Origin of the sequence: Aminobacter niigataensis (assembly GCF_014200015.1) — a bacterium.
Lineage (GTDB): Bacteria > Pseudomonadota > Alphaproteobacteria > Rhizobiales > Rhizobiaceae > Aminobacter > Aminobacter niigataensis.
Genome location: NZ_JACHOT010000007.1, coordinates 113,063 through 167,563, shown reverse-complemented (window position 1 = coordinate 167,563; position 54,501 = coordinate 113,063). Strand labels below are relative to the sequence as shown.

At 64.2% G+C, this 54,501-nt stretch carries 57 protein-coding genes and 2 tRNA genes (2 of these 59 only partly in view); 25 read left to right on the top strand and 34 right to left on the bottom strand.

Annotated elements, in window-relative coordinates:
• A protein-coding gene (gene phhA / locus GGQ99_RS21520) for a phenylalanine 4-monooxygenase (RefSeq protein ID WP_183264122.1) crosses the window boundary here: on the bottom strand, positions 1-364 show its 5' portion. It extends 470 nt beyond the left edge of the window; 364 of the gene's 834 nt are visible here — the first part of the coding sequence; it begins with the start codon at positions 362-364; its stop codon lies off the left edge, out of view.
• 134 nt (positions 365-498) lie between these two features.
• On the opposite strand from phhA, the gene GGQ99_RS21515 reads away from it, so the two are divergent.
• Entirely contained in the window at positions 499-975 is a 477-nt protein-coding gene (locus GGQ99_RS21515) for an Lrp/AsnC family transcriptional regulator (protein WP_183264121.1), read from the top strand.
• 4 nt (positions 976-979) lie between these two features.
• Here the strand turns inward: GGQ99_RS21515 and GGQ99_RS21510 are convergent, their stop codons facing one another.
• Both GGQ99_RS21510 and argB read right to left on the bottom strand, forming a co-directional pair.
• The gene (locus GGQ99_RS21510) at positions 980-1,762 is read right to left on the bottom strand and encodes a DUF1194 domain-containing protein (protein WP_183264120.1); all 783 of its coding nucleotides are present in this window, start codon (positions 1,760-1,762) and stop codon (positions 980-982) included.
• A gap of 153 nt (positions 1,763-1,915) precedes the next feature.
• Positions 1,916-2,818, bottom strand: a complete 903-nt coding sequence (gene argB / locus GGQ99_RS21505; protein WP_183264119.1) for an acetylglutamate kinase — start codon at positions 2,816-2,818, stop codon at positions 1,916-1,918.
• A gap of 182 nt (positions 2,819-3,000) precedes the next feature.
• Between argB and GGQ99_RS21500 the strand changes: the two genes are divergently transcribed.
• The 4 genes from GGQ99_RS21500 to msrB all read left to right on the top strand — a co-directional run bounded on the left by GGQ99_RS21500 (position 3,001) and on the right by msrB (position 5,656).
• Positions 3,001-3,540 (top strand): sigma-70 family RNA polymerase sigma factor, encoded by a 540-nt coding sequence (locus tag GGQ99_RS21500; RefSeq protein ID WP_183264118.1) that lies wholly within the window; start codon positions 3,001-3,003, stop codon positions 3,538-3,540.
• Entirely contained in the window at positions 3,537-4,259 is a 723-nt protein-coding gene (locus tag GGQ99_RS21495; protein WP_108609486.1) for an anti-sigma factor, read from the top strand. The genes GGQ99_RS21500 and GGQ99_RS21495 overlap by 4 nt, the downstream gene beginning before the upstream one ends.
• Before the next feature lie 184 nt (positions 4,260-4,443).
• Positions 4,444-4,995: a fasciclin domain-containing protein gene (locus GGQ99_RS21490; RefSeq protein WP_183264117.1), complete on the top strand. Its 552-nt coding sequence runs from the start codon at positions 4,444-4,446 to the stop codon at positions 4,993-4,995.
• Positions 4,996-5,158: 163 nt separating this feature from the next.
• Complete coding sequence (gene msrB, locus GGQ99_RS21485) at positions 5,159-5,656, top strand: peptide-methionine (R)-S-oxide reductase MsrB (protein WP_183264116.1); 498 nt, start codon at positions 5,159-5,161, stop codon at positions 5,654-5,656.
• On the opposite strand, the gene yihA is transcribed toward msrB, so the two are convergent.
• The 5 genes from yihA to rpmH all read right to left on the bottom strand — a co-directional run bounded on the left by yihA (position 5,653) and on the right by rpmH (position 9,649).
• Entirely contained in the window at positions 5,653-6,318 is a 666-nt protein-coding gene (gene yihA / locus GGQ99_RS21480) for a ribosome biogenesis GTP-binding protein YihA/YsxC (RefSeq protein ID WP_183264115.1), read from the bottom strand. The two genes, msrB and yihA, sit on opposite strands and share 4 nt — an antisense overlap.
• The gene (locus GGQ99_RS21475; protein ID WP_183264114.1) at positions 6,315-6,953 is read right to left on the bottom strand and encodes a CatB-related O-acetyltransferase; all 639 of its coding nucleotides are present in this window, start codon (positions 6,951-6,953) and stop codon (positions 6,315-6,317) included. The genes yihA and GGQ99_RS21475 overlap by 4 nt, the downstream gene beginning before the upstream one ends.
• Before the next feature lie 352 nt (positions 6,954-7,305).
• Complete coding sequence (gene yidC, locus GGQ99_RS21470; protein ID WP_183264113.1) at positions 7,306-9,120, bottom strand: membrane protein insertase YidC; 1,815 nt, start codon at positions 9,118-9,120, stop codon at positions 7,306-7,308.
• 9 nt (positions 9,121-9,129) lie between these two features.
• A complete protein-coding gene (gene rnpA / locus GGQ99_RS21465; RefSeq protein ID WP_108609482.1) occupies positions 9,130-9,498 on the bottom strand; it encodes a ribonuclease P protein component in 369 nt (122 codons plus the stop codon).
• Positions 9,499-9,514: 16 nt separating this feature from the next.
• A complete protein-coding gene (rpmH, locus tag GGQ99_RS21460) occupies positions 9,515-9,649 on the bottom strand; it encodes a 50S ribosomal protein L34 (RefSeq protein ID WP_008833937.1) in 135 nt (44 codons plus the stop codon).
• Positions 9,650-10,010: 361 nt separating this feature from the next.
• Here rpmH and GGQ99_RS21455 point away from each other — a divergent pair, with 361 nt between their 5' ends.
• Together GGQ99_RS21455 and GGQ99_RS21450 are read left to right on the top strand one after the other, a co-directional pair.
• Positions 10,011-11,501 carry a sensor histidine kinase gene (locus GGQ99_RS21455; RefSeq protein WP_183264112.1) on the top strand — a complete coding sequence of 497 codons (1,491 nt, stop codon included), beginning with the start codon at positions 10,011-10,013 and terminating at the stop codon, positions 11,499-11,501.
• Positions 11,502-11,614: 113 nt separating this feature from the next.
• Positions 11,615-11,691, top strand: a tRNA-Arg gene (locus GGQ99_RS21450).
• A 323-nt stretch (positions 11,692-12,014) separates the two neighbouring features.
• On the opposite strand, the gene GGQ99_RS21445 is transcribed toward GGQ99_RS21450, so the two are convergent.
• Positions 12,015-13,094: a helix-turn-helix domain-containing protein gene (locus tag GGQ99_RS21445; RefSeq protein WP_183264111.1), complete on the bottom strand. Its 1,080-nt coding sequence runs from the start codon at positions 13,092-13,094 to the stop codon at positions 12,015-12,017.
• 168 nt (positions 13,095-13,262) lie between these two features.
• Here GGQ99_RS21445 and GGQ99_RS26325 point away from each other — a divergent pair, with 168 nt between their 5' ends.
• Positions 13,263-16,058 carry an autotransporter domain-containing protein gene (locus GGQ99_RS26325; protein WP_281380085.1) on the top strand — a complete coding sequence of 932 codons (2,796 nt, stop codon included), beginning with the start codon at positions 13,263-13,265 and terminating at the stop codon, positions 16,056-16,058.
• A gap of 220 nt (positions 16,059-16,278) precedes the next feature.
• Here GGQ99_RS26325 and GGQ99_RS21435 read toward each other — a convergent pair whose 3' ends face one another.
• A complete protein-coding gene (locus tag GGQ99_RS21435; RefSeq protein WP_183264110.1) occupies positions 16,279-16,500 on the bottom strand; it encodes a hypothetical protein in 222 nt (73 codons plus the stop codon).
• A 255-nt stretch (positions 16,501-16,755) separates the two neighbouring features.
• On the opposite strand from GGQ99_RS21435, the gene GGQ99_RS21430 reads away from it, so the two are divergent.
• Positions 16,756-16,832: transfer RNA gene (locus GGQ99_RS21430), tRNA-Arg, on the top strand.
• Between the two features lie 158 nt (positions 16,833-16,990).
• Here the strand turns inward: GGQ99_RS21430 and GGQ99_RS21425 are convergent.
• A complete protein-coding gene (locus GGQ99_RS21425; protein ID WP_183264109.1) occupies positions 16,991-17,365 on the bottom strand; it encodes a winged helix-turn-helix transcriptional regulator in 375 nt (124 codons plus the stop codon).
• A gap of 112 nt (positions 17,366-17,477) precedes the next feature.
• On the opposite strand from GGQ99_RS21425, the gene GGQ99_RS21420 reads away from it, so the two are divergent.
• The 3 genes from GGQ99_RS21420 to GGQ99_RS21410 are packed head-to-tail and all read left to right on the top strand — an operon-like array spanning position 17,478 to position 19,560.
• Positions 17,478-18,545, top strand: a complete 1,068-nt coding sequence (locus GGQ99_RS21420) for an LLM class flavin-dependent oxidoreductase (protein WP_183264108.1) — start codon at positions 17,478-17,480, stop codon at positions 18,543-18,545.
• Positions 18,535-19,182, top strand: a complete 648-nt coding sequence (locus tag GGQ99_RS21415) for an NADPH-dependent F420 reductase (protein ID WP_183264107.1) — start codon at positions 18,535-18,537, stop codon at positions 19,180-19,182. Before GGQ99_RS21420 ends, GGQ99_RS21415 begins: the two co-directional genes overlap by 11 nt.
• 51 nt (positions 19,183-19,233) lie before the next feature.
• Positions 19,234-19,560, top strand: a complete 327-nt coding sequence (locus GGQ99_RS21410; RefSeq protein WP_108609477.1) for a GNAT family N-acetyltransferase — start codon at positions 19,234-19,236, stop codon at positions 19,558-19,560.
• Here GGQ99_RS21410 and GGQ99_RS21405 read toward each other — a convergent pair whose 3' ends face one another.
• The 4 genes from GGQ99_RS21405 to GGQ99_RS21390 form a co-directional block, all read right to left on the bottom strand.
• Positions 19,561-20,277: an LrgB family protein gene (locus GGQ99_RS21405; RefSeq protein WP_108609476.1), complete on the bottom strand. Its 717-nt coding sequence runs from the start codon at positions 20,275-20,277 to the stop codon at positions 19,561-19,563. It abuts the gene before it with no gap.
• Positions 20,278-20,281: 4 nt separating this feature from the next.
• Positions 20,282-20,641 carry a CidA/LrgA family protein gene (locus GGQ99_RS21400; RefSeq protein ID WP_108609475.1) on the bottom strand — a complete coding sequence of 120 codons (360 nt, stop codon included), beginning with the start codon at positions 20,639-20,641 and terminating at the stop codon, positions 20,282-20,284.
• Between the two features lie 116 nt (positions 20,642-20,757).
• A complete protein-coding gene (locus GGQ99_RS21395) occupies positions 20,758-21,036 on the bottom strand; it encodes a GNAT family N-acetyltransferase (protein WP_183264106.1) in 279 nt (92 codons plus the stop codon).
• A gap of 188 nt (positions 21,037-21,224) precedes the next feature.
• Positions 21,225-21,521 (bottom strand): hypothetical protein, encoded by a 297-nt coding sequence (locus tag GGQ99_RS21390; RefSeq protein WP_183264105.1) that lies wholly within the window; start codon positions 21,519-21,521, stop codon positions 21,225-21,227.
• Between the two features lie 146 nt (positions 21,522-21,667).
• Here GGQ99_RS21390 and GGQ99_RS21385 point away from each other — a divergent pair, with 146 nt between their 5' ends.
• The gene (locus GGQ99_RS21385; RefSeq protein ID WP_183264104.1) at positions 21,668-22,312 is read left to right on the top strand and encodes a carbonic anhydrase; all 645 of its coding nucleotides are present in this window, start codon (positions 21,668-21,670) and stop codon (positions 22,310-22,312) included.
• A gap of 116 nt (positions 22,313-22,428) precedes the next feature.
• Positions 22,429-23,910 carry an aldehyde dehydrogenase family protein gene (locus GGQ99_RS21380; RefSeq protein WP_183264103.1) on the top strand — a complete coding sequence of 494 codons (1,482 nt, stop codon included), beginning with the start codon at positions 22,429-22,431 and terminating at the stop codon, positions 23,908-23,910.
• Between the two features lie 76 nt (positions 23,911-23,986).
• On the opposite strand, the gene GGQ99_RS21375 is transcribed toward GGQ99_RS21380, so the two are convergent.
• Complete coding sequence (locus GGQ99_RS21375) at positions 23,987-25,741, bottom strand: ABC transporter ATP-binding protein (protein WP_183264102.1); 1,755 nt, start codon at positions 25,739-25,741, stop codon at positions 23,987-23,989.
• A gap of 236 nt (positions 25,742-25,977) precedes the next feature.
• Between GGQ99_RS21375 and GGQ99_RS21370 the strand changes: the two genes are divergently transcribed.
• The 7 genes from GGQ99_RS21370 to GGQ99_RS21340 all read left to right on the top strand — a co-directional run bounded on the left by GGQ99_RS21370 (position 25,978) and on the right by GGQ99_RS21340 (position 33,964).
• A complete protein-coding gene (locus GGQ99_RS21370) occupies positions 25,978-27,003 on the top strand; it encodes a BMP family protein (RefSeq protein WP_183264101.1) in 1,026 nt (341 codons plus the stop codon).
• 177 nt (positions 27,004-27,180) lie between these two features.
• Positions 27,181-28,713 carry an ABC transporter ATP-binding protein gene (locus GGQ99_RS21365; protein WP_183264100.1) on the top strand — a complete coding sequence of 511 codons (1,533 nt, stop codon included), beginning with the start codon at positions 27,181-27,183 and terminating at the stop codon, positions 28,711-28,713.
• Between the two features lie 234 nt (positions 28,714-28,947).
• Entirely contained in the window at positions 28,948-29,997 is a 1,050-nt protein-coding gene (locus tag GGQ99_RS21360; protein ID WP_183264099.1) for an ABC transporter permease, read from the top strand.
• A gap of 271 nt (positions 29,998-30,268) precedes the next feature.
• Positions 30,269-31,210 (top strand): ABC transporter permease, encoded by a 942-nt coding sequence (locus GGQ99_RS21355; protein WP_108609467.1) that lies wholly within the window; start codon positions 30,269-30,271, stop codon positions 31,208-31,210.
• Positions 31,207-32,499 carry an amidohydrolase family protein gene (locus GGQ99_RS21350; RefSeq protein ID WP_183264098.1) on the top strand — a complete coding sequence of 431 codons (1,293 nt, stop codon included), beginning with the start codon at positions 31,207-31,209 and terminating at the stop codon, positions 32,497-32,499. Before GGQ99_RS21355 ends, GGQ99_RS21350 begins: the two co-directional genes overlap by 4 nt.
• Positions 32,500-32,674: 175 nt before the next feature.
• On the top strand, positions 32,675-32,929 hold the full coding sequence (locus tag GGQ99_RS21345; protein WP_183264097.1) for a hypothetical protein: 255 nt from the start codon (positions 32,675-32,677) through the stop codon (positions 32,927-32,929).
• 114 nt (positions 32,930-33,043) lie between these two features.
• Entirely contained in the window at positions 33,044-33,964 is a 921-nt protein-coding gene (locus tag GGQ99_RS21340; protein ID WP_108609464.1) for a DMT family transporter, read from the top strand.
• A 3-nt stretch (positions 33,965-33,967) separates the two neighbouring features.
• Here GGQ99_RS21340 and GGQ99_RS21335 read toward each other — a convergent pair whose 3' ends face one another.
• The 3 genes from GGQ99_RS21335 to GGQ99_RS21325 form a co-directional block, all read right to left on the bottom strand.
• Positions 33,968-34,456: a CAP domain-containing protein gene (locus GGQ99_RS21335; protein WP_318762624.1), complete on the bottom strand. Its 489-nt coding sequence runs from the start codon at positions 34,454-34,456 to the stop codon at positions 33,968-33,970.
• A gap of 67 nt (positions 34,457-34,523) precedes the next feature.
• Positions 34,524-36,965, bottom strand: a complete 2,442-nt coding sequence (locus GGQ99_RS21330) for a GcvT family protein (protein ID WP_183264096.1) — start codon at positions 36,963-36,965, stop codon at positions 34,524-34,526.
• 2 nt (positions 36,966-36,967) lie between these two features.
• On the bottom strand, positions 36,968-37,852 hold the full coding sequence (locus GGQ99_RS21325) for a choline/ethanolamine kinase family protein (RefSeq protein WP_183264095.1): 885 nt from the start codon (positions 37,850-37,852) through the stop codon (positions 36,968-36,970).
• Positions 37,853-38,066: 214 nt separating this feature from the next.
• Here GGQ99_RS21325 and GGQ99_RS21320 point away from each other — a divergent pair, with 214 nt between their 5' ends.
• From GGQ99_RS21320 to GGQ99_RS21310, 3 genes are all read left to right on the top strand, one after another.
• On the top strand, positions 38,067-38,831 hold the full coding sequence (locus tag GGQ99_RS21320) for a DeoR/GlpR family DNA-binding transcription regulator (RefSeq protein WP_108609461.1): 765 nt from the start codon (positions 38,067-38,069) through the stop codon (positions 38,829-38,831).
• Between the two features lie 189 nt (positions 38,832-39,020).
• A complete protein-coding gene (locus GGQ99_RS21315) occupies positions 39,021-39,185 on the top strand; it encodes a hypothetical protein (RefSeq protein ID WP_425486847.1) in 165 nt (54 codons plus the stop codon).
• Positions 39,182-39,799 (top strand): DedA family protein, encoded by a 618-nt coding sequence (locus GGQ99_RS21310; RefSeq protein WP_108609460.1) that lies wholly within the window; start codon positions 39,182-39,184, stop codon positions 39,797-39,799. The genes GGQ99_RS21315 and GGQ99_RS21310 overlap by 4 nt, the downstream gene beginning before the upstream one ends.
• 17 nt (positions 39,800-39,816) lie before the next feature.
• Here GGQ99_RS21310 and GGQ99_RS21305 read toward each other — a convergent pair whose 3' ends face one another.
• From GGQ99_RS21305 to GGQ99_RS21240, 14 genes are all read right to left on the bottom strand, one after another.
• The gene (locus GGQ99_RS21305; RefSeq protein WP_108609459.1) at positions 39,817-40,131 is read right to left on the bottom strand and encodes a hypothetical protein; all 315 of its coding nucleotides are present in this window, start codon (positions 40,129-40,131) and stop codon (positions 39,817-39,819) included.
• A gap of 42 nt (positions 40,132-40,173) precedes the next feature.
• The gene (locus GGQ99_RS21300; protein ID WP_108609458.1) at positions 40,174-40,536 is read right to left on the bottom strand and encodes a nuclear transport factor 2 family protein; all 363 of its coding nucleotides are present in this window, start codon (positions 40,534-40,536) and stop codon (positions 40,174-40,176) included.
• Positions 40,537-40,591: 55 nt separating this feature from the next.
• Positions 40,592-41,068, bottom strand: a complete 477-nt coding sequence (locus GGQ99_RS21295) for a carboxymuconolactone decarboxylase family protein (protein ID WP_183264094.1) — start codon at positions 41,066-41,068, stop codon at positions 40,592-40,594.
• Between the two features lie 104 nt (positions 41,069-41,172).
• Complete coding sequence (locus GGQ99_RS21290) at positions 41,173-42,726, bottom strand: alpha/beta fold hydrolase (protein WP_183264093.1); 1,554 nt, start codon at positions 42,724-42,726, stop codon at positions 41,173-41,175.
• A gap of 93 nt (positions 42,727-42,819) precedes the next feature.
• Positions 42,820-43,071: a formate dehydrogenase subunit delta gene (locus tag GGQ99_RS21285; protein ID WP_108609456.1), complete on the bottom strand. Its 252-nt coding sequence runs from the start codon at positions 43,069-43,071 to the stop codon at positions 42,820-42,822.
• Entirely contained in the window at positions 43,061-43,888 is an 828-nt protein-coding gene (gene fdhD / locus GGQ99_RS21280; RefSeq protein ID WP_183264092.1) for a formate dehydrogenase accessory sulfurtransferase FdhD, read from the bottom strand. The genes GGQ99_RS21285 and fdhD overlap by 11 nt, the downstream gene beginning before the upstream one ends.
• 7 nt (positions 43,889-43,895) lie before the next feature.
• Positions 43,896-46,775, bottom strand: a complete 2,880-nt coding sequence (fdhF, locus tag GGQ99_RS21275; protein ID WP_183264091.1) for a formate dehydrogenase subunit alpha — start codon at positions 46,773-46,775, stop codon at positions 43,896-43,898.
• A gap of 11 nt (positions 46,776-46,786) precedes the next feature.
• Entirely contained in the window at positions 46,787-48,343 is a 1,557-nt protein-coding gene (locus GGQ99_RS21270) for a formate dehydrogenase beta subunit (RefSeq protein ID WP_183264090.1), read from the bottom strand.
• Positions 48,340-48,819, bottom strand: a complete 480-nt coding sequence (locus GGQ99_RS21265; protein WP_183264089.1) for a formate dehydrogenase subunit gamma — start codon at positions 48,817-48,819, stop codon at positions 48,340-48,342. Before GGQ99_RS21265 ends, GGQ99_RS21270 begins: the two co-directional genes overlap by 4 nt.
• A 141-nt stretch (positions 48,820-48,960) precedes the next feature.
• Positions 48,961-49,860, bottom strand: a complete 900-nt coding sequence (locus GGQ99_RS21260; protein WP_108609451.1) for a LysR family transcriptional regulator — start codon at positions 49,858-49,860, stop codon at positions 48,961-48,963.
• Between the two features lie 62 nt (positions 49,861-49,922).
• Positions 49,923-50,300, bottom strand: coding sequence for a VOC family protein (locus GGQ99_RS21255; RefSeq protein ID WP_183264088.1), 378 nt, complete (start codon positions 50,298-50,300; stop codon positions 49,923-49,925).
• 87 nt (positions 50,301-50,387) lie between these two features.
• Positions 50,388-50,939: an SRPBCC family protein gene (locus GGQ99_RS21250; RefSeq protein ID WP_183264087.1), complete on the bottom strand. Its 552-nt coding sequence runs from the start codon at positions 50,937-50,939 to the stop codon at positions 50,388-50,390.
• Between the two features lie 22 nt (positions 50,940-50,961).
• The gene (locus GGQ99_RS21245; protein ID WP_183264086.1) at positions 50,962-51,372 is read right to left on the bottom strand and encodes a DoxX family protein; all 411 of its coding nucleotides are present in this window, start codon (positions 51,370-51,372) and stop codon (positions 50,962-50,964) included.
• A gap of 30 nt (positions 51,373-51,402) precedes the next feature.
• Positions 51,403-51,813 carry a VOC family protein gene (locus GGQ99_RS21240; RefSeq protein WP_108609447.1) on the bottom strand — a complete coding sequence of 137 codons (411 nt, stop codon included), beginning with the start codon at positions 51,811-51,813 and terminating at the stop codon, positions 51,403-51,405.
• Between the two features lie 205 nt (positions 51,814-52,018).
• On the opposite strand from GGQ99_RS21240, the gene GGQ99_RS21235 reads away from it, so the two are divergent.
• A complete protein-coding gene (locus tag GGQ99_RS21235) occupies positions 52,019-53,188 on the top strand; it encodes an Mrp/NBP35 family ATP-binding protein (protein WP_108609446.1) in 1,170 nt (389 codons plus the stop codon).
• A gap of 367 nt (positions 53,189-53,555) precedes the next feature.
• Here the strand turns inward: GGQ99_RS21235 and GGQ99_RS21230 are convergent, their stop codons facing one another.
• On the bottom strand, positions 53,556-54,501 hold the 3' portion of the coding sequence (locus GGQ99_RS21230; RefSeq protein WP_183264085.1) for an MFS transporter. Its footprint extends 266 nt past the window's final position; only the last 946 of its 1,212 coding nucleotides appear in the window; its start codon lies beyond the right edge, outside the window; the stop codon is at positions 53,556-53,558.

Genomic DNA, 54,501 nt, shown 5'->3' with positions numbered 1-54,501 from the left:
TCAGCCAGTTGGTGACGGGAAAGCGGCGATTGGCGAGATGATCGAAGAACGGCTGCGCCGGGATCAGGCCGGGCACCGCGACGATCTCCCAGCCGGAGAGCTTGCGCAGCTTCTCGCTGACGTCGTGAAAATCCGGGATGCGGTCGACGAGGCCGAGCGCCGACATGCCATCGAGATAGGATTTGTGCGCCAGCCTCTGGGTCAGCTTGGTCTGGCGGTCGCACAATGTGCGCCACACCTCCTGCTCGGCGGCGCTGTAGTCGTATTTCTGTTCGACGGTGAAGTCGGGGCGGCAGACCGTGTAGTCGCCACGCAGCCCTTGGGCCGCACATTCTTGCGCGTAGTCCTGAACGCTGATGCCCATTGTCTGATCCTCCCGACAACATGGTTTCGATGCCGAATCATAATCGGGGCTGTCGAGCAGGATTCACTTCTTTCCGCGCATCAGCCCGGGAATTGAGGTATATTTACCTGCAGATGATGCACAAGGGAGTGAAAATGCCTCAGTTCGACGAGTTCGAGATCAAGATGCTCGATATTCTCCAGCGCGACGGCCGCAAGCCGGTGTCCGAGATCGCGCAGGAGATCGGCCTCTCCAATACGCCTTGCGCTCGGCGCTTCGAAGCGCTGCAGGAGGCCGGCGTCATCAAGGGCTTTGCCGCCCGCATCGGCCGTCGGGCGGTGGGCCTCATGGTCGAGGTCTTCGTCCAGGTCAGGCTGGTCAGCCACAGCGACGACTCGCCGGAAAAGTTCATCGCCGCCGTGCAGCGGATGGACGAGGTCTCGGCCTGCTGGACGATGACCGGCGACTACGACTTCTTGCTGCACGTCATGGTGCCCAGCGTCGACGACCTCAACGCCTTCGTCATGCACCGCCTGATGCGGCTGTCGGGCGTGCGCGACGTGCACACGCAGTTGGTGCTGCAGAACATCAAGGGGCCCGGCCACGTGCCGCTCGGGCACCTGCGGCCGTAAGCGACTACGGCTCTGGATAAACCAGCCGGTAGCGTTCGCCGACGAGACAGTTGACGGGTTCTGTCGCCTGGATTTTCAGGATGTCCGGCGCGTCGGTGACGCCGCTGACCTCGAGGATCAGCTTGCGGCGGATCGCGGTGATGAACTCCGATGCGAGATGAATGGGCAGGACGAACGAGCCGGGCCCGCCGGTCACGCATTCGGCGTAGTAGCGGTCGATGTCTTCGAGGCTTCCCGTCGGTCGAACGAGGATCGGCAGGCCGTTGATGATGATGCCGGTTGCAACCGCGTTGTTGCGAGCGACCTCCACCGGCGCTCCGGTGTTGTTCGGGCCGTCGCCCGAGATGTCGATCACCTTCTTTTCACCCCTGAAGTCGTTGTGCTGCAGCAGGCTCGCGCCGAACGCCACCGCATTGGAGATCGAGGTGCCGCCAGATCCGCCGATCGGCCTGACGGCGAGCTTGGCGGCGAATTCGTCGGCGCTGTCGCGGCTGTCGATGATCTGCCACGGTATGACCGATTCCTGCTGGACGGTTCCCGCCCACTCGAAATAGGTCACTGCAATGCGGCCCCTCACGCCCGACAGAACGGCATTGACGAAGTCGGGGTGGCGCAGCGCCTTGACATAACCGGCGCGCTGAAGGGCGAACTCGCCTTCGTCCATCGAGCTCGAAACATCGACGGCCAGCACCAGCTCGACATCCACCGTCCCGGCATCCACGCCGATGACCGGCGTGGCAGGCAGTTCGCAGCTCGTGCACAGCATCAGCGCCAGCGCCGCCAGCATGGTTCGACGTCCAAGGGACCGGAAATCAGTGTGCGTCAACGCGGGAAAAATGAAAGCCAAGGCGCTTCAATGCTTCGTGAACGCAAGGGCTGAAATGACAAGGCCGACAAAAGCCGGCCTCGTCATAGTCCGTTGGGGCAGAACTGTTATCGCTTACGGGACGATCAGCGTGCCCGCGCCATGCTCGGTGAACAGCTCGAGCAGCACCGAGTGCGGCGTCTTGCCGTTGAGGATGACGACGCCTTCGACGCCGCGCTCGATCGCCTCGATGCAGGTCTCGACCTTGGGGATCATGCCGCCCGAGATGGTGCCGTCCCTGATCAGCGCCTTGGCGTCGGCGACCGTCAGCTCGTCGATCAGCTTCTTGTCCTTGTCGAGCACGCCCGGCACGTCGGTGAGGAACAAAAGCCGCGATGCCTTGACCGCGCCGGCAATGGCGCCGGCGAAGGTGTCGGCGTTGATGTTGTAAGTGTGGCCGTCACGGCCCGGGGCGACGGGCGCCAGGACCGGGATCATTTCGGAACGGGCCAGAAGGTCGAGCAAAGTGCGGTCGACTTCGACCGGCTCGCCGACGAAGCCGAGGTCGAGCACCTTTTCGATGTTCGAATCGGGGTCGATCATGGTCTTCTTGGCCTTTTCGGCGAAGACCATGTTGCCGTCCTTGCCGCACAGGCCGATCGCCCACTCGCCCTCGGCGTTGATCAGGGCGACGATCTCCTTGTTGATCGAGCCGGCCAGCACCATCTCGACGATCTCGACCGTCTTCTGGTCGGTGACGCGCAGGCCACCTTCGAACTTCGATTCGATGCCCATCTTGTTGAGCATGGCGCCGATCTGCGGGCCGCCGCCGTGCACCACGATGGGGTTGACGCCCGACTGCTTCAGTAAAGCGATGTCGCGGGCAAAAGCGCGGCCGAGCGCCACGTCGCCCATAGCGTGGCCGCCATATTTCACGACGACGGTCTTGTTCTCGTAGCGCTGCATGTAGGGCAGGGCGGCTGAAAGCAGGGCGGCCTGCATTTCGGCGGTGGCGGCGACGTTCGTCGTCATCGGCATGGTCCCGGATCGGTGGAAAAGGTCGGCGCGGTCTTAGCCGGAAACCGGGCAGGGGGCAAATGGTTCGATGACCCTGGCCGGCCTGTGACGCCATGCCTCCTGCGCTTCCGAAACCGGTTGCAGGTTGTGGCGCAATCTAAACAGCAGTTGCAATTCGGCCTCCGCAACGTAACGTGGCGACAATGACGCCGCAGGACATCACCAAACTGATCGTGCGGACCTCGATGAAGGACCGCGGTGCCTTCGATCTGCTCTACCGGCAGACGAGCTCGAAACTTTTCGGCGTCTGCCTGCGTGTATTGAACGACAGGGCAGATGCCGAGGAAGCGCTGCAGGAGGTCTTCGTCAAGATCTGGACGAAGGCCGACCGGTTTGCCGCCTCCGACCTCAGCCCCATCTCGTGGCTTGTGGCAATCGCGCGCAATCATGCGATCGATCGTATCCGGGCACGGCGCCAGGCACCCCTCGCCATCGATGAGGCGCTTGAGATTGCCGATCCCGCGCCGGGACCGGAGGCCGCGGCGGTGGCGGGCGACGAGGCCGGGCGCATCCACGGCTGCCTCGAGGAACTGGAGAAGGACCGGGCCGCCGCAGTCCGCGGCGCCTATCTCAAGGGCGAGAGCTATGCCGAACTCGCGGAACGCCATGGCGTGCCGCTCAATACCATGCGGACATGGCTGCGCCGCAGCCTGTTGAAGCTTAGGGAATGTCTGGAAAGATGACGCTCGCGGAAGACAATGGACCGGAACGTGGAGGGGACGACATCGTCGCCGCCGAATACGTTCTCGGCGTCCTGCCTGCCGACGAGCGCCGCCAGGTCGGTATGCGCATCGATGGCGAGCCTGGGTTCGCCCGGCTCGTCGACGAATGGGAAGTGCGGTTCGCCCCGCTGGGCGCGGCCTATCCCGAGGTCGAGGCGCCGGCCTCGGTCAAGCAGGCCATCGACGCCAGATTGTTCTCCTCCACCGCTCAGGCGCCGGTTGGGCAGCCTGCCGGCCTGTGGGCGAGCCTTGCCTTCTGGCGCGGCTTGGCAACGGCTGCCGTGGCTGCCCTGGCGATCTATGTCGCCGTGCCCATGATCAGCCCGCCGGTCGACGTGCCGCAGGAGCGCATGGTGGCATCGCTCGCCGCCGACGGCAGCGACGTGAAGTACATGGTCATGTACGACGCCGCCTCCGGCGAGGTCGGCCTGTCCCATGTCGCGGGCGAACGCGGCACCGGCAAGGACTTCGAGCTCTGGATGATCGAGGGCACCAACCCGCCGGTGTCGATGGGCGTCATTCCGGTCGGCGCCACCATGAAGATGCCGGTCAAGGAAGACATGCGCGACAAGCTCGCAGCCGGAGCCGTGCTCGCAGTCAGCCTCGAGCCGACAGGCGGTTCGCCGACCGGCCAGCCGACCGGACCTGTGGTTGCGGCCGGCGACCTCCGGGAAATCTGAGAATCTTCGCAGATAAGCAAGGTGGGTCGAAACTTATTCGCATTGACCCACGTATCTACAAGGTTTTGAGAAATAACCGTTTGATAATAAATATATATTTCTGCTTTTTTGTGAAACTGTTCTCGCTCGAAACCGTAATTCCTTTTGCCTTTCCATCTAGGGAAACAATCCAAGGAGTTACGATATGCGTAAGATCTCTCTCGCTTTGCTCGCCGGTGCTTTCTCCGCTCTCGCCACCGTTGCTTATGCCGAAAACCCGATGGTTGGCGGTGCGGCGATGTTTGCCGACAAGAACATCGTCGAGAACGCGGTCAACTCGAAGGACCACACCACGCTCGTCGCCGCCGTCAAGGCTGCCGGCCTGGTCGAGACGCTGCAGGGCAAGGGCCCGTTCACCGTTTTCGCGCCGACCAACGAGGCCTTCGCCGCCCTGCCGGCCGGCACCGTCGAGAACCTGCTCAAGCCGGAGAACAAGGATCAGCTGACCAAGATCCTGACCTGCCACGTCGTCGGCGCCAAGGCGATGGCGGCCGACATCAAGAAGATGGTCGACGACGACAAGGGCGCTCACCCGGTCAAGACCGTCGGCGGCTGCACCTGGACCGCCAAGTATGACGGCGACAAGGTCACCGTTGAGGACGAGAACGGCAATGTCGCCAATGTCACCATTGCCAATGTCGAACAGTCGAACGGCGTCATCCATGTCATCGACAAGGTGCTTCTGCCCAAGATGTGAGCCGGGGGCATGATTGTGCGGGCACTGGCTCGCTGACGCTCGTGCAATCGACGATGCGCCCCGCAACGGCCTTGAAGCCGCGGCGGGGCGCATCGTTTGCCCTCAAGCCCAGTTGATTTCGCCGTGATGCGGCACCGGCCTATGGTCGGATAGGAGCAATGCCATGAACCGCCGGTCATTCCTGTTGGGCAGCGCAGCGATAGCCGTTTTTACCGGTGTCGTCATTTCCAGGCGATTGACCATTGCCGGCCCGGCATTGGCCGAGAGCTTCGAGATCACCAGGACGGAGGCGGAGTGGCGCACCGTACTTTCCGACGCCCAGTTTGCGGTGTTGCGCCAGGAAGACACGGAGCGGCCATGGACAAGCCCGCTGCTCCAGGAGCACCGCAAGGGTGTTTTCCATTGCGCGGGATGCGATCTCGGCGCTTACGCTTCCGAGACAAAATACGACTCCGGGACAGGCTGGCCGAGCTTCTGGGAGGCGCTGCCCAATGCCGTCGGCACCAAGGTCGACAGTGCCCTGTTGATGACCCGCACCGAAGTGCACTGCCGCCGCTGTGGCGGCCATTTCGGCCACATCTTCGACGACGGCCCGCCGCCGACCGGCAAGCGTCACTGCATCAACGGCCTGGCGCTGAGCTTCAGGCCGGCGACGGCCTAGCCGCCATTGACCACCAGCGCGATCGCCGCGCGCAGTTCGTCCATGCCTTCGTTCTTTTCCGAAGAGGTGGCGAGCACGACCGGGAACGCCGCCGCCCGCTTCTTGATCTTGAGAAGCGTCTCGTCGATCAACCGGGGCACGCCGGCAGCCTTGATCTTGTCGGTCTTGGTCAGGATGATCTGGTAGGAGATCGCCGCCTTGTCGAGCAGGGTCAGCACCTCCTCGTCGTTCTTCTTGATGCCATGGCGGGAATCGATCAGCAGATAGACGCGCTTGAGCGTCACCCGGCCGCGCAGATAATCGAACACCAGCTTGGTCCAGGCGTCGACCTGTTCCTTGGGTGCCTGGGCGTAGCCGTAGCCCGGCATGTCGACCAGCGCCATCGGCGGCAGGTCGCCGGCCTCGCCGGAATAGCCGTCGGGCACGAAATAATTAAGCTCCTGCGTGCGCCCCGGCGTGTTCGAGGTGCGCGCCAGCCCGCCCTGCCTGACCAGGCCGTTGATCAGCGACGACTTGCCGACATTCGAGCGGCCGGCAAAGGCGATCTCGGGCGGTCCCTCTGGCGGCAGGAACTTCATGGCGGGCACGCCGCGGATGAAGATCCACGGGCGCTTGAATAGCTCGGCATCCACCGGTGCTGCCGGTCTTGTCTGGTCGTTCAAACCGCTGCCTCCAGCAGAGAAATATCGGAGCCGCGAATGGCGTCGAGGTTGCGGCCAATCTTGTCCACCGGCCAATCCCACCAGGCAATCGAAAGCAGCCGTTCGATGGTCTTGTCGTCGAAACGCTTCTTGACCACGACCGAAGGATTGCCGGCTACGATCGCATAAGGCGGTACGTGCCTGCTGACAACCGATTTCGCTGCAATGATGGCGCCGTGGCCAATATGGACGCCCGGCAGGATCACCGCTTCCATACCGATCCACACGTCGTTGCCGACAACCGTGTCGCCACGCACCTCCTGCTGCCAGGTGGCGACGTCGAAGCCTTCCTCCCAGCCATGGCCGAAGATGTTGAATGGGTAGGTCGAAAAGCCGGACATGGCGTGGTTGGCGCCGTTCATGATGAAGCGCGCGCCTTCTGCGATGGCGCAGAACTTCCCGATGATCAGCTTGTCGCCGATGAAGGGGTAGTGATGCAGCACGCATTTGGTCTGGAAGAGGTCGGGGCCCTCGGGATCGTCGTAATAGCTGAAGTCGCCGACCTCGATGTTTTCGGCGTCGACGAGGGGCTTCAGGAAGCCGACGCGCTTGTGCATCGGCATCGGGTGCTTGATCGAGGGGTTCGGTCCCGGCATGGCGCAACGTCCGTATTGAGGCGGATAGGGTGACAGTATAGCGCGATCCGCCGCGCTGACATCGCCGCGCCGGACCTTCTTCATTCGATCATTGCGCGAATACTTGAATTCTTGGTTGCGATTGCTGGGCCGCAAACCGGGGTCCCGCAAGGGACAGCGGGACCCCGGCCTTGCCGAGACGGTTCATTGCTGACCGGGGGGAGGTCAGACACCGCCACCCCGCAAGCTGACGCATGCAGGTATCTTCGAGATACGCAGCGCCTGCCGAAAGAGTTTCAGTGCTTCGATATCAAGTGAAAAGAAAAGGCCCCGGAAATTCCAGGGCCTTTCTGTTTCATCTCGATTTTCCGGCCTATTCGGCCGGTGTCGGTTTCTTTTTGAACAGCGCCACAAGGTTGTCCCACAGCTCGATCTTGGCGCCCTGGCGCTTCATGATCACGCCCTGCTGCAGGATCGACAGCGAGTTGTTCCACGCCCAGTAGATGACGAGGCCCGCCGGGAACGACGCCAGCATGAAGGTGAACAGGATCGGCATCCAGGTGAAGATCATCGCCTGGGTCGGATCCGGAGGCGTCGGGTTCATGCGCATCTGCAGGAACATGGTCACGCCCATGATCAGCGGCCAGACGCCGATCATCAGGAAGGCGGGCACGCCCCATGGCAGCAGGCCGAACAGGTTGAAGATCGAGGTCGGATCGGGTGCCGCCAGATCGTGGATCCAGCCGAAGAACGGCGCGTGGCGCATTTCGATGGTGACGTAGAGCACCTTGTAGAGCGCGAAGAACACCGGGATCTGGATCAGCACCGGCCAGCAGCCGGCGAGCGGATTGATCTTCTCGGTCTTGTACAGCTCCATCATCGCCTGCTGCTGCTTCATCTTGTCGTCCGCGTACTTCTCGCGGATTTCCAGCATCTTGGGCTGCACCATCTTCATGTTCGCCATCGACTTGTACGACTTGTTGGCGAGCGGGAAGAAGATGGCCTTGACGATGACGGTGGTGGCGAGGATCGCCAGGCCGAAATTGCCGAGCAACTTGTAGAGGTTGTCGATCAGCCAGAACATCGGCTTGGTGATGAAGTAGAACCAGCCCCAGTCGATCAGGAGTTCGAACTGGCGGATCTGGCGATCCGCCTCGTAGGCGTTGATCTTGGCCACTTCCTTGGCGCCGGCGAAGACCAGCGTTTCGACAGTCGCCGACTGGCCGGCCGCCACCGTGATCGGGTCGGTCAGGTAGTCGGCCTGGTAGCGCGGGCGGCCGTCGTCGAAATAGGAGAAGCGCGGCTGGAACGGCTGCTTGCCCGAGGGAACCAGCGTCGCGGCCCAGTATTTGTCGGTGATGCCGAGCCAGCCGTCGGTCGACTTGCCGGGCAGGACCTGCTTGTCGTCCTCGATCGTGCTGTAGCTGATCTCCTGCAGGCCTTCGGTGCCGGTCACGCCGATCAGGCCTTCGTGCAGTACGTAGGTCGAGGCATGCAGCGGCTTGTCGAAGCGGGTCAGGCGTCCGTAGTTGGACAGCGCGACGTCGGCGCTGCCGGCATTCGTCACCGTATCGGTCACCGTGAACATGTAGTTCTCGTCGACCGCAATGGCGCGCTTGAAGGTCAGGCCCTTTTCATTGGTGTAGGTCAGCGTGATTGGCGTTGCCGGGGTCAGCGTCTGGTTGCCTTCGGCGGTCCAGACCGTGTCGGGACCCGGAACGGCACCGGTCGCCTCGCTGCCGACGAAGCCGATCTCGCCGTAGAAGCCGGACGGCAGTGCCTGCGGGTTCAGCAGCTCTATGACAGGCGAATTCGGCTCGACCGTCACGCGGTAGTGCTTGAGGCTGATGTCGTCGATGCGCGCGCCGGTCAGGTTGATCGAACCCTTCAGGCTCGGCGTGTCGAGGGCGACGCGGCCCGAGCCGGCGATCGCCTGGGCGCGGTCGGCAATGGCGGCCTGCGTCGTCGGCGTGCCGGGGATGCCGGCCTGCGGCGCGGCAGGGGTGGCGCTGCCGGGCGTCGTGCCGGCAGGCTGCGCGGCCTTCTGCTCCTGCGCCACGCGCTCGGCCTCGATCCGCGCGGTTTCCCGCTGCGTTTCGATGCGGGGGTTCATGTAGAACACCTGCCAGAGCGTCAGGATCAGCACCGACAAGGCGATGGTGATGAAGAAGTTACGGTTGTTTTCCATCGAAAGCCCTTATCGCGTTCCGCGAATGCGCCGAGAAAGTTCAGCCGTTATCTGGCCGAAAGGGGCGGTGAGCACATCTTCGCGCCCGACGATCACATAGTCTTTGCCGGCGGCCATGTCACCTGCGGCATGTGTACGAACGGCCTCCCGCAGGCGCCGTTTGACACGATTGCGGACAACCGCATTGCCGACCTTCTTGGTGACGGTATAGCCGACCCGCGGCCCGGCCTTGTCGTCGCGATCCAGGACCTCGACGAGAAAAAACCGCCCGCGCCGCTTGTCACCGCGGCGGACGGCCAGAAACTGTTTTCTTTTCAGAAGCCGTTCGGGGCCGCGTCCATGCGGAGCAGACCCCTCTGGCTTGCCGTCAGCGGGCAAGGTCCCCGCCTACGGCTTAGGCGGAGAGCCGCTTGCGGCCGCGATTGCGGCGAGCTGCGACGACGCCACGACCGCCCTTGGTAGCCATGCGAGCACGGAAACCATGACGGCGCTTACGGACGAGTTTGGAAGGCTGATAGGTACGCTTCATTTGTTTTAATACCGCGGGGTGCGGCCCTTCTTGATTCTGTCACTTTGTAACAGGAGCTTGGCTCGGCTTGCCTCGACGCGATCAAAAACCGCGACGGAAGCGGGTCCCGAGCGTGTGCGGGCTTATAGAAAGAAGGTGCCGTGAAGTCAATCCGCCGGCGCCGTTGCCACCGCCGGTTGTCGGCAGCCCGTCCGGGACCGCCAACCGGCCCGTCCATGACATGGCTACAGGCCGTCTTTTGCACTGCGGAATTTGCAACTGCGCTGCAATAGCCTATCTTTGCCGTGACGGGATGCAAGGCGTTTCGCGCTTCCATTGGCCGAACCTACGCTCCCAGGGTGGACTTGCAGCAAAGACCAAAATGACTGAAGCAGCAGATACCGGCGCATATGCCGGAAAACCAGCAGACCGTTCGGTTCCGCTTTCGCGCGGCCTCTCGGCCAAGCTGCTGCTCTTGACCATTGCCTTCGTGCTTTTTGCCGAAGTCCTGTTCTTCCTGCCCTCGATCGCCTCCTACCGGCTTCGCTGGCTGGAGGAGCGGCTGGCGACGGCTGCCGCGGTTGCGGCCATCCTGGTGCAGGGCGATCCGACGTCGTTGTCGCGCGCCGCCCAGAACGACGTGCTGATGGCGATCGGCGCCAAGGCGATCGCCGTGCGCGATGGCGGCGTCTCGAGGCTGCTCGTCGTTACCGACATGCCGCCCCAGGTCGACGAACATATCGACATCACCAAGGCAGGCGTGCTGAGCTCGATGCCGGCGGCGATCGACACGTTGCTGTTCGGTGGCAACCGCATGCTGCGGGTCTTCGGAACCGTCGGCGAGAGCCAGAAGGAATTCGAGCTCGTCATCCCCGACTACCGGCTGCATCGCGCCATGCTGGGCAACGCGCGGTACATCGTCTTCGTCTCGCTGTTGATTTCGCTCTGTACTGCAGCCCTGGTCTACGCAGCCATCGACCGCATCATGATCGGCCCGATCCGCGCCATGACGCGCTCGATGCTGACCTTCTCCGATGCTCCCGACAGCCCGGCAGGTGTCATCGTTCCGGCCGGGTCGCGTGGCGACGAGATCGGCGTTGCCGAACGCGAATTGTCGGCGATGCAGATGCATCTGCAGAAGATGCTGAACGAACAGAAGCACCTCGCCGACCTCGGCCTTGCGGTGTCGAAGATCAACCATGACATGCGCAACATACTGGCCTCGGCGCAACTGATGTCCGACCGCCTGCGCATGGTCAAGGATCCGGCCGTCCAGGCCTTTGCGCCGAAGCTGCTGAAGACGCTCGACCGTGCCGTCGCCTATACCGAAAACGTGCTGTCTTATGGCCGCGCCCAGGAACTTCCGCCGGCGCGCCGTCGCCTGCGGCTCAGCCAGCTGGTCGACGACGTGCATGGCCTGCTCGGCCTCGAGTCTGACTCGGGCATCGAATTCTTCAATGCGGTCGATACCGACTTCGAGATCGATGCCGACCCGGACCAGCTGTTCAGGGTGCTGACCAATCTCTGCCGCAACGCCGTCCAGGCCATGGCGGGCGTGGCCGACAGCGCCATCGTCAATCGCCTCACCGTCTATGCCGAACGCGAAGGCAGCGTCAGCCGCATCCTGGTCGCCGATACCGGTCCGGGGCTGCCGCAGAAGGCACGCGAAAATCTCTTTGCCGCCTTCCGCGGTTCTGCGCGCAGCGGCGGCACCGGGCTTGGCCTCGCCATCGCCTACGAGCTGGTGCGCGCCCATGGCGGCTCGCTGGAACTGGTCGAGAGCACCGGCGGTCGCACCGTCTTTGCCGTCACTATTCCCGATCAGCCGGTCCGCCTCGACGAGGCACGCCACGGTTTGCGCCGACCGGCCTGATGTCAAAAAACTTTGCCGGCAGCGGCTTGCATTTCGTCATGCCAGCCGTTAGGTAGCGCCAATCGCCGCGGTCGATTGACCGAAGCGTGTTGGCCGTTCGCATGGCCTGTCGCGCGCCCGTAGCTCAGCTGGATAGAGCACCAGACTACGAATCTGGGGGTCAGAGGTTCGAATCCTTTCGGGCGCGCCATTCTCGAACAAAAGAGAGAACCGAAGGCGGGGTCTTAACGAAGCCCTGCGAGGCAACTCTCGCGAGCACGGCTTTTGACCCTGTGATGCGAATTTCCTTGTCTTGCACTTTGACCTCCTTCAGCTCCAGCCGGGCATTGTGATGCTATCCCATAGCTATCATCTGTGCCCAATGCGGCGCGCCGGACGAGATTCCGACCTACTGTCTGTTTCGAAGGCAACCGCATGTCTCCATTCCCGGCCGCGCTTCCGCAAAGCCGCCGTTCCGCTCGCGGCCCCAAGGCTGCCAGCACTCTATGCACGTAGCGCGGTTCCGCCGCCCGGCTATCTGTGGCGCGAGCCCATTCCGAGCAGCTGCCGCCTCATGGTCGTGAAGGCGTTATCACCAGAGAGGCCGGTGTCGTCCGCATCCACGCGCCGATGGTTGGACCTCAGGTCGGTCGGCGAAATGCCGAAAGCCTGTCGAAAAGCGCGGCTGAAGACCGAGGCATTGCCGAAGCCGCATTGCGAGGCAACGAGGCCAATATAGACGTTTGCCTGCGCCGGGTCGGTCAGCGCGTGGTAGGCGCGCGTCAACCGTCGTTGCTGGATATACGCGCCAACGCCGCCGATCGGCTCGAACAGCCGGTAGAGTTTGGCACGCGACATGCCGAGCCGCTGGCATACGAATTCCGGACCCAGGTCCGGCTCCCGCAGGTTCGCTTCGATCAGTCGGCGCGCGGTTTGCAGGGACGCGCTGGAGGAAGCCTGCTCGATCATCTCCCGGCCAGTCGCCGATGCACCGGCGAATGCCGCAACCAGCGCCGCCGTACCGTGTGCGGCAGCACCCGCATCCTTCGAAGCCAGGACGGGGGCCTCGTTGAACAGGGCGCGCAGATGGCTCGCCAGCATCGCGTTGAGTGACGTCGACCTCTGCAGGATGCGGCCGTGCAAACCGTCGATGTCGGCGACCAGCGGGGCAAGCAAGGCGCGAGGCAGCACCAGGGAGAGATTCCGGTAGCGCGTAGCGCTTAACGTGCTCTGCCGGGTCATGTCGAGAAAGCACACGTCGCCAGGATGGACCTCGGCCGAATGACCCTCGCTGGTCAGGCCGCAGCCACCTTGCGCGTAGAGCAGCAGGCAGATGTTGTCGAGCCCGCCGCGGGCGATGGTCAGGGGAGTCCGTTCGAAGTTGGTGGCGGCCCCCCAGCTGTTGGCAATGCCGATATCGGCGAAATGATAACTCGTCATTCCGGCTGCAAACGAGGCCCGCGCCGAAGTATCGGGAGCATCCATCTCGTAGAGGGGAGACAGGCCAATACGCAGGAGATCGAAATCACGCGCGTTTCCCGGACTGACCGAGATGTCCAGGCGGGAAGATGGCCTTTTGCCGTGCGATTCCGCCGCCGGCTTGTCCAATGGCATCCCCTCCATCCAGCCCTCAGCGCGAACGTAGCTGCGCGCTTGTGAGCGCGCAAGCCGGGCCTGATTTTGCCGAGCATCTCATTTTCTCGACATATCGTCTCAATCGTTTTGCCCACCCTTGCGGGCCGCAGTGCTTCCGCAAAATGTCCAGCTGTTGGCAGGGGGCGGATGATGGGTCACGAATCGAAAACGGCAGGCGTGCGAGCTGAACTCGCGTCGTCGCTGTTGCCGGATGTGCCACTCGGCCGGTCGCGGCTGGGCCTTTGGGACCCTCGACGAGCCTGCATCGGTCCGCATAGGTGTCAGACTTTCGTTCGGGGAAGCGTCACGCGAAGTGTCGCCCTGTTGCTTCTCGCAGGTACAACAATCTGTGCCGCCCCGGCGATCGCGGGTGGTGGCACGGGGGGGATCTTTAACAGTGCAGGCGGAGCCGACAGCGCGACCGGCCCCGGCGGCACGGGCGCAAACGGACCGGGTGGAATCGGCGGCGGCGGTGGCGGCGGTGGCGCCGGTGCCGCGGGTGGCAGCGGCGGCAATGGCAGCGCCGGCCTTGGCGGGACGGGCGGCGCCGGGGGGCCGTCGGCCGGAGCGGATGGCGGCAACGGCGCGGCCGGATCATTCTGGGAACGTTCCGGCGGCGGCGGCGGCGGCGGCGCCCATGGCTCTGTCGGCGCCATCCTTCCCGCCGCCATTTCGACCGGAGGCGCCGGAGGCAATGGCGGCGCGGGAGGAGGGGGTGTCAGTGGCGGCGGGGGCGGCGGTGCGGGCGGTTTTGGTGTCGTGGCGACCGGCTCGGGCAACCTCGGGACGGTTGGCGTGGCGGTGACCGGAGGTGATGGCGGCGACGGAGGCTCCGCCCAATTCGGCGGTAGTGGCGGGAGCGGCGGAACCGGGCTGCTGCTCACCAGCCTTGGCGGGGTCATGATTACAATCGACAGCACGGTGGCTGGAGGCAATGGCGGGGCAAGCGGAGGCGGCAGTGGAGGATCTCCACCCGGTCTGGGCGGCGCGGGCCTGGTCGGCGCCAATTTGACCGTCACCAATCGCGGTGTCATCTCGGGAGGCCTGAGCGGTGACGGCGGGACACGTGCCGACGCCATCGTCTTCACCGGCGGGGACAATTTCCTCACCTTGGCCAACTCGACGTCCGGAATCACCGGTCGTATCTCGGTCACCGGCTCGCTCACCTTCGATCAGCCAACGGGCTCGACCCTGGACCAGACCATCACCGGCAGCGGATCGGTGACAAAAGCCGGCATCGCCACTCTGATACTTACAGGAACAAGCACCTATACGGGTGCGACCACTGTAAGCGACGGAACGCTTGTGGTGGATGGCTCGATCGCGTCGTCATCCCTGACCTCCGTCGAAAACGGCGGCATTCTGGGTGGCATCGGTTTCGCCGGCGCTACCACTGTAAGCGCAGGCGGCGTATTTGCGCCGGGTCACGGCCTGCCGGGAACGTCAATGACCCTGTCGAGCCTGACGATGCAGCCGGGCGCCTTCTATGCGGTGGTCGTCGATCCTGCCTCCTCCTCTTACGCCAATGTCACCGGCAACGCGTCGCTAGGCGGCGCCACCGTCGCCCCGCTTTTTGCGAGCGGCAGCTATGTCGCCAAGCAATACACGATCCTGACCGCAGGCAGCATCACCGGCACGTTCAATCCCACGACCAACAACGGCAACCTGCCGTCGGGCTTCCACACCTCACTGAGCTACGACACCACGCGAGCTTATCTCGATCTTGAACTGAACTTCGTGCCGCCGACCGGGATAGGACTTTCCGAAAACCAGCAGAATGTCGGCGACGCCATCGTCGATTTCTTCGACACCACTGGCAGCATCCCGATGGTATTCGGCGGGCTGACACCGGCTGGATTGACACAGCTTTCCGGCGAGATCGGCACCGGCGCGCAGCAGGCGACGTTCTATGCCATGGACCAGTTTGTTGGGGTGATCACGGATCCGTTCATCACCGGGCGGGGCGTTCCGGTCGGCGGCGACAATGATGCCGACACCAAAGTCCCGGCCGGCCTTGCCTATGCCGAAGATGGCGGGGGACCAGGCAAGCGCAATGCCGATGCGGCTCTGTCCGCCAACGCCTCGCCCCACCTGCCCGTGGAACAGCCCTGGCGCGCATGGGTGGCCGGGTATGGCGGCTCGCAATTGACCGACGGCAATGCCTCGGTGGGGTCGAACGATACCCGGACCAGCCTCTACGGCTTTGCCGTCGGCGCCGACTACAGCCTGTCTCCCGACACCGTCGCCGGCTTCGCGCTGGCCGGCGGCAGCACCAGCTTCAGCGTCCCCGGCCTCGGCAGCGGCAGCTCCGACCTGTTCCAGGCCGGCGCCTTTTTCCGACACAATGCCGGGGCCGCCTATCTGACGGGCGCGCTCGCTTATGGCCGGCAGGATTTTACGACGGACCGGTTCCTGACAGTATCCGGCACCGATCACCTGCGCGCCGAGTTCGACGCCAATGCCTGGTCCGGGCGCCTTGAGGGCGGCTACCGCCTTGACGTCGGCGGCGTTGGCTTCACGCCTTACGCGGCTGGCCAGTTCACCGCCTTCGACATGCCCTCCTATGCCGAGCAGACGGTCGGCGGCTCAAACACCTTCGCTCTGTCCTACGAAAGTAGAAGCGTGACCGACACGCGCGCCGAACTCGGCCTGCGCATGGACAAGTCGTTTGACATGGCCGATGGCGTCTTAACGTTGCGCGGGCGCCTTGCCTGGGCACATAACTTCAATCCGGACCGGAGCCTGACCGCAACCTTCCAAACGCTGCCCGGCGCCAGTTTCGTCGTGAATGGAGCTGCCATGGCGCCCGATTCCGCTTTGATAACCGCTGCGGTTGAGAAGAGATGGCTGAACGGCTGGTCGGCGGCGGCAAGCTTCGAGGGTGAGTTCTCCAACGTGACGAGGTCATATTCGGGCAAGGGCGTGCTGCGCTATGCGTGGTGAACAATGCGATCGGACTACGCCCAAATGAAAGGTCGGCTTTTTGCCCAATTCTGCCGCAAGCGGACGGTCCGGCATCGGCCATTTCGGTCGCTCAACAACAGATGTTGCAAAGGCCGCTAGTGTCTTTTTGGCTCTCGGCAAAACAGTAATCAAGGCAAAGTTCGGTGGTTATGGGTATCAGGCTGGCCGGCCACTCTGTCCGTGCACAGCGAGAAATTCGCTATGCAATTCCGCCCGTGAGTTTGCCGTACTCTCGCAGCTGTTTCGCGAGCTCTTCATTGATCCGTTGATCGTCAATCGCAATGGCAACAGCGTCGACCAATTTATCGTCTGCACCGCGATCCGCCAGGAATTTGACAGCAGCACAATCTAGCTGCCGTCTTTCGGAAAGAGCCTCTTCGGTTTCATCTATTTCTTTTAGTCGAAAAGGCGCGTTCTTCATCGTAGGACCACCAATTCGAAGTTCTCAGTTTCATCCTCCATGGCGCGCCATTCTTCCGAATTTCAGAATGATGGAACTGTTCAAGACGCAGTTCGATTTTCTGTCCCGCTCGCCGCGCGGCGGGACAACTGCGTTGCCTTTCCAGAAAAAGCTCGGCGGCTGCTTGCAATTCGCAAAACCAACCGCTAGGTAGCGCCGGTCGCTGCGGTCGATTGACCGAAGCGTCTCGGCCATTTTCAACATTTGGCCTGTTGCGCGCCCGTAGCTCAGCTGGATAGAGCACCAGACTACGAATCTGGGGGTCAGAGGTTCGAATCCTTTCGGGCGCGCCATTTTTCTTCGCAAGTTATCGAGCATTGTCGCCGGCGCTGGAGCGTGCGCAGGCGAAACCGACGGCGAACATGCCGGTCGGCTCCTGACCTTTGTCGTCGAACGCTTCGGGGAGCGCCACGCTGCGAGCTTGTCGCCGGCCGCACCTGCCGGAACCAGATTAGGCGGCCTTGTCGCGGCCGTCGAACCACAATTGAGCCTGGGTGATCCGCCTCTCGTTGTCGATCGCCCAGCGCCCGAGCTCTTCGATCGGTCCGCGCAGGGAATGCCCCAATTCGGTGAGTTCGTAGTCGACGCGGGGCGGGTTCGACGGCGTCACCATACGCCGCACCAGCCCGTCGCGTTCCATGCCCTTGAGCGTCAATGTCAGCATGCGCTGCGAGATGGTGCCGATGGCGCGCTTGATCTCGTTGAAGCGGCGCGGGCCGTCGCGCAGGGCCATGACGATGAGCACGCTCCATTTGTCGCCGACGCGGGCGAGAATGTGGCGGACAGGCCTGCAAATCTCCAGCAGGCCGCTCGGTTCAGGTAACATCGATGTGCCTCCTTGCGCCTTTCCGGCCAGTAACAATATTAGGCCAGGTTACAAAAATATACTTACTGACAAGGCGAGCGACAAGGGCGCCGCCGGCAAAGGAGCGAAGACCATGGAACTGGGTGTCTACAGCTTTGGCGATGTGCAGGCCGACGCCGCAACCGGCAAGCTCGGCTCGACCGCCGATGCCACGCGCAACCTGCTCGAAGCCATCCAGCTCGCCGACCAGGTGGGGCTGGACTATTTCGGCATTGGCGAGCATCACACCCGCGAAATGCCGGCCTCTGCCGCGACCGTCATCCTGGGCGCGGCCGCCTCCACGACCAGGAACATCAAGCTCGGCAGCGCGGTCACCGTGCTCAGCACCGATGATCCGGTGCGCGTCTACCAGCAGTTTGCCACGCTCGACGCAGTCTCGAACGGCCGCGCTGAAATCACCGCGGGCCGCGGATCGTCGACCGAATCCTTTCCGTTGTTCGGCCACAGCCTGAACGACTATGACGAACTCTATGCCGAAAAGCTCGAGCTGCTGCTCCAGATCAACGAGAGCGAATCGATCACCTGGAGCGGCAAGTTCCGCCCGGCGCTGAACGATGCGCTGGTGGTGCCGCGCCCGGACGCCGGTTCGTTGCCGATCTGGCTCGCCACCGGCGGCAATCCGCATTCGTCGGTGCGTGCCGGCCTGCTCGGCTTGCCGGTCTCCTATGCCATCATCGGCGGGCAGGCGAACCGCTTTGCGCCCTTGGCCGATCTCTACAGGCGTGCTGCCGCACAGGCCGGCATAGCGCAGGAGAAGATCAAGGTCGCCGTCGCCAGCCCCGGCTTCGTCGGCGAGGATGCGGCACAGGCCAAGGAGTTCTTCTGGACCCACTGGCACCGCGTCATGGAACAGCTCGGCAAGATCCGCGGTTTCGCACCGCCGCCGCGCGCCCATTTCGACAAGGAGGCCAGCGGTGCCGGCGCCTTGTTTGCCGGTGGACCCGAGGAGATCGCCGAGCGGATCGTGGCCCTGCACAAGAGCCTCGGCCACATGAGGCAGTTCTTCCAGACCGATGTCGGCCAGATGCCGCACAGGGAGTTCCTGCGCTCCATCGAACTGCTCGGCACCAAGGTGAAGCCGCTCGTCGATGCCGAACTCGGCACCAGCGAGCCGGCCAAGGAGTTGACCAATGTCGCCTGAGACGTCCGCCATCGGCATTCTCGGCGCCGGCCGTGTCGGCACCGCGCTGGCTCGGCTGGCGCTAGGAGCCGGCTACGAGGTCCGTGTCGCAACGGGTCGGCCGCCCGCCGAGATCGAACTGCTGCTGGAGATCATGGCTCCGGGGGCAAAGGCAGGGACGGCGGAGGCTGCGATCGCCAACAGCGACATCGTGCTGCTGGCGCTGCCGTTGTCGAAATACCGCAGCCTGAAGCCCGAGCTTCTGGCCGGCAAGGTGGTGGTCGACATCATGAACTACTGGGCCCCGACCGACGGGACAATCGCCGAGTTCGAGGGCGTGCGGTCGAGCAGCGAGGTTGTCCAGGAGTTCTTGTCGGCAGCGCTGCTGGTGCGTAGCTTCAATCACATGGGCTACCATGAGATCGAGGAGGAGGCGCGTCCGGCCGGTGATCCCGACAGGCGCGCCCTGGCCATCGCCGGAAACGATCCCGCTGCCCGCGGCATCGTCGCCGCGTTTGTCGACCGCCTCGGCTACGATGCCGTCGATGCCGGTCCGCTCGCGGCCAGCCGCACCTTCGGAACCGGCACGCCGATCTTCGGCGCCACTTTCGGCCGTTCCGAGATGGAACGGATGCTGTCGGTCGAGCCGGTGGCCTGATCCCGGAGCGGCTTTTGTCCGGGTTCCATGATGTGAAAGCAGAGGAAAGACATGTCTGAAATCGACATCTCCAGGGAAGAACGCGGCCAGCGCCACGGGCGCTACGTCGCCCGCATCGCCGGCGTCGACGGCGAAGCCGAAATCACCTTCACCAAGAGGGGCCCTGGGCTGATCAGCGCCGATCACACCGGCGCGCCCGAGACGATGCGTGGAACCGGTGCCGCCGCGGCCCTGGTGACGTTCCTGGTCGAGGACGCGCGCAAGAACGGGTTCAAGATCCTGCCGCTTTGCCCCTATGTGCGGGCGCAGTATCGCAAGCATCCCGAATGGGCCGACGTCATGACGCTGGCGCCCGGCGAAGAGCCACCGCCTCGCTGATCACAGCACCAGCCTGACCAGCAGCGGCACGATCAGGGACGTTGCGATGGCGTTCAGCGCCATCGCAATCCCGGCAAACAGTCCCGCAGTCTCATCGACGTCGAAGGCGCGGGCCGTGCCGATGCCGTGCGAAGTCAGCCCGACCGCAAAGCCGCGCGCGGCATAGTCCTTGATCCGCATCGCATTCATCAGCGGTGTCACCACAAGCGCGCCGACGATGCCGGTGAGCACCACCAGGACGGCGGTCAGCGAGGGATTCCCACCCAGCGACGATGAAATCGCCATGGCCACGCCGGCCGTGGCCGATTTGGGCAGGAACGAGACGAGCACATCTTGGGAAAGACCAACCCATTTGCCCATCAGCACGATCGACAACACCGCGGAGAAGGAGCCGACGACCAGCGCCGCCGCCATCGGGATCAGCGCCTGCCGCACCTTTTGCCACTGGCGGTACAACGGGATGGCGATGGCCACGGTGGCGGGGCCGAGCAGGAAATGGATGAACTGGGCGCCTTCGAAAAACGTCTCGTAGGGCACGTCGAACAACCACAGCGTCGTCGACAGCACCGCGATGGTGATCAGCACCGGATTGGCCAGTGGGTGGCGCTTCAGGCGCACCGAGATCGTGGTGGCCAATATCCACGCAAACAAGGTCAGGGTGAGCCACAGCAGCGGCGAGGCGGACAGGTAGACCCAGAGTTCGATGGGATGCTTCATCAGGCTATTCCCGTCCGACGAACCGGCGGACGATGACGAACGTCCACACGGTGATGGCAAGGGTCAGAACCGCGGACGCCACCAGCACCATCAGGATCGCACCAGCCTGGCTCTGCAACTGGCTCCAAAGTGCGACGATGCCGACGCCGGCCGGCACGAACAGCAGGCCGAGATTGGCAAGGAAGCCGTCGGCCGCAGTTTCCGCCTCGGCGAACAGCCCGAGGCCGAGCATCTTGCATGCCTGCATCGCCACGAACAGCAGCACCAGGCCAACCACCGGGCCGGGCAGGGGAAGCCCTGTGGTGAAGACGATGCTTTCCCCCAGCAATTGAAACAGCAGCAGAAGTGCTATGCCCTTGATCATGTGTGGCCTGTCCCGGATGTAGCTCGAAGGTGGAAAGTACGGCTCAGAAGCGCTGCCTCGCATCGACGCTCGAGATTGCTCGAACCTCGGTCCGCAAGGCGGTGGCGTTCGGAAGGTCAACCATCCAGCAGCGCCAGGTATTCCGGGTGGCGGCTGGCATAGGTCGCCATGAAGGGGCATCTGGCGATCGCCCTGCGGCCGCTGGATTTGATGGCTTCGAACACACCCTTGGCAAGCCTGGAGCCGATGCCTTGTCCCGCGAACGCCTGCGGCACCTCGGTGTGGACGAGCACGATGCGGTTGTCCTCGATCCGGTAGTAGGCCGCCGCCACTTCGTCACCCAGTGCAAGTTCGTATCGGCTCATGGCCGGGTTATCGACGACGTGTCCGTCCATGCTCATTTCCAATGCGACAGCTTCTGGCCCGGTCTGTTGTCGGCAGCGAGGCTCTACGGGCATCCTCGACAACGGCGCACGCAAAATCAACCGGCATTGCGCAGCGAGCGCTGCCGGCGATGCGCGGCCACTTAAGTCCTGAGCCCCCGCGGAAGAAGCGTCAGTCGACCTGTCGGGCTGGCGCGCCGTCAGCTGACCGTATTTTCCTTCTTGCTTTCGCAGTCCCGGCCGCTGCCCTGGCCGCTTGGCTGCGGGCAGTTTTCGCCCGAGCATTCCTGGGCTTGTGCGGGTGAGACGGGCGCGGGTCCGACGCCTGTCGCCGCCAGAACGCCGGCAGCAAAAATGATGAAAAGGAGCAGGCGCATTTCACTCTCCTTGCCGTGTTGCAGATAGTGTGCCGCGCTTGTTGTCAGCTGCCGGGTTTCGGCGGGCAGGCGAGAGCCTTGCTGGGCAAGGCGCTTCCGGTGCGGTTCGAACCGCAGCATAGCCCAACTTCGTTCATCGTAAAGCGCCTGGCTTTTCGTTCCGCGGTTGAGCGGCGCGAGGGGCACCGGTCCAAGACGTCGGAGACTTAGTAGCTGTTGCTCATTTGCATTTGCCGCAACGGCAATTTCCGTTTATGGGCAACTCCATGTCGAATTTGCCTGATACGCTGCTCACCGGTTATCGCAACTTCATGAAGGGCCGTTACGCGGCCGAAACCGAGCATTACAAGTCGCTGGCGCGCGAGGGCCAGTCGCCCGAAACGCTGGTCATCGCCTGTTGCGATTCCCGTGCGGCGCCCGAAACCATCTTCGATGCCGGCCCGGGCGAATTGTTCGTGCTGCGCAACGTCGCCAATCTCGTGCCACCCTATTCGCCGGATGGCGAGTTCCACTCCACTTCGGCGGCGCTCGAATTCGCCGTGCAGGCGCTCAAGGTCAAGAACATCGTCGTCATGGGCCACGGCCGCTGCGGCGGCATCCGCGCGGCCCTCGACCCCAATGCCACGCCGCTCTCGCCCGGCGATTTCATCGGCAAGTGGATGAGCCTCGTCGGGCCTGCGGCCGAAGTCGTCTCCGGCAACGAGATGATGACCAAGTCCGAGCGGCAGACCGCGCTCGAGCGCATCTCGATCCGCTACTCGATCGCCAATCTGCGCACCTTCCCGTGCGTCCAGATCCTCGAGCAGAAGGGCCGACTGGAAATCTTCGGCGCCTGGTTCGACATCTCGGCGGGCGAGTTGTGGGTCATGGACCGCACCACCGGCGATTTCGAACGCACCGCAATCGCCTGACGTTCGGCTCCTGGCCTCATCGCAATGGCTTGAATGGCGTGGCCACTCCGGCCTAGCCTTGCCGCGTTGACCAGGCCATGGCGCCACGCCTCGGCCGCGCCGGCGAGGAGCACACCATGACCATCGTCCCCATCCGCCAGCCCATCGATGGCCGCCATAGGCCGATGTTCATCGGCGGTTTGTGGGTGGAGGCGGCTTCCGGCCAGACCTTCGAGACGCGCAACCCGGCCACCGGCGAGATCATCGCCACGGTGCCGCGCGGCGGCAGGCAGGATATCGAGCGCGCAGTGGCCGCCGCACGCAATGCCTTTGTCGGACCATGGAGCCGCTTCAAGCCGCATGAACGGCAGAAGCTGCTGCTGCGCATTGCCAATTTGTTCGAGCGCCACTGGGAGGAGATCTGCACCTCCGACACCACCGACATGGGGCTGCCGATCGCCAGGGCGCGGGGTAATGCCAATCGTGTTCTTGGCATGCTGCGCTACTACGCCGGTATGGCGACCGCCCTGCACGGCGAGACCATCGAGAACTCGTTGCCCGGTGACATCGTTTCGTTCACGCGCAAGGAGCCGGTCGGCGTCGTCGGCGCGATCATCCCGTGGAATGCACCGACCGCCGCGTCGATCTGGAAGATCGGCCCGGCGCTGGCGACAGGCTGTACCGTCGTGCTCAAGCCCTCGGAAGAAGCGCCGCTGACGCCGCTGCTAATCGCCGAGCTGATGGCAGAGGCCGGGGTGCCCGACGGTGTCGTCAATGTTGTCACCGGCACGGGAGCGGAAGCCGGCGCGCCGCTGGCAGAACACATGGGCGTCGACAAGATCGTCTTCACCGGCTCCACCTTGACCGGCCAGAGCATCGTCCGGGCCTCGGCCGGCAATCTCAAGCGCGTGTCGCTCGAACTCGGCGGCAAGTCGCCGGTCATCGTCTGCGCCGATGCCGACCTGGAGCGGGCGGTGCCGGTCGCCGCCATGTCGGTCTTCGCCAATTCCGGCCAGATCTGCATCGCCGGCTCGCGCCTGTTCGTCGCGCGTTCGATCCATGACGAGTTCGTCGAACGTCTTTCCGCTTATGCCGCAAGCTTGCGCATCGGCAATGGCATTGACCCGGAGACCGAAATCGGCCCGCTGATTTCGCCGCGCCAGCTCGAGCGTGTCGAGGGCTATCTGCGTGCCGGCTCCGAGGAGGGCGCTCGGCTCGTCACCGGCGGCACCAGGCTGTCGCACGGCGCCCTGGCTGCCGGCAACTTCATCGCCCCGACGGTTTTTGCCGGCGTTTCCGACACCATGCGCATAGCGCGCGAGGAGATATTCGGCCCGGTCATCTCGGCCTTGCCTTTCGATACGCTGGACGAGGCGGTCAGACGCGCCAACGACACGCCCTATGGCCTGGCCGCCGGTGTCTTCACGCGCGACCTGGCCACCGCGCACCAGCTGTCGCGCCGGCTGCAGGCCGGTTCGGTGTGGGTCAACACCTATCACGCCATCGACCCCGCGGTGCCCTTCGGCGGCTACAAGATGAGCGGTTACGGCCGCGAGGGCGGTGGCGAGCATCTTGGCGAATATCTCAGCACCAAGGGCGTCTTCATCCGCATCGATTGAGGGCCGCCAGGCCAAATGCACAAGCAAAAAGCCGCGCCTCGGGTGTGCCAAGGCGCGGCTTTCAGGCGCACGGCGATCAGCGCATCAGCTGGAATTCGTAGAGCCGGCGATAGAGCCCGCCGGCTTCCAGAAGATCGGCATGGCGGCCCTGTTCGGTAACGTTGCCGTCCTGCATCACCACGATGTTGTCGGCCTGGTGAACGGTCGACAGCCGGTGTGCGATCGCAATCGTCGTGCGGCCCGCCGACAGCTTTTCCAGTGCCTCGCGGAACAGCGCCTCGGATTCGGCGTCGAGCGCGCTGGTGGCTTCGTCCAGCAAAAGCACGTTGGCATCGCGCAGGATGGCGCGCGCGATCGACAGCCGCTGCTTCTGGCCACCCGAAAGCAGGGCGCCGTTCTCGCCGACTTGGGTCGCATAGCCGTTCTTCAGCGCCGTGATGAAGTCGTGCGCGTTGGCGGCCTTGGCGGCTGCGATCACCTCTTCGTCGCTGGCGCCTTCGCGGCCGAGCCGGATGTTGTGCATGATCGTGCCGGTAAACAGGAAGGTATCCTGGCTGACATAGGCGATGCGGTCGCGCACCGAATGCAGCGTCGCATGCGAAATGTCCTGCCCGTCGAACAGCACTTGGCCGCTGTCGGGATCGTACATGCGCATGATCAGGTTCATGATCGTCGACTTGCCGCTGCCCGAGGGGCCGACGAGTGCGGTCATCTTGCCCGGGGGGAAGACCAGGTCGAGATCGCGCAGCACCGGTTCGCCGTCGGCATAAGAGAAGCTGAGATCCTTGAGTTCGATCCTGCCGGGGCCGGCCAACAGTGCCTCGGCACCAGGCTTTTCGGTAATCGTCAGCGGCCGGTCGGTAAGTTCAAACATCATGCGCACGCCGACAAGGCCGGCCTCGAGCGAAACGCGGAACCGCGCCAGCCGCTTGGCCGGCTCGTAGGCCAACAGCAGTGCTGTGATGAACGACATGATGCTGCCCGGGGTCTGGCCGCCCTGGACGACGAGGTAGCCGCTGACTAGCACCACGCCGGCGATGGCGAGGCCGGCCAGAGTTTCCATGATCGGGCTGGTGCCGGCTTCGAGCGCGGCAATGGTGTTGGCACGCTGCTCGACGTCGGAGACGGCACGGTGCATGCGGCTGCGCATCAGGGATTCGAGATTGAAGGATTTGACGATGCGCACGCCGACCGTCGTCTCCTGCATCACCTGCACGATCTGCGCCAGCGACATGAACTCCGCCTCCATGATCTTGCGCACCCGGCGCAAGATCTGGTTGACGCCGAAGATAGCGATCGGGCCGACGATGAAGGCGACCAGCGACAGGATCGGCTGCTGGTAGACCATCACAGCAACCAGGCCGAGCAGCGAAAACAGATCGCGCACGAAGGAGGTGACGATGACGTCGAGCACCGCACGCGCTGCCTGCGCATTGTGGGTGACGCGGGTGATCAGGTCCGACGACGGGATCGAATGGTAAAAGGAGATGCCTTGCGCCAGGATGCGATCGTAGATCTTGCGCTGGCGGTCGGCGATGATGCTGTTGCCGACACGGCTCAGGAAGAAGGCCTGGACGAACGTCGCCACGCCCTTGAGGATGAATATCCCCGCCACCATCGCCGCGATCATGTAGACGCGGTTGATGTCCTTGCCGATGACGAACTCGTTGGTGATGTCCTGCATGATCCAGGCGCTGGCCGCGGTCATGCCGGCCACCACGAGCATGGCGGCGATTGCGATACCGTAGCCAAGGGCATGCTGGCGGAAGGATTCGCGCAGCAATCGAAAGATCAGGCGGTGATTCTGCGTCGGACGAAAAAATCCAAACAAATCAATGGGTCCCTTGAGGCGCGGCCCCCCGTGCGGGCCTATATAAAGCACCTGCGGGCGAAGGGAAACGGGAGATGTGCTGCCAATGCAAGGACCTGCCGTGGCAGTGCGCAAGGAGACGGTGGACAGCAGGCTGCCTGCGGATTGCCGGCATTCCGGATTTCGCATACCGTTGACCAAACGATAAAAAACGCGCCTTCGCCAAAGAAGACCAAAACCAGCCAGAGGTGGAAAGAATGCCAAGAAATTCAAACGATTTCGGCTTGTCTCGGCGTACGCTGATCAAGGCTACGGGTGCCTCCGCCGCCGTGGCGGCGGTGGGGCTGCCGGTGCGGCTTTTCGCGGCCGACCCGATCAAGGTGGCAGCCGTCTACACGGTTCCGGTCGAGCAGCAGTGGGTCAGCCGCATCCACAAGGCGGCCAACGCCGCCAAGGACCGCGGCGACATCGAATATGTCTATTCGGAAAACACCGCCAACAACGACTATGAGCGTGTCATGCGCGAATATGCCGAGGCCGGCCACAAGCTCATCCTCGGCGAGGTTTTCGGCGTCGAGGACGCCGCCCGCGCGGTGGCCAAGGACTATCCCGACGTCGCCTTCTTGATGGGCTCCAGCTTCAAGCCCGACGCCGCCGTGCCGAACTTCTCGGTCTTCGACAACTACATCCAGGACGCGTCCTACCTCTCCGGCCTCGTTGCCGGCGCGATGACCAAGTCGAAGAATATAGGCATGGTCGGCGGCTACCCGATCCCCGAGGTCAACCGCCTGATGAACGCCTTCATGGCCGGCGTGAAGGAAGTGGCCCCCGACACCAAGTTCCAGGTCGCTTTCATCGGCTCGTGGTTCGATCCGCCCAAGGCCAAGGAAACCGCCTTCGCCCAGATCGACGGCGGCGCCGACCTGCTCTACGCCGAGCGTTTCGGCGTCTCTGATGCCGCCAAGGAAAAGAAGGTGCTGGCCATCGGCAACGTCATCGATACCCAGGCCGACTATCCCGAAACCGTCGTCGCCTCTGCGCTGTGGCACTTTGAGCCGACGCTCGACAAGGCGATTGCGGAAGTGAAGGCCGGCACCTTCAAGGCCGACGACTACGGCGTCTATTCCTTCATGAAGAACGGCGGCTCGTCGCTGGCTCCGCTCGGCACCTTCGAGGGCAAGGTGCCCGACGAGATCAAGGCCAAGGTCGCCGAGAAGGAAAAGGCGATCAAGGACGGCTCGTTCACCGTCGAGATCAACGACGCCGAGCCCAAGTCGAGCTAGCGCTTTCCACCTCTCCCTTGTGGGAGAGGTCGGATTGCCCCGCAGCCCCGCAGCGGCAAGGTTGGCAATGGTGAGGGGTATTCCAAGTTGGAACACCCCTCATCCGATCTCGCTCCGCTCGGCCACCTTCTCCTACAGGGGAGAAGGGGTCGCCCAATCGCCCCGCCCGGATCGCGAATGTCGCCCACCGCCTCAGAACCCGTCCTTAGCCTCTCCGGCATCACCAAGCGGTTCGGCCCGCTCGTCGCCAACGACGCCATTTCCTTCGAGCTGAAGCGTGGCGAAGTGATCGCGCTGCTCGGCGAGAACGGTGCCGGCAAGACCACGCTGATGAACATCCTCTTCGGCCACTACGTCGCCGACGAGGGCACGGTCGAGGCCTTCGGCAAGCCGTTGCCGCCGGGCGATCCGCGCGCAGCACTCGATGCCGGCATCGGCATGGTGCACCAGCATTTCACGCTCGCCGACAACATGACGGTGCTGGAAAACATCGCCCTCGGCACTCAGAGCCTGTGGCGTCCGCGCCTCGACCGGGCCGCCGCGCGCAACCGCATAGGACAGCTCTCCACCGATTTCGGCCTGGCGGTCGACCCCACTGCTACCGTCTCGACCCTTTCCGTCGGCGAGCGCCAGCGTGTCGAGATCCTGAAGGCCCTCTACCGCGAGGCCCGCATCCTGATCCTCGACGAGCCGACGGCGGTGCTGACCCCAGCCGAGACCGATGCGCTGTTCCGCACGCTGAAGCTGCTTGTCGCCAAGGGCCTGTCGATCATCTTCATTTCCCACAAGCTGCATGAGGTCATGGCCGTCAGCGACCGCGTGTTGGTGCTGCGCTCCGGCCGGCTCGCCGGCGAACGCGAAACCAAGGCGACCGATCGCAAGGCACTGGCGGCCCTGATGGTCGGCCAGGAGGTCAAGCCGGCGGAGGTCAGCCCGGTCCAGGTTGGCGCGCCGCTGCTGGTGCTCGACCGTGTCTCCACCGCCCGCCACAATGGCGCCGGCCTCGACGAGGTGTCGCTGACCCTGAGCGCCGGCGAGATCACCGGCCTGGCCGGCGTTTCCGGCAACGGCCAGGCGGCCCTTGCCGCGCTCATCGCCGGCACAAGGCGCCCCACCGGAGGCTGCATTTCCATTGCCGGCCAACCGGTCGGCGACTGGTCGCCACAGGCAGCGCTCGGCCATGGCGTTGCCCGCATCCCGGAAGACCGCCATGCCGTCGGCACCATCGGCGACATGAGCGTCACCGAGAACGTCATCGCCGAGCGCTACGGCAGTCCGCGCTTCAGCCGCATGGGCTTTCTCGACTGGAAGGCGGCGCGCAGCTTCGCCGAGGAGATCATCGCCGACTACGACGTCAAATGCCCGTCGCCCGAGGCGCGCATCCGGCTGCTTTCGGGCGGCAACATGCAGAAGCTCATCCTCGGCCGCGCGCTTGACCCCGAGCCTGCGGTCATCCTCGCCAGCCAGCCGACGCGCGGCCTCGACGTCGGCGCGGTCGCCTATGTCCACCGCATGCTGCTTGCCGCCCGCGAGCGGGGGGCAGCAGTGCTGCTGATCTCGGAGGACCTGGAGGAAATCCTGGCGCTGTCCGACCGCATCGTCGTGATGTCCAAGGGGCGGCTTTCGAGCCCGTCGGCGCGCGGCGAGCGCAGCATTCGCGAACTGGGGGAACTGATGGCAGGTCACGGCGAAGAGGGGCAGGCGGCGTGAGCAACGAGTGCACCTTTGCTCGGGCCGCGCTCTACGTTGCCCCCCTCTGTCCTGCCGGACATCTCCCCCACAAGGGGGGAGATTGGCCGGCCGCGCCGGTTTCGCCAACCTGCGGAGTTGCAGAAAGGCGTCAGCCGGAGCCACTGCTGATCTCTCCCCTTGTGGGGGAGATGTCCGGCAGGACAGAGGGGGGCGCTGTCCCGCAGCCATCTCAAGCCGGGGGAAGGCAACATCATGCGGCTTGAGCCGAAACCCGCGCCGTCGCTGGCGCTCACCCTGCTGTTCCCGATCGCGGCGATTGTTGCCACGCTGCTCATCACCTCGCTGTTGGTACTCGCGGCCGGGGCTTCGCCGCTGTCGGTCTTCTACCTCGTCGCCAAAGGTGCCGCGGGCTCGCAATTCGCCCTGCTAGAGACGCTGACGCGCGCGACGCCGCTGATCTTCACCGGCTTGGCGGTCGCCGTTGCCTTCCGCGCTAAGCTCTGGAACATCGGCGCCGAGGCCCAGCTCTATGTCGGTGGCATTGTCACCGTGGTGCTCGGCACCGGCGCCCTGCCGCTGCCATCGATCATTCTCATCCCCGTCATCATGCTGGCGGTGATGCTCGCCGGAGGGTTGCTGCTTCTCGGTCCGGCGATCCTGAAGACCCGCTTCGGCGTCGACGAGGTCGTCACCACCCTCCTGCTCAATTTCATCGTGCTGCTGTTCGTCTCGATGCTGCTCGAGGGCGTGCTCAAGGACCCGATGGGCCTCGGCTGGCCGCAGTCGCAGAAGGTCATCGCCGAGGCGCAGTTGCCGCGCATCATCCAGGGCAAGCGGCTGCATTACGGCTTCGTCATCGCCATCGTCTCGGCCATTGTCGTCTGGGTCATCATGAAGAAGACCGTGCTCGGCTACGAGATGCGCGCCGTCGGCCACAACCCCGAGGGCGCGCGTTTCGTCGGCATTCCGGTCAACCGCGTGCTGATGAAGACAGCGCTTCTGTCGGGCGGGCTGGCGGCACTGGCAGGTTTCTCCGAGGTCTCGGGCCTCAAGGGCAACCTGACGCTCGACCTGTCGCCGGGCTACGGCTATTCGGGCATCGTCGTCGCCATGTTGGCGATGCTGAATCCGCTCGGCGTCATCGCCTCGGCCATCTTCGTCGCCGGCATTTTCGTCGGCGCCGACGCCATGAGCCGCGTCGCCAAGGTGCCGAGCTACATCGCCGACGTCATGGTCGCGACGTCGCTTCTGACGATGGTGGTGGCGATCCTGCTGACGCGGTTCCGGGTGAGGTGGAGGTGATGGCTGTGATCCTTCGCGCCCCCCTCTGGCCTGCCGGCCATCTCCCCCTCAAGGGGGGAGATCAGTCGCGTCGACGCCGCACCAATTCCTGCCGCGTCGCAATGCGCTTTGGCAGACATGGCGAAACCTTTCTGCCGCCGACGATTGGGCGAGGCGCTGGTCACAGCTTGATCTCCCCCCTTGAGGGGGAGATGGCCGGCAGGCCAGAGGGGGGCAACGTAAGGCGCCCACATCGGTTGATGCAGGCAGTATCGAGGCGGAGAGCCCTCTGATGGACGCGTTTGAAATCCTCTTCACCGCCTCCTTCTGGGTCGCTGCCATCCGCATCGCCTCGCCGCTGATCTTCGCCACCATGGGCGAACTGATCTGCGAGCGCGCCGGCGTGCTCAACCTCGGCATCGAGGGCATCATGACTGCTGGCGCCTTTGCCGGCTGGTTCACCGTCTATGCCGGCGGTGACCTGTGGACCGGGGTGCTGGTCGCGGCCCTTGCCGGCGCGATGTTCGGCCTACTGCATGCGACGCTGACCGTGCCGCTCGGCCTGTCGCAGCATGTCGTCGGCATCGGCATCACGCTGCTTGCCACCAGCCTGACCTATTTCATCTATCGCCTGGCGCTGCCCGAGGTGACCTCGCCGCCCAAGATCGAGCCATTCCAGCCGCTGCCGATCCCCGGCCTGTCGAAGATCCCGGTGCTTGGCGAAGCGCTGTTTTCGCAGACGCCGCTGACCTATCTTGCCTTCCTCACCGTCGCAGTCGTCGCCTGGGTGCTCTACCGCACGCCCGTCGGCCTTGCCGTCCGGGCCGCCGGCGAGAACCCGTCGGCCGTCGAGGCGCAGGGCATTTCGGTCACTGGCATCCGCATCGGCGCCGTCATGGTCGGCAGCGCGCTGATGGCGGTCGGTGGCGCCTTCCTCACCATGTCGGCCTTCAACTCGTTCTTCTTCGAGATGATCAACGGCCGCGGTTGGATCTGCATTGCGCTGGTGGTGTTCGGCTCGTGGCGGCCGGGCAAGGCGCTGATCGGCGCCATCCTGTTTGCCGCGTTCGACGCCTACCAGGTTCGCCTGCAGCAGATGTCGGGCGGCATCGTGCCCTACCAGGTGTTCCTGATGATGCCCTATGCGCTGTCCATCCTGGCCCTGATCCTGGTGGCGCGCCGCGCTACCTATCCCAAGGCGCTGATGATCCCGTACCAGAAAGGCGAGAGATGAGCTTCGACCTGATCGTCAAGGGCGGCACGCTGCCCGATGGAACCGTTGCCGACATCGGCATTAAGGGCGACCGCATCGCCGCGATCGAACCGCGCATCGATGCCGAGGCGGGCCGTGTCGTCGATGCCTCCGGCAACCTCGTCTCGCAGCCCTTTGTCGACCCGCATTTCCATATGGATGCGACGCTGTCCTACGGCCTGCCGCGCATTAATGCCTCGGGTACTCTGCTCGAAGGCATTGCACTGTGGGGCGAACTCAAGCCGCTGCTCACCCATGAGGCGGTCAAGGAACGGGCGCTTGCTTATTGCGACTGGGCCGTGTCGATGGGCCTGCTCGCCATCCGCACCCATGTCGACACCTGCGATGATCGGCTGCTTGCCGTCGAGGCCCTGCTCGAGGTCAAGAAAGAGATCGCGCCCTACATCGACCTGCAGCTTGTCGCCTTCCCGCAGGATGGGCTCTATCGCTCGCCGACGGCCCGCGAAAACACCATCCGCGCCCTCGACATGGGCGTCGATGTCGTTGGCGGCATTCCGCATTTCGAGCGTACCATGGCCGACGGCACGCGCTCGGTCACCGAACTCTGCGAAATCGCGGCGGAGCGCGGGCTGATGGTCGACCTGCATTGCGACGAGACCGACGATCCGCTGTCGCGCCACATCGAGCAACTGGCCTACGAGGCCCAGCGCCTCGGCCTGCAGGGCAGGGTGGCCGGCTCGCATCTGACTTCGATGCACTCGATGGACAATTATTACGTCTCGAAGCTGTTGCCGCTCATCGCCGAAGCCGGCGTGTCGGCGATCCCCAACCCGCTGATCAACCTCATGCTGCAGGGCCGGCACGACACCTATCCCAAGCGCCGCGGCATGACCCGCGTTCCCGAGATGCTCAAGGCCGGCATCCGCGTCGGCTGGGGCCAGGATTGTGTGCTCGACCCCTGGTATTCGCTCGGCACCGCCGACATGCTCGATGTCGCCTTCATGGGCCTGCATGTCGCCCAGATGTCGTCGCCCGCCGATATGCGCCGCTGCTTCGACATGGTCACCAGGGTCAATGCCGAGATCATGGGGCTCGACCATCTCGGCCTCGCGGTTGGCAAGACGGCGAGCCTCGTCGTGCTCGACGCCGGCAATCCGATCGAGGCGGTGCGCCTGCGCGCCGAGCGGCTGTGCGTCGTCGCCAAAGGCAAGGTGGTGGCCGAGCGCCCGAAGCGCGATACGTCACTTTCGATCAAGGGCCGTCCGGCGAGCATCAACCGCCGCCACGTCGTGCCGCAGCAAGCAAATTGAGAGGTGCTTTTCCAGCTTGGGTTCCTCGCCCCACGAAGTGGGGAGAGGTGGCGAGGCAAAGCCGAGCCGGAGAGGGGTAATGCCGACAGCAGGCGAATAGGCCACCTCTTCCCGAACCCCGGCCGAACGAATAAAGTCGCCGTCCGGAATCAAGTTTTGAATGCGAGGCGCAGCCATGAAGTTCAGGACCGTCTTGTTGCTTCTCACGGCCGCCGTTGTTGCCGGCTGTGTGTCTTCCGAAGAGCAGCGCGCCCGTGACGAGGAAAAGTGCCGTACCTACGGCTTCACCAAGCGCAATGACGCCTTCGCCGAATGCCTGCAGCGCATCGAACTCGACCGCCGCGCCGAGTTCCGCCGTCGCAGCGAGTTCGATGATTGGGGTCGACCGTTTGTCGTCTATCGCCCGATCGTCGTCGCGCCCAGGCCGTGATCGCTGGCGCTGCGACGCAGCAACGCATGGTCCAGGGCACTTAGCTCTCGCAAAGATGGCGTTGCGGGCCTAGATAGGCGCGATCCGGGCCCGTTGCCCGCGGACGCTGACACCATGACATTTCGACAAGCCATAGCCCTGCCCAAGGGGAACCTCGTTCTCGCGGGCGTCCTGCTGATGCTGCTGGGCGACTTCATGTTCGCCCTCAACGATGCCATGGGCAAATGGCTGGTCACCAGCTTCTCCGTCGGCCAGGTGCTTTTCATCCGCTCGGTCGGCGCCTTCATCATCCTCGGCCCGATGATCGCCAAGCAAGGCGTAGCCCCTCTGACAAGGGTCGAGCGCCCGGGCCTGCAGGTGCTTCGCGTCGTGCTCGCCACGGCCGATACGGGCTTTTTCTATGCCGCCGTCGCCTACCTGCCGCTGGCCGACGTCATGACCTTCTACATGGCCGGCCCCATCTACATCGCCGCCCTTTCGCACTTCTTCCTTGGCGAAAAGGTCGGCTGGCGCCGGTGGATCGCCATCGTGCTCGGCTTCTGCGGCGTGGTCATTGCGCTGCGTCCGTCGACAGCCTCGCTGTCCTGGCCGTCGCTGTTCGCCATCGTCGGCAGCCTGTCCTTCTCCGTCACGCTGATCCTCAGCCGCAAGCTGCGCGCCACCAACGACACCACGCTCGTTACCTGGCAGACGGTGGGCGCGCTTATTGTCGGCGGTGTGCTGGCGGTCGCCGACTGGCGCGCGCCAAGTGCGCTCGACTGGTCGGCCATGCTGCTGCTCGGCGTCGTCTCATGCGCGGCGCACCTGATGATTACGCGCGCGCTCAAGCTCGCGCCCGCCTCGCTGCTGGCGCCGCTGCAATACACGCTGCTTCTGTGGGCAATTGTCATGGGCATCGCCTTCTTCGGCGATTACCCCGATGCTCAGGGCCTCATCGGCTCGGCGATCATCGTCGTTGCCGGCCTGTTCATCTTCCACCGCCAGAAGGTGGTGGACAAGGCCGAGCCAGAGACGGTGCCGACCAGCGTGCACTGAGAGTTATTTGCCCAGCACCAGCGCCCAGTAGCGCTTGTCGCTGCCCTTGGCCTCGCGCACATAGGCGAGGCCGAACTTGCTGAAGCGCGGGTCGAGCATGTTGCGGCGGTGTCCGGCGGAGTTCATCCACATCGAAAACAGCTTGGCCGGCTCCATGCCGCCATGGGCGATGTTTTCGGCTGCAGCACCTGCAACGCTGTTGTCGTTCATGCGGGCGGCGAAATCCTTGCCCCAGCCGGTGGTGTGCTCCATCTTGCCGCTTCGCGCCATGTAGCCCGCCTGCTGCAGTGCTGCGCGCTCCAGCGTCGAGTCGGGGCGCAGCGGCGGCAGGCCGTGCTCGGAGCGGATGGTCTGGAGATAGGCTATGCCTGTCGTCGACGCGCCGGCACCGTCACCGGCCATGTTCGAACCGGTCTGGCAGGCGGCCAGGAAAAGCAGTCCGCCCATCGCCGTTGCGCGCAAGGCCGCGCGCGCCATCTGTTTCGCCATCATCAGGTCCTTGTCTCGTGCCCGTCCTTGCGAGCCTTGATAAGGCAGATCATGGCTTTTTGGCGAGCACTTACCCCTTCACACGTGCTGCGGCGGGATCGAACAGCGGCTCGAGGTGGATCTTCGCCGCAACCCGCTCCATGGCGACCACCAGCTCGTAGCTGCCGCCGGTGAGGAACGCATCGTCGACGCCTCCGGCGTCGCGGACGTAACCGAAGCCGATGTTCTTGCCCACTGTGTAGCCATAGCCGCCGCTGGTGAGGTAGCCGACCGGCTGGCCGTCGCGCAGGATCGTCTCGCGCCCGACAAGCACGACCTCCTTGTCGTCGACGGTGAAGCAGGCGAGCCGCTTGGTCAGCGGCGCGTTACCGAGCTTCTCCAGCGCCTTGCGGCCGAGGAAGTCGATGTTCTTCTTCAGCTTCACCGCCCAGCCGAGCCCCGCCTCGAATGCCGTGTCGTTGGGGGTGATGTCCGAGCCCCAGGCGCGGTAGCCCTTTTCCAGCCGCAGCGATTCCAGCGCGCGGTAGCCGACCGGGCGGATGCCATGTGCAGCGCCCGCCGCCATCAGCGCGTCGAACACCTCGCCTGTAGCCTCGATCGGCACATGCAGTTCCCAGCCGAGTTCGCCGACATAGGTCACGCGCAGCGCCCTGATGGTGGCACCGGCGATGGCGATCTCCTTGATATGGCCGAAGGGGAAGGCAGCGTTGGAGACGTCGGCATCGGTGACGGCTTCGAGCACTTTCCGCGCATTCGGCCCCATCAGCGACAGCGTGCCGAACTGCTCGGTGACATCGACCAGCCTCGCGTCCAGCCCCTCCGGAATGTGGTCGCTGATCCAGGCCAGGTCGTGGGTGCGGAAGCCGGTGCCGGTAACGATGTAGAACTTGTCTTCTGCCAGCCGCGCCACGGTCAGGTCGGCCTCGATGCCGCCCCGCGTGTTGAGCAGTTGCGTATAGGTCAGACGCCCCGCAGGCTTCGACACGTCATTGGCGCAGATGAAGTCGAGCGCCTGTTGCGCGTCCTTGCCCGTCATTTCGTATTTGGCGAAGGACGACTGGTCGAAGACGCCGACCGCCTCGCGCACATGGGCATGCTCGGCGCCCACCGGCTCGAACCAGTTCTGGCGGCCCATGGCGTAGACGTCCTTCGCCTCCATGCCCTTGGGCGCGAACCAGTTGGGCCGCTCCCAGCCGAGCTTGGAACCGAAGACGGCGCCATACTTCTTCAGCCGCTCATAGAGCGGCGAGACGATGTAGGGCCGGCCGCTGTCATATTCCTCATGCGGAAAGCCGATCGTGTAGTGCTTGCCATAGGCTTCGAGCGTGCGGTCGGACACCCATTGACGATCGCGGTGCAGGCCCGAGAAGCGCCGGATGTCGACCACCCAGAGGTCCAGCGGCGCTTCGCCGTCGACGACCCATTGCGCCAGCACCCAGCCGGCACCGCCGCCAGAGGCGATGCCGAAGGCGTTGAAGCCGGCACCGACGAACATATTCTGGCACTCAGGCGCCGCCCCCAGGATGAAGTTGCCGTCGGGCGTGAAGCTCTCCGGGCCGTTGATCATCTGCTTGACGCCGACATCAGCCAGTCCGGGCACACGCTCTATCGCCTGCACCATGTGCTGCTCAAAATGGTCGTAGTCGTCGTCGAACAGCCGGAATTCCCAGTCGTTGGGCACGTCGCCTGTGGTCCAGGCTATCGGGTTGGGCTCGTAGCCGCCCATGACAAGCCCTCCGACCTCTTCCTTGAAATAGGTGCGCCGGTCAGGGTCGCGGATGGTTGGCGCGTCGGTGGCGAGCCCGGGCAGCTTCTCGGTGATGATGTACTGGTGCTTGACCGGCTGCAGCGGCACGTTGATGCCGGCCAGCGCACCCACCTGCCGCGCCCACTGGCCGGCGCAGTTCACCACTTTGTCGCAGGCGATGTCGCCCTGGTCGGTCATAACCTTCAGGATGCGGCCGTCCTTCATCTCGAAGCCGGTCACGCGCACGTTCTCGAACAGCTTCGCGCCATGCATGCGCGCGCCCTTGGCCAGCGACTGGGTGATGTCGGAGGGGCTCGCCTGGCCGTCGGTCGGCAGCCACGAAGCGCCGACGAGATCCGAGGTCTCCATCAGCGGCCACATGCGCTTGACCTCTTCCGGCGATACCAGCTGCATGTCCATGCCGAAGCTTTTCGCCGTCGTCGCCAGCCGCTTGTATTCGGTCCAGCGGTCCTGGTTGGTGGCGAGCCGCAGGCAGCCTGTCATCTTCCAGCCGGTGGCAAGCCCGGTCTCGGCCTCCAGCCCCTTGTAGAGTTCGACCGAATATTTGAGCACGCGGGTGATCGAGGCCGACGAGCGCAACTGCCCCACCAGTCCCGCCGCATGCCAGGTCGACCCTGAGGTCAGCTTGCCCTGTTCGAGCAGAATCACGTCGGCCTTGTGGTCGCGCGCCAGGTGATAGGCGGTCGAGCAGCCGATGATGCCACCGCCGATGACGACGATCTGTGCATGTGAAGGGAGGGCCATGATCAGAGTTTTCCGTACAATGTGCGATAGGTTTCGAGCGCCGCATCGAGCTTTCCGAGGTTCTCGGCGGTGTAGGCGACATAGTCGCTGTCCGGAGCGGAGAGGTGGATTTCCGAGACCATGCTCCACATCGCCTCGCGCAGCAGCGAGGCGCACTGCATGGCCGCGTGCGAGCGGCGGATTTCCTGGTCGGGCGGGCCGCCGAAATAGGTGGTGAGCAGATCGTCCGACTCTTGCTCAGTCATCCCTGCATTGGAGGCGATGCCGGCAAGGTCGAACATTCCGGTCGAAAATCCGGCATATTCGAAATCGATCAGCCACAGCCTGTCGCCGTCGTCGAGGAAGTTGGCCGGCAACAGGTCGTTGTGGCCGAAGACGATCGGCAGGGGCGCCTGCGCCTCCTCGAGCGCGTCGGCCAGTTCGAGATAGCGGGGCAATTCGGCCGTCATCCGGCTGCCGCCGGCCTGAAGCGTGCGGGCATAGTCGCGGATCACGTGGAAGGCCCAGAACATGAAGCCGGGCCCTGAAACATGCCTGGGCATCTCGATATGGAAGCGCCTGACCATGCGGGCGATGCCTGTCGCATTGGCCCGGACATCGCCGGCGCCATAGGTCCTGGCGCCGAGAAACTCCGTCACCATCACGCCGGGTGCCGCATATTGCAGTTCAGGCGCGAAGCCCGCCTCGAAGGCTGCTTTCGCCACCATCACCTCGCGCTCGCGGGTGACGTGATGGAAGGGAAAATCCTTGCCGAAGCGCACGACATGCGCCCCCGACGCGTCGGTCACCACCCAGCTTTCGTTGCTGATGCCGCCCTTCAGCGGCGCGATCGTCACTGCCCCGTTCCACAGCGGCAGGGCGCGGATGCGATCCTCGCTATTCGACATCCAGCCTCTCCGTGCCGTGTCCGGCGCGTTCCCCTTGCGCCCTGGTCTTGTTGACGGGCAGTCTCACGCAGCGGAAGCGGCAGTGTCAATCCGGATTTGTGGTTTTTGTTGTTCTTTTGACCGTATCTGTTGAATATCGCGAGATGAATACGGTAGAGTCAGTCATCGCGAATCTCGGAAACGGCCAAACTGGCCCTTCGAGCGGGGCAGCCTGATGAACCATTCCAAGCGTCACAGCGAAATCCTGCGCCTGCTCGAGGACGAGGGCACGATCACCATCGCCGACCTTGCCGACAAGCTCGGCGTGTCGCTCGAAACCGTGCGTCGGGACGTCAAGCCGCTGGCATCCGACGGAGCGATCCTCAAGATGCACGGTGCCATCGGCCTGCCGTCGGCCGTCGGCGAGGCGCCCTTCGAGCGCCGCATGCGCGAAAATGCCGAGGCCAAGCGTGCCATCGCCAAGGCCGTCGCCGCCACCATCCATGACGGCGAGTCGGTCATGCTCGATACCGGCACCACCACCAGCTATCTTGCCCGGGAACTGCTCGGCCATCGCCGCCTGACGGTGGTGACCAACTCCTCCGACATCGCCCGCACGCTGGCCACCGTCAACGGCAACAAGGTCTACATGGCCGGCGGCGAACTGCGCAGCGACAGCGGTGCTGCCTTCGGCGTCTCGGCCATCGAATTCGTCAGCCGCTTCGCCGTCACCCATGCGGTGATCTCGGCCGGCGCGCTCGACGCGGCCAACGGCGTGATGGACTACGATCTCGAGGAGGCGGAGTTCGCCCGCATGGTGCTGTCGCGCGGCCAGCGTTCGGTCGTCGTCACCGACCATACCAAGTTCGGCCGCCAGGGGCTGGTCCAGGTCTGTGGCTTTTCCGGTTTCACCGAACTCTTCACCGACCGGCAGCCAGCGGACGATCTCACCGGGGCGCTGTCCGATGCCGGCGCGAAGCTCTCCATCGCCGCTGGCTAGGCAGCCGGATCGCTTGCAAAGACTATCCTGAAGTGGGTGCCTCTTTGCTCGCCGCAGGCGAGTTCGATGCGGCCGCCATGGATCTGCATGATCTCATGGACCAGGTTGAGGCCCGGGCCCGCGCCGCGCCGGACACTCGCCATCCTCGAAGGCGTTTTTGCTAATGTCAGGCCCGGCGGGGCGATGTATATGTTCACCTACGGCTTCCGTTGTCCTATCGATCAGCCGCTACTCGACAGGCTCGATCTCGAAGTGACGCGCGTTGGCCATACTTTCCGCAACCTGCCGCCGGCGGCCTTCTATCGGATCACCAGGATGAAGCCGGCAAAGAGTTACGACTGGCGTTTTGCATGATCCCATCGATCCTGGGTTTCGGCCTGTTTGGTGCCGCCGGCCTGGCCTTCACCGAGAAGATATCGCCGGTCCCGCCGTCGCATGTGCTGCTGCTGTTCCTCGGCATGACCGCCGCGCCGGACATGCAGACGCTTGTCGCGCTGATGTTTGCGACCATGGTCGGCTCGACCCTCGGTTCGATGATCTGGTATGCCGGCGGCAACTGGCTGGGGCCTGATCGCGCCGACGCTGCCGTCAAGCGCTTCGGCAAGTACGTTTTCCTCAAGCACGCGACCTATCAGAAGCTGACGCAGGCTTATCGCCGCAACAACTTCCGCGCTTCGCTGATCGCCCAATTGGTGCCGGTGGCGCGCACCTACCTGGCGCTCGAGGCCGGCGTCCTGCGGCTTTCCTTCGTGCCTTTCGCGTTGGCCACGCTTTGCGGCGCCCTGATCTGGAATTCCGCCTTCCTGATCGGCGGCTACCTGATGCGCGATGGCGACCACGATCCCGTGACCATCGGCTTCCGCATCATTGCGATCGTCGTCGCCGCCGAGATTATCTTCCTCTTGGCACTGCGCCACAGTACCCGAAGGCCGGTCGAAGACCGCCCTCCGGGCGAAACGCATCAGTAGGCCTGATCGGGTGGTCGTCAGTCAATCACCCGGTAGATGTTCCAGTAGGACGAGCCTGACACGACCAGCGGCTCGAGCCGTTTGCCCCATTGGGCATGGGCGTCGAGTTTGGAGATCTTGGCGAACATGTCGTCGAGTTGCGCCAAGCTCTCGACCGTATGGTTGACCTCGATCGCCGCCTCCTTGGCGCCGATCGATCCGGTCAGGATCTGCATCGCCATCTGGTCGGTGCCGGCCTGCGGACCGATCTCCCGTTCCCATTGGCGCAGCAGCTCGATTGCACCCTGCTTGTGCCCGAAGCGGGCATCGATCTTCCAGCGTGCGACGAACATGGCTTCCTCCCTTTTTGCGGACGACCATTCGTCCGCATTCGATCACTCGTCCCAGGCCTGCACGACGGTCTGCCGCGCGATCTTGCCATCCTTGAGTTCCAGCATGGCAGCGCAGAAGACCTTGGTGCCGTCGGGGTAAGAGCAGGCTTGCGAGAAGGCGAGGCTGTCGCCTTGCGCGATGGTGGTGTCGACGCGGTGGGTCATCGCCCGGCTGCAGATGTCGTCCCAGAACGTGGTGATGGCAGCCCGGCCACGGATCTCGCGCGGCTTGCTCGGCGGGTTGTTGCGGTCGATGACGCGCACCAGCGCGTCGTCGGCATAGAAGCTGGACAGCATCTTGCCGTCGCGGCCTTCGATCGCCTTCTTGATCGAGGCGCCGGTCACGGCTTCCTTGGTGGCAAGCATTTGTTCCTCCTGTTGGCGCCCTCAGCGGGACGCCCGGTTGATTGATCTCAGCGGTCTATTGCGACTTGGCCTTGGCTGCGGCCATCACCGTGTCGATCTCTTGCTTGAATTGCGGGTAATCGACCTGCATGCCGTTCAGCACCGTCGACCAGTGCCGCACGGTCGCAGACATCGCCACGGCCTCGCGGATTTCCTCGTCGGTGGCGCCGTTGGCCTTGGCCGCTACGGTGTGGAAATAGATGCAGTACTGGCACGGTATCTGTGCTGCGACTGCCAGGCCGAGCAGTTCCTTGGTCTTGCCGTCCAGCTCGGTCTTGGGATTGAGCTGCACGCCCTTGAATTCGGCCCAGGCGCCGGCGATGCCGGACTCCGGAAACTGCTTGAAGAAGCCGGGCACCGAGCCGAGCGTGGCCTCGATATCCCGGTAGGTTGCCTCAGCCGAACTGTCCTCGGCGAGCGCGCTCGATGCGATGAGCGCGGAGAACCCGGCTGCGACCGCCAGCGCTGCGAACACCTCACGTGCCTTGGTCATGACTTCCTCCATCCGCAGGTCCATGGCCATTTTGCCTGCCTGCTTGGGGAGAATTTGTAGTCCCTGGTGTGGCCCTTCCGCTTCGCCCGGACGGGCCATTTACGCTATGGCCCGTCCGGGCCAGTCTGGCGGGCGGCAAAGGCGGCTGCCGCCGCGCGTGACGGCAGGTCGAGCTTGAGCAGGATGTTGGCGACATGGCGCTTGACCGTGTGTTCGCTGAGGCTGAGCTCGGCTGCGATCGCGGCATTGCTCTTGCCGTCGGCGATCAGCGCCACCACCTCGTTCTCGCGCACTGTCAGCGCCGATGGCTCCACCGCGATCGCCTTGCTGCGGCATGCCGGCTCCAGGTGCTGTTCCGACGTCGCCTCGACCAGCGCCAGCGGCTCGTCGAGATCGTCGAGGGACAGCCGGCCGGCATCGGCGAAATGCAGGCCCGAGCCGGCGGCGAGGTCGGCGACCAGCCGCGAGGCAAGGATGCCGCCGCGCCCGGCATGGTCGGCGATCTGTGCCGTCACGCGGATCGCCAGGCCGGAGGGAGGTCCGCGCATCTCGACCTCGCCGACATGCACGCCTTGCGCGCTGGCGATGCCGATGTCCTGGGCCGCCTCGCGCAAGGCGGCGGCGCAGCGCACCGCTCGCGCCGGGCCGTCGAAGCGCGAGACCAGCATCTCGCCATGCTGGTCGGCTACACGGCCGCCGTGGCGACCGACCAGAAGGCGCCAGGTCTCATGAAAGCGCAGGCTGCGTTCCGCCCACATCCGGTCGCCCAGCCGTGCCGTATCCGAAATGCGGGTAACGAGCAGGGCGGCGAGCACCCGCTCCGTGTCGGGGGCTGCATGCGTGCCGGTCAGGAATTCCTCGACCAGATCGGCGACACGGTTGACGTCGCCCGTCCAGATCGGGTGATCGCGCCCGGTGATTTCGGCGAGCCGCGCGCCGGGGATCTTCTGCGCGAGATAGCGGCTGGCGTCGGGGTTGACCCGCGCGTCATTGCGGCGATGGATCACCAGCGTCGGCGCGCGGATGCTCGCCAGGACGCCGCGCACGTCGATGTCTGCGTTCATCCGGGCCAGTGCGGCGGCTGCGGTCGGGCTGGCCGACAGCCGCTCGAAACGTGCCCACCAGTTGGCGAAGCGGCTGTCGTCGACACGCCCGGGCGCAAAGTTAGCCAGCGTCGCGCCCGTGCCCCACGTGGTCGCCGCCGCCTCGATGAAGGCGTCGAGCCGTTCGCGCCCCATCACCCATTTGTCGAACTGCGCGTAGCCGCCATAGAGCACCAGCGAGCGCGTCCGTTTCGGATAGGTGGCGGCAAACAGGATCGCCATCGGCGCGCCTTCGGAGGCGCCAAGGATTGCGGCCCGGCTCGAGCCCACGGCGTCCATCACCGCGCGGACATCGTCCATGCGCGTTTCGAGGCTGGGCAGGGCATGCGCGTCGACCCGGTCGGAAAGCCCGGTGCCGCGCTTGTCGAAAAGGATCAGGCGGGAAAAGGACGACAACCGGTGCAACAGCCGGCTGTAGCCTTCGTCTTCCCAGTGCAGGTCGAGATTGGAGATGAAGCCGGGAACAAAAACGAGGTCGATCGGCCCCTGGCCGACCACCTGATATGCTATGTGGACGTCACCGCTGCGCGCATATCGGGTCGCGATCAGCCTCATCGGAGCCATCCCATCGGTAGAAACCATTAGGGATGGCTAACATAGCAGATGTTTGGTCGGGGGGAACGGCCTGTTCCGCCGGCCTCGGTGCGGTCAGGCTGCGTCCTGCCTGGGGCGACGGATCGTGGCGGCCGCCTCGATGACCAGCGGCTTCATGCCCTTGCCGCCTTCATCGAACATCTCGAAGAACTGGCGCCGCATGCGCGGATCCCAGAAATCGTTGATGTGCTTGGCGACACCGGCCACACCCTCGTCATGGGGTTTGGTTTCGAAGAAGGTCGCGATCTGGTTCGCCATGTAGACGAGTTTTTCCTTCGTCCCCATCTTGTGCTCTTCATGCGACATTTTTGGCGGCTCCGGTACTTACGCGGTCTGGATGGGTGAAGATGTCGAAATCGTCGCCACGCACGAGCGCAATCAGTGTCATGCCGGCCTGTTCGGCGGTGCGGATGGCCAGTGCGGTTGGCGCCGATACGGCAATGATGAAAGGCGCGCCGATGGCGGCCGTCTTTTGAACCATTTCCACCGACACCCGGCTGGTCACGACCACGGCGCCCGACGCGCCCGATATGCCTGCCTTGTCGAGGGCGCCGGCAAGCTTGTCGAGCGCGTTGTGGCGGCCGACATCCTCGCGCGCCGCGACAATGCCCTTGCCGGGCACGTAGAAGCCGGCTGCGTGTACCGCGCCGGTCTCCGCATGCAGCGGCTGGACCTTGGACAGCAGCTTCACCGCCTGCACGATGTCCTCGGAGGAAAGCCCTGATGTTGCCTTGTGCACATCGTCGACCGAGCGCATCGCCTCTTCGATGGATTCGATGCCGCACAATCCGCAGCCGACAGGCCCGGCGAGACGGCGACGGCGCTGCTCGAAGCGCTTGTTCGCCTTGTCCTTGAGCCTGATCTGGATGTCGATGCCGGCCTCGACGTCCAGCACCTCGATCGACTCGATTTCTTCGACCGAGCCGATGATGCCTTCGGTCAGCGAGAAGCCAAGCGCGAAATCGTCGAAGTCGGCCGGGCTCGCCATCATCACCGCATGCGTGGTGCCGCCATAAGACAACGCCACCGGCGTCTCTTCGGGCACCATGCGGTTGGCAACCGTCGTCCCGCTCGCCCGGCGGGCGAGACGGGAGGTCTGGGTGATTGCGGGGCGAGTGGTCACGCCGTCGCTACTCCGCCGCTTCCAGATGCCCGGCAATGCGCCGGCTCTGCTGTGCCTGCTCGTTGTAGCCCTTCTGCCATTCCGACGGCCCGTTGGAGGCGCCGACCTGAACCGCCGTCACCTTGTACTCCGGACAGTTGGTTGCCCAGTCGGAGAAGTCGGTGGTGATGACGTTGGCCTGCGTGTCGGGGTGGTGGAAGGTGGTGTAGACCACGCCTGGCGACACCTTGTCGGTGATCTGCGCCCTGAGCGTCGTCTCGCCGGCGCGGCTCTGCAGCCGCACCCAGTCGCCGTCGCGCAAGCCGCGGTTTTCGGCATCGTGCGGGTGGATCTCCAGCAGGTCCTCGGCATGCCAGGCGACGTTTTCGGTACGCCGGGTCTGCGCGCCGACATTGTACTGGCTGAGAATACGGCCGGTGGTAAGCAGCAGCGGGAAGCGCGGGCCGGTCTTTTCGTCCGTCGCGACATATTCGGTGCGGATGAACTTGCCCTTGCCGCGGACGAAGCCGTCGATGTGCATGATCGGCGTGCCTTCAGGCGCCTTTTCGTTGCACGGCCACTGCACCGAGCCCATCTTCTCCAGGAAGTCGTAGGAGACGTTGGCGAAGCTCGGCGTCGTCTTGGCAACCTCGTCCATGATTTCGGACGGGTGCTTGTAGTTCCAGTTCAGACCCATTGCCTGGGCGAGTTTCTGCGTCACTTCCCAGTCGGCATAACCGTTCTTCGGGGTCATCACCTTGCGCACGCGGTTGATGCGGCGCTCGGCGTTGGTGAAGGTGCCGTCCTTCTCGAGGAAGGTCGAGCCCGGCAGGAACACGTGGGCGTAATTTGCGGTTTCGTTCAAGAACAGGTCCTGCACGACAACGCATTCCATCGCCTCGAGGCCGGCCGACACGTGCTTGGTGTCGGGGTCCGACTGCAGGATGTCCTCGCCCTGGATGTAGATGCCCTTGAACGTGCCGTCGACGGCGGCGTCCAGCATGTTGGGGATGCGCAGGCCCGGCTCGTTGTCGAGCTTGACGCCCCACAGGCTGTCATAGATGTCGCGCACGGCGTCGCCCGAAATGTGGCGGTAGCCCGGCAGTTCGTGCGGGAACGAGCCCATGTCGCAGGCGCCCTGCACGTTGTTCTGGCCGCGCAGCGGGTTCACGCCGACGCCCTTGCGGCCGATATTGCCGGTCAGCATGGCGAGGTTGGCGATGCCTATGACCGTGGTCGAACCCTGGCTGTGCTCGGTCACGCCGAGGCCGTAGTAGATCGCGCCATTGCCGCCGGTGGCGTAAAGGCGGGCGGCACCGCGGATCGTCTCCGCCGGAACGCCCGAAAGCTTCTCGACTTCCTCGGGGCTGTGGCGCGGATCCGAGACGAACTCTGCGTAATCCTGGAATTCCGACCAGTCGCAGCGCTCGCGGATGAATGTCTCGTTGAACAGGCCCTCGGTGACGATGACATGTGCCAGGGCCGTAACCACGGCCACGTTCGTGCCCGGCTTCAGCGCAAGGTGATGCTCAGCCAGGATGTGGGCCGACTTCACCATTTCCGTGCGGCGCGGATCGATGACGATCAGCTTGGCACCGGCGCGCAGGCGCTTCTTCAGGCGTGAAGCGAACACCGGGTGGGCCGAGGCAGGATTGGCGCCGATGATCAGCGCGACATCGGTGTCTTCGACCGAATCGAAGTCCTGCGTGCCGGCCGACGTGCCGTAGGTCTGGCCGAGGCCGTAGCCGGTCGGCGAGTGGCAGACGCGGGCGCAGGTGTCGACGTTGTTGTTGCCGAAACCCTGGCGGATCAGCTTCTGCACGAGGAAGGTTTCCTCGTTGGTGCAGCGCGACGAGGTGATGCCGCCCACGGCGCCGCGTCCGTACTGGTACTGGATGCGGCGGAATTCCTTGGTCGTGTACTCGATCGCCTCTTCCCACGACACTTCGCGCCAGGGGTCGGTGATCTTCTCGCGGATCATCGGGTTGAGGATGCGCTCCTTGTGGGTGGCGTAGCCGTAGGCGAAGCGGCCCTTGACGCAGGAGTGGCCGCGATTGGCCTTGCCGTCTTTCCACGGCACCATGCGCACCAGCTCTTCGCCGCGCATCTCGGCCTTGAACGAGCAGCCGACGCCGCAATAGGCGCAGGTGGTGACGACCGAGTGCTCGGGCTGGCCGATCTCGATGACCGACTTTTCCGTCAGCGTCGCCGTCGGGCAGGCCTGTACGCAGGCACCGCAGGAAACGCACTCGCTGTCGAGGAACAGTTCGTGCACGCCCGGCGAAACGCGGCTGTCGAAGCCACGGCCTTCGATGGTCAGCGCAAAGGTGCCCTGAACCTCTTCACAGGCACGCACGCAGCGCGAGCAGACGATGCACTTGGACGGATCGTAGGTGAAATAGGGGTTGGACTCGTCCTTGGCCATCCACTTGAAGTTTTCGGCGCCGTCGTTCTTGGCGCGAACGTGGTTGTCGCCTTCATAGCCATAGCGCACGTCGCGCAGGCCGACAGCGCCGGCCATGTCCTGCAGTTCGCAATCGCCATTGGCGGCACAGGTCAAGCAGTCGAGCGGGTGGTCGGAGATGTAGAGCTCCATCACGCCCTTGCGGATATCCTTCAGGCGGCCGGTCTGGGTGTGCACCACCATGCCCGGCATGACGGGCGTGGTGCAGGAAGACGGCGTGCCGTTGCGGCCCTCGATCTCCACCAGGCAGAGGCGGCAGGAGCCGAACGCGTCGACCATGTCGGTGGCGCAGAGCTTCGGGATCTCGATGCCGGCCTCCATCGAGGCGCGCATGATCGAGGTGCCTTCCGGCACGGTGACCTCGAAGCCGTCGACGATCAGGGTGACTTGTTTTTCGGACTTGGAGGCGGGGGTGCCGAAGTCGATTTCGTGTACGAGACCCATGATGCTGTCTCCTATTCCGCTGCCTGTGCGACCGCTGCCGGCCGGAAATCTTCGGGGAAATGGTTGATGGCGCTCATCACCGGATAAGGCGTGAAACCGCCCAGCGCGCAGAGCGAACCGAACTTCATCGTGTTGCAGAGGTCGGTCACCAGCGCGAGCTGCTTCTCCGGCTCGATGTTCTGGGCCAGCTTGTCCAGCGTCTCGACGCCGCGCGTCGAGCCGATGCGGCAGGGCGTGCACTTGCCGCAGCTTTCGATGGCGCAGAATTCCATGGCGAAGCGTGCCTGCTTCAGCATGTCGGCGCTGTCGTCGAACACGGTGATGCCGGCGTGGCCGATCAGGCCGTCCTTGGCCGCGAACGCCTCGTAGTCGAAGGGCGTGTCGAACAAAGCGCGCGGGAAATAGGCGCCGAGCGGGCCGCCGACCTGCACCGCCTTGACAGGACGTCCCGATGCGGTGCCGCCGCCGATCTCGTCGACGATCTCGCCCAGCGTCAGGCCGAAGGCCACTTCGAACAGGCCGCCATGCTTGACGTTGCCGGCGATCTGGATCGGGATGGTGCCGCGCGAGCGGCCCATGCCGAAGTCCTTGTAGTACTGCGCGCCCTTGTCCATGACGATCGGCACGGAAGCGAGCGAAATCACGTTGTTGATGACGGTGGGCTTGCCGAACAGGCCCTGGATCGCCGGCAGCGGCGGCTTGGCGCGGACCACGCCGCGCTTGCCTTCGAGGCTGTTCAGCAGCGAGGTTTCTTCGCCGCAGACATAGGCGCCGGCGCCGGAGCGGATCTCGATGTCAAAGCCTTGGGAGGATCCGAGAACGCTCTTGCCGAGAATGCCGGCCTTCTTGGCGACTTCCACCGCCTTCGTCATCACCGCGATCGCATGCGGATATTCAGAGCGGATGTAGACGTAGCCCTTGGTCGCGTGGGTCGCAAGGCCGGCGATCGCCATGCCTTCGATCAGCACGAAGGGATCGCCTTCCATGATCATGCGGTCGGCGAAGGTTGCCGAGTCGCCTTCGTCGGCGTTGCAGACGATGTATTTCTGCTCGCCGGGGGTATCGAGAACCGTCTTCCACTTGATGCCGGTCGGGAAACCGGCGCCGCCGCGGCCGCGCAGGCCGGACTCGGTCACCTGCTTGACGACGTCGGCAGGGGCCATCTTGACCGCGTTGCGCAGGCCGGTCAGGCCGCCATGCGCTTCGTAGTCTTCAAGCGACAGCGGGTCGGTGATGCCGCAGCGGGCGAAGGTCAGGCGCGTCTGCTTGGCGACGTAGGGCAGCTTTTCTGGGTCGCCGAGCGACAGCTTGTGCTGGCCGCCGGTGATGAAACCTGCGTCGAACAGCGACGCCACGTCCTTGGTCGACACGGGACCGTAGGCTGTGCGGCCGGCATCGGTAACGACCTCGACCATCGGCTCGAGCCAGTACAGGCCGCGCGAACCGTTGCGCACGATCTTGGCGTCGACGCCGCGCTCGGCCGCCTCTTTGGCGATCGCCTTGGCGACCTTTTCGGCACCGAGCGAAAGCGCGCCGGAATCTCCGGGAACGTAGATCGTCACGCTCATTTGCGCACCTCTTCGGCGATTTCTTCGATCTTGTCTGCGTCAAGCCGGCCGATCACCTGGCCGTCGAGCATCGCGGCGGGAGCACAGGCGCACAGGCCCAGGCAATAGATCGGCTCCAGCGTGACCGCGCCGTCCTTGCTGGTCTCGTGGAAGCCGATGCCGAGCGTCTGCTTGATCTGGGCGGCGATGGCATCGCTGCCCATCGACTGGCAGGCCTCGGCCTGGCAGACCTTCAGCACATGCCGTCCAGCCGGGTTGTGGCGGAAATCGTGGTAGAAGGTGAAGACGCCGTGGACTTCGGCCCGCGAAATGTTCAGCGCCTCGGCGATGATCGGCAGGGTCTCCTGCGGAACATAGCCGAATTCCTCCTGGACGCCGTGAAGAATCGGGATCAGCGGACCCTCGAGGTTCTTCATTTCGCTGATCACCGCGGCCGTGCGCGCGGCGAGTTCGGTACTTGCTGGCTGCATGACCACGCAGCGCCCTCCCTGACACTGGCGCCTAACATGGGCGCTATTTCCCTATTGAACCCGATTTTGGCAGCCGGAATCAATAAAGCTGTTTCGTCACATGATAAAAATTTTCTATCGAGTGGACGAAAGCAGGAAAAGCCTAGCTCAGGATTGACGGCGAAAATCGCCTGCCAGCGTCATGGCTTCGTCAAGCAGCGCCTGCACCAGCGTGGTGTTCGGATCGCGCCGCGCCACGACCAGTCCGACATTGTGGCTGGCATCCGGCTCGACGATCGGAATCGCCCTGATAGGTTCGGCAAAACCGAAGGTTTCCGCGAGGTTCAGCGGCATGATCGACGACCATTTGCCGGTGCGGATGTGCGAAAACAGCACGATCATCGAGTTCGATTCGAGCGTCGGTCGGACCTGCACGCCGGCATCGGCGAGGTGCTGGTCGATGATGCGGCGGTTCTGCATGTCGGGGGTCAGGAGGCAAAGCGGCAGCGTGCTCACCTCTTCCCACGTCACCTTGTCACGATCGGAATATTCGTTCCCCGCAGCGGTGATCAGCTGATAGCGCTCGGCATAGAGCGGCACGCTGGTCACGCGCCCCAGCGGTTCGTTGTCGAGATAGGTGATTCCCGCATCGATCTCGAAATTGCCGAGCAGCGACAGCACTTCGATCGACGTCCGCGACAGGATCGAGAAGGTGACGCCGGGATGCTTGTCGCGAAACGGCGTCGTCAGCCGCGGCACCATCGCGAGTGCCGTCGGGATGGCGGCGATGCGGATGCGGCCCGAAAGGCCGTGGCGGGCGGCGCGCATCTCCTCGCGCATGGCGCGGGTGTCGCCGACGATGCGCCGCGCCCAGTCCAGCACCTGCCGGCCTTCCGGCGTCAGGCCCTGGAAGCGCGAGCCGCGCTGCACCAGCATCACGCCCAGGATGTCCTCGAGCTGCTTGATCCCGGCCGAAAGCGTCGGCTGGGTGACGCCGCATTCCTCGGCTGCGCGTCCGAAATGCTGCTCCCTTGCGAGTGCGATGAAGAATTCGAGCTTGTCAATCATGCCGCAAAACTATCCGGCGCCGATCGATTAGGCCAGCCATCACATTGCACTTGCTATGAAAATCACTGGTTGATGAGGTTCAGTATGTTCCCGTCGGGATCCTTGAACCAGGCAACCCTGATGTCGCCGAAGACATGGACGTCGCCTTCATGGCGGGTATCCGGCATGTCGTAGTGCTCGAATGTCACGCCTTTCGACTTCAATTCATCGACCAGCCTGTCGATCTTGTCGCCGACGGCCCAGCTTACCGCTGTCGCCTTGTTGGTTCCGGCATAGTCCGACCGGTAGACGTTGATCACGGTGTCACCGCTCTTCAGCACCGACACCTCCTCGCCCATATGGTCGATCTCCTTGAGGCCGAGCGTGCGCTCATAGAAGGTCTTGGCGCGCCCGAGGTCCTTGACGGCCAGATTGGCAACGGCGTTGATTTGACCAAGCATGTCAGTTTCCTTTCGTGCTGCCCCACATCCTGATGAAGATAGTGCCGCCCCGGCGGGGTGACAGGCTGTTGCGCCAGATCGGCGGACTCACGAGCCGGCGAGGCGCTTCCGTTCGGCGATCGCCTTGAGGGTGGCGAGGCCCTTTTCGAAGTCCGTGCCGACCATCTTGTCGAAGTTCATGAACACCTGCATCACCTTGGACATGAAGGGCGATGGGCCGGTCATTTCCCAATTCAGCCGCGTTTTTCCGTTCTGCGGCTCCATGGTGAAGCGCGCCACATTGTGAGCGTCGAACGGCTTCAGGAAGTCGAGCTTGATGACCACCTTGGTCGGTGCCGTCACCTCGGTGATCTCCATCCGGCCGCTGCCGACCTTCTTGTTGCCCTCCCATTCGTAGACCGCGCCGCGACCCGATTCGGCGCCACTCATCTTGCGCTTGAGGTCGGGGTCGAGCGCTTCCCATGGCGACCAGTCGCGCCAATTGCGGAAGTCGTTGATCAGCGGAAAGATTGCCTCCGGTACGGCAGCGACATCGGTTGTTCGCCGAATGCTGAACGTGGCGGGCTTGGTCGCGGCAATCGCCAGGATGGCGAGGATCGCGATCACGATCAGGCCGAGGATGATGGCGAGAATCTGCATGGTCGTCTCCGTGGATATGGCTTCAGCGGCGGAACGGGATCAGCGCCTGCAGGCGTGGATCGCGCAGATAGAGCCCGCCCCAGGCCATCAGCCCGAGATAGACGCCGAACAAAGTGTGCGAAAACAGCGGGTTGCCGATGCGTAGGTGGATGGCGATGGCGCCGCCGAGATAGCCGGTCAGCAGGATCGCGCCGAGGACGGCCGTTCGTGGCCAGGCATAGAGCGCCGCGCAGGCAAGGGTCAGCACGCCGAGGGTCCGGGCAAGCTCCGGTGGAAAGCCGAGTGCCGCGGTGGTTTCGATCACCACCTGCAGCGGCACGAGTTTGATCGCCGCGTCAAAGACCAGGAACGCGATCACCGCGCCGCTCAGTGCGCGGCCGGTCCACAGTGCCGCGTTCGAAATTGCGGGAGTTTCAATGGCTGAATAGGTCATGTTTTCCTCGTGAAATCGCACTCGTGCTGTTTATTCGGCGTTGCCGCTGCTGATCATCCAGGGCGTGCCGAACTTGTCCTTCACCATGCCGAAACCCTTGGCCCAGAAGGTCGGGCTGAACGGCATGTTGACCGTGCCGCCATCTGCAAGTGCTGCGAAGATCGCCTCGGCCTTGGCCAGGTCGTCCGTGTCGACCGATACCGAAAATCCCGACATCTCCGTCCGGTATTGTGGCGGTGCATCGGAAGCCATGATCATCTCGTCGCCGATGACGAGCTGGGCATTGATGATCTTGTCCTGCCATTCCTCCGAAACGTCCTTGCTGGCCGGCGTTTCGCGGTGAGTGAGCATGCCGACGATCTCGCCGTCGAAAACCTTGGCGTAGAACGCAAAGGCTTCGCGGCAGTTGCCGTTGAAGAACAGGTAGTTGACGAATTTCATCGCATTTCTCCCTGGTTGGGTGTCTGCACCAAGGACGCCGCAGGCTGGTCGATGCCGACACATCGGCAAAAAAATCATGTCCATGACAGGTGGGGCGCGATGCCGCTTTGCCAAGCGCAGCCGTCGACTGCCATTTCGGGTAGCTTGGTTCTTTCGCCAAACTGCATTATCTGAAGCCCAACAAGGAAGCAGACAGGTTCGACACATGACAGTCACCAAAGAAACCGTTGTGGAGCGTCTCAAGACGGTCAACGGCCCGGATTTCTCAGGCAACATCGTCGATCTCGGATTGGTTTCCGACATCTTCATCGCCGACGGCAAGGTGTTCTTCTCGATCACCGTGCCGGCCGCGCGCGCCCAGGAAATGGAGCCGCTGCGTGCCGCCGCCGAGCGCGTTGTCAAGGCCATTCCCGGCGTCAATGGCGCTGTCGTGGCCCTGACCGCCGAGAAGAAGGGCGGCGGCATGGAAGCGCCGGTGCCGCAGCGCCCGGCACCTCCGCGTCCGGCAGCCGCGCCCGCCGCACGCCCCGCACCGCACGCGCCCGCCTCGCAGTCGCAGGGCAAGCGCGGCGTGCCCGGCATTGCCGCGATCATCGCGGTTGCCTCCGGCAAGGGCGGCGTCGGCAAGTCGACGACTGCCGTCAACATCGCACTCGGCCTCGCCGCCAACGGTCTCAAGGTCGGCGTGCTCGATGCCGACATCTACGGCCCGTCGATGCCCAAGCTTCTCGGCATCCATGGCCGCCCCGAAACGGTCGATGGCAAGATCCTGAAGCCGATGCAGAATTACGGCCTCAAGGTCATGTCCATGGGCTTCCTCGTCGACGAGGAGACGCCGATGATCTGGCGCGGCCCGATGGTCATGTCGGCGCTGACGCAGATGCTGCGCGAAGTCGAATGGGGTCCGCTCGACGTGCTCGTCGTCGACATGCCGCCCGGCACCGGTGACGCCCAGCTGACCATGGCCCAGCAGGTGCCGCTGGCCGGCGCCGTCATCGTCTCCACGCCGCAGGACCTGGCCCTGATCGACGCCCGCAAGGGGTTGAACATGTTCAAGAAGGTCGACGTGCCGCTGCTCGGCATCGTCGAGAACATGAGCTATTTCGTCGCCCCCGATACCGGCAAGCGCTACGACATCTTCGGTCATGGCGGCGCCAGGAAGGAGGCCGAGCGCCTCGGCGTGACCTTCCTCGGCGAAGTGCCGCTGGAAATGGGCATCCGCGAAAGCTCCGATGCTGGCACGCCGGTCACGGTAGCCAGGCCCGACAGCGTCGAGGCCAAGACCTATCGCGACATCGCCACCAAGGTCTGGGAGCGGCTCCAGCAAGAGCAGGGCGCCGCCGCAGCCGCCACGCCTACGATCGTGTTCGAATAGGCGAGGGGGCTTCTGCCCCCTCAGCTTTCCCACGGCTGCAGCCGCCATATATCGAGGCCGGCGTCGAACAATCCGGCGTCGGGGTAGCGCTGTTGGCCATGTTCGCCAGTGTTGCAAGGGCCGAATCGGTGGCTGCTCCGCCGGCTTCCAATGTCGTCTGGACGGGAGGGTATGTCGGCATACGAACCGGACATGCAAGGACGTCCGGTTCGGGGTCGCCTACAAGTTCTGATGTCGCGTTGTCCACGGTGGCCGTTTTTGCGTCGGGCATTTGATCGGCAACGCCATTCTCATCGCGTCTGAGACGGTTGGGAAACCGTCGTTCGCCCAGGATGCTCGTTTGGGCCACAATCGGGCGTGGTGGAGCTTATGCGGTGGCGAGGCGCCGAAGCCGAACCGACATCGCCAGAGCGACGAGGATGGCTATGGCGGCGACCCCGCTCGATACCGCTCCCACGCTCTCCAGGCCCAGATGATCGATGGTGAGGCCGCCGAAAATCGCACCAAGTCCTGTGCCGGCGTTGGCGGCGGAAACGTTGATGGTTCCCGCAAGTGCCTGGGCACCCGCGCCAGCCTTCATCACCCGGACCTGGCAGATTGGGAACAAGGCAGTGTAGGCAACGCCCCAAGCGACAAGGGACAAAGTCAATCCGACCGTCGAACCTGCCAAGGGCGCGAATGCGAGCATGGCCACGGCCAGGATTGCGGCGAACAGCATGCTCGCCCCCAGCGGGGCCTTGTCGACCATGCGTCCGCCCAGCCAGTTGCCAAGCATGCCGACCGCACCAAAGCCCATCAGCCACCAGCCGACATGCTTTGGCGCGATGTTTGCCAGACGTTCCAGCATGTCCGCCAGATAGGTGTAGGCGGTGAACATTGCCGTAAAGAGAAAGACTGACAGGAGGACGTTCGCCAAAAAGGCCTTGTCCCTGAGAACATGAGCCTGCCGTGTCCCTGGGGCAGTCGTAGGAGGTGCGGGAAGCTTTTGCATCATCACCGCCATGGCGATCGCCATCGCCAGCGACATGACCGCAAGGACCCAGAAGGTCCCACGCCAGCCTATCGTGTTTGTCGCGATGGTACCGAGCGGGATTCCGAAGACGAGGGCCGCTGAGATACCGAGATAGACCTTTGAAACCGCGCGTCCAGAGTGCCTTTGTCCAGCCAACTGGCCAGCGGTTTCACTGGCAGTCCCCCAGAATACCGGCAGGAACAGAGCCGGGGTAAAACGCGCCGCCGCCAGGACCCATATGTTGGGCGCTACAGCCGCTACGGCGTTCGAAACAACGAAAACAAGCAGGATTCCAATAAAC

What these genes read in the sequence shown, in the direction of transcription:
- GGQ99_RS21495 (WP_108609486.1), top strand. Translation starts at nt 3,537, where the DNA reads ATGACGCTCGCGGAAGACAATGGACCGGAACGTGGAGGGGACGACATC.
- GGQ99_RS21260 (WP_108609451.1), bottom strand. Translation starts at nt 49,860, where the DNA reads ATGATTGACAAGCTCGAATTCTTCATCGCACTCGCAAGGGAGCAGCAT.
- GGQ99_RS21405 (WP_108609476.1), bottom strand. Translation starts at nt 20,277, where the DNA reads ATGAAGCATCCCATCGAACTCTGGGTCTACCTGTCCGCCTCGCCGCTG.
- GGQ99_RS21335 (WP_318762624.1), bottom strand. Translation starts at nt 34,456, where the DNA reads ATGATGGCGAAACAGATGGCGCGCGCGGCCTTGCGCGCAACGGCGATG.
- GGQ99_RS21350 (WP_183264098.1), top strand. Translation starts at nt 31,207, where the DNA reads ATGAGCTTCGACCTGATCGTCAAGGGCGGCACGCTGCCCGATGGAACC.
- GGQ99_RS21305 (WP_108609459.1), bottom strand. Translation starts at nt 40,131, where the DNA reads ATGTTCGTCGCACGCTGGAAGATCGATGCCCGCTTCGGGCACAAGCAG.
- GGQ99_RS21355 (WP_108609467.1), top strand. Translation starts at nt 30,269, where the DNA reads ATGGACGCGTTTGAAATCCTCTTCACCGCCTCCTTCTGGGTCGCTGCC.
- GGQ99_RS21395 (WP_183264106.1), bottom strand. Translation starts at nt 21,036, where the DNA reads ATGGACGGACACGTCGTCGATAACCCGGCCATGAGCCGATACGAACTT.
- GGQ99_RS21490 (WP_183264117.1), top strand. Translation starts at nt 4,444, where the DNA reads ATGCGTAAGATCTCTCTCGCTTTGCTCGCCGGTGCTTTCTCCGCTCTC.
- GGQ99_RS21455 (WP_183264112.1), top strand. Translation starts at nt 10,011, where the DNA reads ATGACTGAAGCAGCAGATACCGGCGCATATGCCGGAAAACCAGCAGAC.
- rpmH (WP_008833937.1), bottom strand. Translation starts at nt 9,649, where the DNA reads ATGAAGCGTACCTATCAGCCTTCCAAACTCGTCCGTAAGCGCCGTCAT.
- GGQ99_RS21435 (WP_183264110.1), bottom strand. Translation starts at nt 16,500, where the DNA reads ATGAAGAACGCGCCTTTTCGACTAAAAGAAATAGATGAAACCGAAGAG.
- GGQ99_RS26325 (WP_281380085.1), top strand. Translation starts at nt 13,263, where the DNA reads ATGATGGGTCACGAATCGAAAACGGCAGGCGTGCGAGCTGAACTCGCG.
- GGQ99_RS21370 (WP_183264101.1), top strand. Translation starts at nt 25,978, where the DNA reads ATGCCAAGAAATTCAAACGATTTCGGCTTGTCTCGGCGTACGCTGATC.
- msrB (WP_183264116.1), top strand. Translation starts at nt 5,159, where the DNA reads ATGAACCGCCGGTCATTCCTGTTGGGCAGCGCAGCGATAGCCGTTTTT.
- GGQ99_RS21390 (WP_183264105.1), bottom strand. Translation starts at nt 21,521, where the DNA reads ATGCTGCGGTTCGAACCGCACCGGAAGCGCCTTGCCCAGCAAGGCTCT.
- GGQ99_RS21290 (WP_183264093.1), bottom strand. Translation starts at nt 42,726, where the DNA reads ATGAGGCTGATCGCGACCCGATATGCGCGCAGCGGTGACGTCCACATA.
- fdhF (WP_183264091.1), bottom strand. Translation starts at nt 46,775, where the DNA reads ATGGGTCTCGTACACGAAATCGACTTCGGCACCCCCGCCTCCAAGTCC.
- GGQ99_RS21360 (WP_183264099.1), top strand. Translation starts at nt 28,948, where the DNA reads ATGCGGCTTGAGCCGAAACCCGCGCCGTCGCTGGCGCTCACCCTGCTG.
- GGQ99_RS21325 (WP_183264095.1), bottom strand. Translation starts at nt 37,852, where the DNA reads ATGTCGAATAGCGAGGATCGCATCCGCGCCCTGCCGCTGTGGAACGGG.
- GGQ99_RS21340 (WP_108609464.1), top strand. Translation starts at nt 33,044, where the DNA reads ATGACATTTCGACAAGCCATAGCCCTGCCCAAGGGGAACCTCGTTCTC.
- GGQ99_RS21245 (WP_183264086.1), bottom strand. Translation starts at nt 51,372, where the DNA reads ATGACCTATTCAGCCATTGAAACTCCCGCAATTTCGAACGCGGCACTG.
- GGQ99_RS21310 (WP_108609460.1), top strand. Translation starts at nt 39,182, where the DNA reads ATGATCCCATCGATCCTGGGTTTCGGCCTGTTTGGTGCCGCCGGCCTG.
- GGQ99_RS21500 (WP_183264118.1), top strand. Translation starts at nt 3,001, where the DNA reads ATGACGCCGCAGGACATCACCAAACTGATCGTGCGGACCTCGATGAAG.
- GGQ99_RS21295 (WP_183264094.1), bottom strand. Translation starts at nt 41,068, where the DNA reads ATGACCAAGGCACGTGAGGTGTTCGCAGCGCTGGCGGTCGCAGCCGGG.
- GGQ99_RS21235 (WP_108609446.1), top strand. Translation starts at nt 52,019, where the DNA reads ATGACAGTCACCAAAGAAACCGTTGTGGAGCGTCTCAAGACGGTCAAC.
- GGQ99_RS21365 (WP_183264100.1), top strand. Translation starts at nt 27,181, where the DNA reads ATGTCGCCCACCGCCTCAGAACCCGTCCTTAGCCTCTCCGGCATCACC.
- GGQ99_RS21475 (WP_183264114.1), bottom strand. Translation starts at nt 6,953, where the DNA reads ATGCCGGGACCGAACCCCTCGATCAAGCACCCGATGCCGATGCACAAG.
- GGQ99_RS21385 (WP_183264104.1), top strand. Translation starts at nt 21,668, where the DNA reads ATGTCGAATTTGCCTGATACGCTGCTCACCGGTTATCGCAACTTCATG.
- yidC (WP_183264113.1), bottom strand. Translation starts at nt 9,120, where the DNA reads ATGGAAAACAACCGTAACTTCTTCATCACCATCGCCTTGTCGGTGCTG.
- GGQ99_RS21320 (WP_108609461.1), top strand. Translation starts at nt 38,067, where the DNA reads ATGAACCATTCCAAGCGTCACAGCGAAATCCTGCGCCTGCTCGAGGAC.
- GGQ99_RS21400 (WP_108609475.1), bottom strand. Translation starts at nt 20,641, where the DNA reads ATGATCAAGGGCATAGCACTTCTGCTGCTGTTTCAATTGCTGGGGGAA.
- GGQ99_RS21345 (WP_183264097.1), top strand. Translation starts at nt 32,675, where the DNA reads ATGAAGTTCAGGACCGTCTTGTTGCTTCTCACGGCCGCCGTTGTTGCC.
- GGQ99_RS21445 (WP_183264111.1), bottom strand. Translation starts at nt 13,094, where the DNA reads ATGCCATTGGACAAGCCGGCGGCGGAATCGCACGGCAAAAGGCCATCT.
- GGQ99_RS21380 (WP_183264103.1), top strand. Translation starts at nt 22,429, where the DNA reads ATGACCATCGTCCCCATCCGCCAGCCCATCGATGGCCGCCATAGGCCG.
- GGQ99_RS21410 (WP_108609477.1), top strand. Translation starts at nt 19,234, where the DNA reads ATGTCTGAAATCGACATCTCCAGGGAAGAACGCGGCCAGCGCCACGGG.
- GGQ99_RS21300 (WP_108609458.1), bottom strand. Translation starts at nt 40,536, where the DNA reads ATGCTTGCCACCAAGGAAGCCGTGACCGGCGCCTCGATCAAGAAGGCG.
- GGQ99_RS21425 (WP_183264109.1), bottom strand. Translation starts at nt 17,365, where the DNA reads ATGTTACCTGAACCGAGCGGCCTGCTGGAGATTTGCAGGCCTGTCCGC.
- GGQ99_RS21285 (WP_108609456.1), bottom strand. Translation starts at nt 43,071, where the DNA reads ATGTCGCATGAAGAGCACAAGATGGGGACGAAGGAAAAACTCGTCTAC.
- GGQ99_RS21510 (WP_183264120.1), bottom strand. Translation starts at nt 1,762, where the DNA reads ATGCTGGCGGCGCTGGCGCTGATGCTGTGCACGAGCTGCGAACTGCCT.
- GGQ99_RS21315 (WP_425486847.1), top strand. Translation starts at nt 39,021, where the DNA reads ATGTTCACCTACGGCTTCCGTTGTCCTATCGATCAGCCGCTACTCGAC.
- GGQ99_RS21270 (WP_183264090.1), bottom strand. Translation starts at nt 48,343, where the DNA reads ATGAGCGTGACGATCTACGTTCCCGGAGATTCCGGCGCGCTTTCGCTC.
- GGQ99_RS21330 (WP_183264096.1), bottom strand. Translation starts at nt 36,965, where the DNA reads ATGGCCCTCCCTTCACATGCACAGATCGTCGTCATCGGCGGTGGCATC.
- GGQ99_RS21515 (WP_183264121.1), top strand. Translation starts at nt 499, where the DNA reads ATGCCTCAGTTCGACGAGTTCGAGATCAAGATGCTCGATATTCTCCAG.
- GGQ99_RS21250 (WP_183264087.1), bottom strand. Translation starts at nt 50,939, where the DNA reads ATGCAGATTCTCGCCATCATCCTCGGCCTGATCGTGATCGCGATCCTC.
- GGQ99_RS21255 (WP_183264088.1), bottom strand. Translation starts at nt 50,300, where the DNA reads ATGCTTGGTCAAATCAACGCCGTTGCCAATCTGGCCGTCAAGGACCTC.
- GGQ99_RS21240 (WP_108609447.1), bottom strand. Translation starts at nt 51,813, where the DNA reads ATGAAATTCGTCAACTACCTGTTCTTCAACGGCAACTGCCGCGAAGCC.
- GGQ99_RS21415 (WP_183264107.1), top strand. Translation starts at nt 18,535, where the DNA reads ATGTCGCCTGAGACGTCCGCCATCGGCATTCTCGGCGCCGGCCGTGTC.
- argB (WP_183264119.1), bottom strand. Translation starts at nt 2,818, where the DNA reads ATGCCGATGACGACGAACGTCGCCGCCACCGCCGAAATGCAGGCCGCC.
- GGQ99_RS21420 (WP_183264108.1), top strand. Translation starts at nt 17,478, where the DNA reads ATGGAACTGGGTGTCTACAGCTTTGGCGATGTGCAGGCCGACGCCGCA.